Genomic DNA, 57,671 nt, shown 5'->3' with positions numbered 1-57,671 from the left:
TTTAATGCATCTTCCCAATTCTCTCTCGTAACAACCTTTAACTGGACATTCAATATTGTAAGCTCCTTTATAAAGAGGATATATTTTTATATTCAACGTAGTGAAATAATTCCCTTTTTCGACAACAGCTTATAACATGATTTTTATAAAATCTTGAATGAATTTTTCTGCATCTATTTCTAAAGCTATACGGGCTCCTTCAGATTTAGAGTTAGGGCGAAAATCAGCAAATGTTTGTCCTTTCGTATCTCCGTATGTATCTACATTCACTGTACGATGCGCAAATTCAAAAAAACTTGGGTTAACTAATCCACTTATAGCAACCACATCATGTAGCAAAGGCCCTTCGATAGATGGATTAAGTTTTTGGTATGCAGATAAATAGTAATCATACATCGGTTTCATTATCGTATGAAATGGATTCTTTGAATTAGCTTGGATATAATTAAATACATTTGGAGTTAACACAGCTTTATTTGTTACATTTAAAGGGAATATGAATAAATTCTTTGCTTGCTGAAAAACAATTTTACTTGCTATAGGATCTCCATACACATTTGCCTCTGCTAATGGAGTAACGTTTCCTACTTCTAAAAAGACACCACCCATGAAATATATTCCTTTTACATTTAGTATTAAGTCATTCCATAAATTAAAAGCAATCGCTAATGAAGTAGATCTTCCTACATCAACAATTGTTAAATCTTTTCCATACTTTACAAGAATTGCAGCAATACTACCAAAATTATATATCGGAATAGATAATACGCTTTCTGGAACATGTATGGGCCCTAATCCTTCTAATCCATGAATTTCAGGATAGTACGTTGAAATTTCTTCAGTAAGTGGTTTTGTTGCGCCGCTAATGACAGGAATGTCTTGCCTATTTGCTAACTGTAAAATATACGCCGCATTATGTGCAGCATGTATATGCTCAACATTTCCATATCCAGTTACAATACCGACAATTTCAATTTCGGGATGCAGTAAACCATACATAATGGCAAATGAGTCATCAATTCCTGGATCTCCAAAAAATAATACTTTTTCCAAGAAATACTCTCCTTCCATAAAAAAATAAAGCAAACAATAGTTATGTATATGAAAAATGCAAGTATATCTATGCAAATTTTAGAATGGATAATGTGTTACGGGATATTAAAAAGGAACTAGCGCATGCTAATTCCTTCTCCCAGCTAACCATTATCAAATTCTATTATTTATCATATCCTTCATACATTTCATCATTTATTAGATTTTGTATTTCTTTATCATCAGGTACAGGCTTCCACCAATTTCCCGTAATAAATAGCATCGTTAATAAATTATAACTATCACTAAAATAGCTTTCTCGCTTATTCTTCATCCAATCCCAACCACTATTTACCCACTTTTGATTATTATTACTCGTTATACTTGCAGCAATAAATGGTGAAACGAATACAGCAGTTGAATAACTACCAATATTTGATCCGTTTAATTGATAGCCATCCACAATTTTAGAAGGATTTCCATTCGTCTTATTTTGAATCCATGAAGAGACTTTATCAGAGATGACTTTACTTCTTTTCTCGCCGTACATCGCATAATCCATTACAATTCTTAATGGTACCCGACTAGCATTGTAATAATATGAATTTGTATATTTTGACTCATCTAAGAAATCTTTAGGTGCGGGTTGTGGTGGATTTTTTACAACAAAATCTGAAATAAGTCCTGTATTTGGAGAGTACTTATTATTAAATTGCGTATATACATCGTACAAATTATTAATAACAGTAAGCCAAGTTTTATCACCTGTAAATTCATAAAATGCTCTAATGTGTGACATCATCCAATCAGATGGCCTTGTATCAAGTGAACTTTTAGAATCCCAATCTCCTAAATTTAGTCGGTTATTATTCGTAACATTACTAGCTTTAATACCTTTTGTAATCATGTTTTGTGCTTCTTTCAAATAATTAACTGATCCATTTGATCCCCACTGCTTATGAGCAAGGAGAAGTGAATATGCAATATCTAAATCTCCATCAGTAGCAGAATCAAAATGTCCTTGTGCTTTTTTATTATCTGCTACAACCCACCCCATTAAATTAGGATTTTGAGAGCTTTTAAAAGTTCTTGCTGTTTTAAATAAACCGTCATAGATTTTTTGGGCATTCGAATCATAACCAGCCATTAATACTGTAATTACCATCCCATACCCTTGTCCCTCTGAAGTTCCAAGTGGCTTAAACCCATCGGCATCACCCGTAATCTCTCCTTTTACATAATAACCACCAGGTAAAGAAGATAAATCATTTTTCAAATATTTCTTTTTCCAATTATCGTAGTAACTTATTACAGAAGCATTTAAGCTTTCCTGTGTAACATGATTCGGTTTTATAACACCTGCATAATTAACTTGCTGAGGAAATGGTTTCATTTCTTTTGCAACAGCTACTTGTTGATTCATGACAGGGATAGAATGTTGTACTGAACTATCCGTTACATTTGCTGCAAAACTAGAATTAGAAACACTAGCTAATCCGATACCTATAATAGAAAGGCATGTAAAAATATTTCTTTTTCTATTCATTATGTTGTCATCTCCTTTTAAAATGTTTACTACATAAAATGTAACATACAATATTTAACTGAAATACAAAATATTATATTTATCAACATAAGAAAGAAACTATATCAAAAAGTATCATAAAATCATTGTCTAATTAAGTTATATCGATTTATTGTTTACTAGATTCCTATGTTTTTCTTTTCTTACTACTCGTATATGAGCAATCAATATCCCAAGTATAGTAATCCCACCTCCAATTACAGAAATAAAAGTCGGTACTTCACCTAACCATACCCAAGCTATAAAGCACGCAGTGACTGGCGTTAAATATAGAGAACTTGTTGCCTCGGAAGCACCAGCACGAGATATAATATACGCTAAGGCAAGATACGGGAGTACTGTTGGAAATAAGCCTAAATATATAACACTCACATTCACTTCAAGAGGAGCTGCTAGTATTTCTGTATAAATTCCCGGTAAGAAAATAAGCATACATACAGTGCTAGATAAAATTGTATATATGGTAAATAGCAAAAAGCCGTACTTTTTCAAGTAAGAAGTTTGGAAAACGAAAAATAGGCTTTCTGAAACGGCTGCTAATAATATAAATAATCCTCCACTATTAAATTGAATAGAACCTCCTTGACTAAATGATATGAGAGCAATTCCAATAAAACTAATTACAACACCGATCCAGCCATTTAATTTCATTTTTTCATTCAAAAAAACAGAAGCAAGAATTGCCGTCACTATTGGAGTGACTGAAATTATTAAACTTGCAGATCCAGCATTTACTGTTTTTTCGCCGTAGTTTAATGCAATGTGATAAATAGTAAACCCTAAAGCACCGAATATAAAAATCGCTGGAATGTCTTTCAAATCAGGTAATCGCAGTTTGTATATAAAGGAAAACACAAGAAGTATGAATGAAGCGATTAACAAGCGTAGTAAAGTAAGATGTTCAGGTGTGTATGATTCAAGCCCCATACGAATTGCCGGAAATGCAGTTCCCCATATTAGAATCGTAAAAGCGTGAGCACATATGATTTGTAAATCCCATTTTTTATTAAGCATGTTTTCTCTTCCTCTCCAATAAACCAACCATTTTCAAATTGCCAATTATTTCTTTTCATCATATTTAATAGTTGATACAATGTCTTCAACCAGTTATTTATCGAAAAAACCAACCACTTTTCATTTTTAAATAAACGAGGGAGTTTTTTATATGACAATCGATAAAAAGGTGCCCAAATATCGGCAGATAATAGACTGTATGAAAGAAAAAATTGAAAACGGAGAATGGCCAATCGGAAGTAAGATTCCTAGCCAGCGGCAGTTAGCAAAGTTATTTCATGTAAATCGGAGTACTGTAATAACTGCGCTAGAAGAGCTTATGGCTGACGGCTTAATTCAAGGCCAAATCGGGGCAGGAACAATTGTTATGAATAATACGTGGTCCTTATTAGCAACGAATCCCCCGCCTAATTGGAGTGAATATGTAAAGGCTGGTATTCATAAACCAAGTAAGGTAATGGTACGTGAAATAAATGAAGCAGAATCAAATAAAACACTTATCCATCTTAGTAAAGGCGAACTTGCCCCGCATCTTTTCCCACTAGAAACGATGCAATCCATTATGAAAAACGTTAGTGAGGAATTAGATTATTTCGGATATGAGGAACAAAAAGGTTTTTTTCCGTTACGTGAAGCAATAAGTAATTACGTAAAATCGTTTGGAATACACGTATCGCCTAACTCTATATTAATCGTCTCCGGTGCATTACAAGCATTACAATTAATATCAATTGGTCTTTTACATAGAAAATCAACCGTTTTACTCGAACAACCTTCTTACTTATATTCACTTCATGTTTTTCAATCAGCAAATATACACCTATCTGGTATAGCGATGGATCATTACGGGATTTTACCTAGCGATTTATTAACACGTATTAAATATAGTCAAAAGAAAAATATTTTATATTCTATTCCTTGTTTTCAAAATCCAACAGGGATATTAATGTCTGAAAAGCGCCGGAAAGAAATATTAAAAATATGTGAAAAGGAACAGTTACCTATCATCGAAGACGATATTTACCGTGAGTTATGGATTGATGAACCACCTCCAGCTCCTTTAAAATCGATAGATAAACATGGACATGTATTATATGTTGGTAGCCTCTCTAAAACACTTACTCCAGGACTTAGAATTGGATGGATTATCGGACCAGAACCTGTTATTGATAGATTATCAGATATAAAAATGCAAACAGACTATGGGTCTAGTTCTTTATCTCAAAGAGTTGCTGCTGAATGGATAAATAAAGGTTTTTATGAAGACCATGTAGCGAACGTAAGAACGCATTTAAAAGAACGAAGAAAAATGATGGTACAAGCTTTACATATGTATTGTGCAGACATAGCAACTTGGGATATTCCTAGTGGTGGATTTTTTATATGGCTAAAGGTTGTACCTAACATTCCGATGAAGAGACTATTTTCAGAGGCACTATCAAAAGGGATTCTTTTAAACCCAGGACGTATTTATGAAGAAGAATCAGATCAATGTATACGTTTATCGTATGGATATGCTTCTCCAGAACAAATAATTACCGGGATAAAATTGTTAAGTGGATTAATCCGTAAGTTAATGATATAACAAAAATCCTCTTTTATTTATAAGAGGATTTTTTGTGTACCTTATTTACCACAAACGCATTTCCTGTCCCAATAAAATAAGTTCTTCATAAGGATCTCCGTCAATTTTTAATACTTGAGCAAAAGCTAGTTCTGTTTTTATCCCTTGTTCTTTTAAGCGAATAATTTCTTCCCTTATATGTGGATTCTGCATTAATATCATGTGCTCAACAATCATATGTTTATATGCATTTTGGCTACGCACTGGCTTAGGTTGGGCAAATAATTCAAATTCAAAACCTTCAAATTTAAAATTCACCTTTATTGATTCAGTATTTTTAATTTTTTTTTTTTATTTTGAATCCTTCATAAGAACCATATAAAGATCTCATTTCCTGTTCAAAAACATCAAAGTTATGTACTTCCATTACAATATCTAAGTCAGATTGAAGAGTATCAATTCTTATAGGTATTGTCCCACAAAGAACGGGACTATACAAAGCTAAATCCTCCATTATGTTTAATGTATTCAAAACATCATATACTTTTTGTTGCTTGTCATTCCCTGATTGTAAATATGTAATAGATGTAAACATGGAAGTCTCTCCTTCATTTCACGTAATACGTGACTCACTAAATTCAAGAAAATTTGTCCGTTTAAATTTGTTCTAAGAGTACCTTTATTTCAATATATTAAGACGAATAAACAATATGTTTCAACTTTTCTCCTATACTGCAATACTATAAAAATAAAAAAGGAGGAATTATTATGAGCATTTTCAACATTCTTTTATCCATACACATTTTATTTGGAACAATATGCTTAATTACCGGTATTGTAGCGATGGTTGCTCAAAAGAAGAAAGGCAAACATACAGAATGGGGCGAAATATATCATGCATCTTATGTTGTTATCACCCTTACTGCAATCATATTGTCCATAATAAATTGGGATAAAATCGCATATTTATTTTATGTAGCAATTTTCTCTTATTCATTTGCGATTTATGGTTACCTTGCAAGAAAAAAGCGTTGGAAAAATTGGCTTCACCACCATATTAGAGGTATGTTAGGCTCTTATATTGGTGCCGTCACCGCACTTTTAGTAAATATAGGCATCCATATTCCTATTATAAATTTACTTCCGCCAATTTGGTTTTGGTTTTTACCTACTTTAATCGGCATTCCTCTCGTAGTCAGTGTATCAAAAAAATATAAAAAGCGTAGTTAAAATTAGTTACATTTTGATTACTTTCTAGTTCATTTTTATTCCATGTTTCCTATGATATAATGGGTTGTATTGTTTTTTACCATCTACATTAAATATAGGAGGATTTTGATGATACTATCACAAGATAAAAACATTAAACTAGCGATACATGGAATTACTTTATTATCTTTCTTGGTCTTTTTCCTCTTTGGTAATACACTTTTTTTTATACCCCTCATACTTTATTTCGTTTTCAAATCACAAAGTATAAAAGAAATGAATCTAGAATCAGCCCTTTTTCAATTTGGAGTATGGCTCGCTGTATTTCTTTGGAACTTCGTAGTAGTCCGTACGCTCATGTTTTCCTTATTACACATTGACTTGAGTACAAATTCCTTGTTTGTTATTTTTGGAACAATTCCACTATATATAATACTTTTAGCTGCTGTAATTTTAGGACCAATTAAAGGGATTTTATATGAATTACAAAATAAAGAGTTTCATTATCCTATTGTTTCACGATGGGTGCATAGAACTAAATAAAAAGAATCCAATAAAGTTATTGGATTCTTTTTATTTTCTCTTTTGCATAGTTATTTAAACTTCGGCTCAATGTATTCAATGATATTACCATCATGAAAACAGCCGTATATCATTTCCTATCGGGTAATTCTTTTTATTTATGATTTTTTAAATCCAATATTGAATGTAAACGATCCGGATAATTAGTAAACATCCCGTCGACTCCCCATGAAAGTAACTTTTTCATATCTTTTTCATTATCTACTGTAAATGGATGAACTTCTAATCCGTGTTTCTTTATTTTCTTTACGTAAGCTGAATCAATATATTTGTAATTCATACCAAGACCTATGCAGTATGTTTTATACTTTTCTATCTCTAATTCATTTAATTGAACTGACTTTTGATATGATAATAATTGTACTAGTGGGATATTAGCATGTAAACTATGAATCTTTTGCAGACTTTCTTCACTAAAGGATTGAATAATAACTTTATCACTTATTTGGTAGTACTTTATAATTTCTAATAGCTTTTCTTCCATACCCGGATATTCATCTGGTGACTTTGTTTCTATATAATAATTAGCATTATGCCCAAACATTTCTATAATTTCTTTTAACTTTGGAACTTTAGCATTTTCAAATTCTTTCTTTGCTAAATTCGGATATTTTTCATTGAAAAAAGAGCCTACATTTAGTTGCTTCATTTCTTCTAATGTATGTTCTTTTACTAACCCTTTACCGTTTGTTGTACGGTTTACGGTTTCATCATGCATAGCTACTAAATGTCCGTCTTTTGTCATTTGGAGATCAATTTCTATGTAATCCCCCTTCAATTGTTGGCCTAATTTATATGCTGCTATCGTATGTTCTGGTGCATACGCAGAAGCGCCTCTATGTGCGATATTCTTTATATGATTTGATTGATTAATAGCTTTAGTGTATTTATGTTCGTTTATTTGCCGAAAAACAAAGATACTTATTACTATGAAAAAACAAATGATTGTAATTAGAGATATTTTTTTCATAACGGTATGTTAACTCCTATATTTAAAACAATTTGACTTGTATGATTTACTCAAATAAATGTCGATTTTCAAAAACAGTCATTCGTCCAACAGCTTGAAAGCCCGACTTTTTATAAATATTGATTCCATCAGGTGAAGCTTGTAAAACGCAATAAGTATTTTTTAATTTCTTTGCTTCTTGCAGCAAGAAGTTAAACATAGTAGAACCAAATCCTCGTCCTCTCATCTCTTCTTGAGTTGCTATGTCATAAATACCAATACTATCTTTTGTACAGACCAACGAACCAACAGTTACAACTTCATCTTTATACATACCTAAGTATAGCTTCATATTTTCACTATTCCATAAATCGAAAGAAGAAATTTGATTATAGAATGATTGTACATGTATACCTTCCTCTGATGTACCGAATAGATCAGCTAGCGTTTCTCCAAATCTTTGTATTTGTCCGAGCGAAGATGCTTGTTGAATTGTAAAGCCTACTGGCGTGTCTATTGTTGGAGAAATTGTTTTTAAGTCTGCAACCATCGCAATACTATGTTCTGCTTCTTTTAAACCAAATTTTAATAACTCGCTCTTAATAGTCTGCCCTTGTTCTTCATCCCAAAGCCAAACACACATTGGAAACTTCTTTTGATTATAGTATTCTACCTCCTTATTTAATTGCTTAGCTCTATCTGTTACATTATTGTTAAGTAAAGTAATGATATTAAATGTATCTGCAGGTAAACCACAGTCGACAGCAATGTAATCCTTCGTTTCTTTTACATTCATTCCTTGCACAAGTCTAGCAATATATGAGATTTTAAATGTAAAATTATCTAATAGTAACTGTTTATAATTCATAAATTGTGCTCCTTTCATAAAAATTAGTATCCGAACTCTTTGATTTTAAATATAACACATAAGTTATTTACCTTTTTCTATAAAAATATCTCTTTAATTTATGCGGGATAGCTTAAAAGAATTAAAAATGATATAACGTTGTCGGAATGAAAAAAGTGGTATATAATAAACATTAACATTACTAGTAATTATTTTAGGTATTCCTAGAATAAAGGAGCGATACATATGAAAATTACTATTTATTTCGGAAGTCATGAAGATCAAGATGTACGTACTATGGACTGTCATTTAGATGTAGAAGATACAGAAGAGATTGTTTCTGTATCATAATATAAATATACGGGATAAACCCTATTCCCTACAGCGTTTAAGACACCTTTTACAGGTGTCTTTTTTGTTGTTTTTTTCATCAAAAACCCTTTACTTTAGAGTGTTTTAATAGTAAAATATATATATGCGAACAAATGTTCTTTTACTTTAATTGTACATGAAGGGATGATTTTTACAATGGCTCAAGCAAAGCGCAGAGGAAGAAAAAAGCAAACACCTATTATTTCAAATACAGGCTTTATCGGCTCTGTCTTTATTGATACATTGGAGTTACAAAAGAAATCCTATTATTTCGCTCGTAAAAAACTTCAAATTGTTCATCATGTACTTGATGGTCTATCTGGAGCAATGAGCGCATTATTTAAAGAACATAATATCACTGCATATATGTCATGTGTGTATTTACATAACCAAAAGAAAATCGGCTTTGTTCTTTCAACAAAACCTTTTGAACAAAGTGATGGTGTGTCTTATTTTATAAATTATTTGATCGAAAAGAATTTTTATGGTAACGAAGATGTAGAATACCAAGAAGTATTTAATACAGGTTTTATCGGTGTAGTATTCGCCGATTTATCTAGTATAGATCGCTTTAATTTTGAGTTTGAAATGGGTATGTTAACAAAGTTAATGAAAGATATGATTATTCCCGTTAAAGAACTCTTTTTACGCCATAATGTACCGGCTTATATCTCCACTTCTCATTTAGATGAGCAAAACAAATTAGGTTTCGTACTTTCTGTAAAACCGTATGATGAACGTGCAGAAGCAGATTTATACTTTGAAATGTATTTAAAAGAGCGTGGATTATTTATTGGTGATGAAGAAGATGATATTGATAAGATTGTTATTAGAAAGACAGCTGAATTACGATAAAAAAGCGCAGGATGATGATCCTGCGCTTTTTTATCTGTAACAATATCAAATAGTTACGTTAAACACTATAATCTTTGGAATGAATTTCTAAATTGAACTTATTTGAATAAGCTTTATTCAAAATAAGAAATACTATTCCTCCTGCAATTGGAAGCGTGTAGGCTGGAATATAATTTAATAATAGACCTGATAATGCCAGTGCTATCGGCTGCATCATTTTACCTATACTTAATCCAATACTGAGCACTCTTCCCCTATATTCATCAGGAACTTCTTTTTGCATGAAATAAATTAAAGGAATATCAATTAACGCTATTATTAGCCCGAAAGAGAACATAACAACACAATACGTAATAACGCATACAAAATCATTTGCTTCAAAACTTTTGAATAAAACTGGAATTCCTGAAATAATCATAAAAACTGCCAACATTGAACTTAGCTTTTTCAAAAGATAAGAGTAAGAAAAACGATTAGTTATCTTTTTCACTAAAATTGCACCAATTATCATCCCTACTGGAAAAGTTCCTTGAATGATACCAAATTGCTTCGAACTAAGATTGAGAACTGTGTTAATAATGTATGGTAATGGAACAGTTACAGCAAATCCTAAGAAGAAATTAAGCGAAATTAAAATATGAAACGTATTCTTTAAGCTTTCCCTCTCCATTAAGTAAAAGTATCCCTCTTTTATATCTTTAATAAAATTAATTTCTCTTATTGAACATTCCTCCTTTATATCGTGCCCGAACAATTTAAAGTGAATAAACAGTATGGATATGCCAGAAAGGATAAATGAAATACCGTTTATCATTATAAAAAGTTTTATGTCTACAACAGCAAAAACGATACCACCTAACATAGGACCGAGAATTAAAGATACAGAATCAATAATTTTACTTATAGAATTAATACTCATTAACCTCTCTTTAGAGACGATATTCGGTTTTGCGGATTCTAATCCTATTCCAAAAAACGTTGTAAATACTGTTAAAAGAAAAGTAGTAGTATAAATGATGAATAAGTTTAATCCATAATTACTGCTCAATGTATAAACAGTAATTAATAAGCCTCCACTTAGTAAATCCATACAAACGACCAGTTTCTTTTTATCAACTTTATCTGCGATTACACCTGCAAATGGATTCATAACAATCATTGGAATCGTTCCTAAAATAAGCGTAATTGCGAAATTCCATGCTGATCCGGTTATTTGTAACACATATAATCCTAATGCGAAACTATAAATAGAGCTACCAAATATTGATACTGTTTTCCCAAATGAATAGAGATAAATATTTCTTAGTTCTTGAGTACTTTGCTCATTTTGTGAATGTATTCGTAAACGTCCCATAACTCTTTCCTCCCGTTTAACTTTGTATTACATACAGTGTAAGTTCTCGGGTCAACCCAATATCAATATGCTATTATTAAAAAGTTTTAAAAGAAAAATAAAAGAAGATGGGGTTAACCCCATCTTCTTCCGAAAAATGAATATGTATAAATTTCTTCTCCTTGAACGAAGAAATTTTCGTATTTCCCGCCTCTTTCCAAATAATTAGAAGTTCTTTCATCAATGGTTTGAAACTGTAGTTTTTGAATTTCTCCCTTAACTTTTGAAGAGGTAAAATTCTCTCGTAATCTAATTGATATATGACTATGTATGCTGAAATTTTTAAATAAAATATATGAGCTTAGCATATAACACTCTGGCTTAAAAAGTGGATTTAATTCATGCAACAAAAAGTTTTTATGCTCAAAACTATAATTACTTGTACCAGACTGATCAATGACAATATCAGCAGAATAATTCTGAATAGGTATGTTTAAAAAGTCGGCACAGATAAATAGAATGTTTCTTTTCGGGTTTCTTCTTTCAATTACATCTTTTAAAAATAAAAGTTTATTCAAATCTCGATCAACAGCAATATATAGGCAATTTCCTGGTAGTTCCTCATAAATATTTCGTAAAAAGAACCCAATACCAGATCCTAAATCAAGTAGTATTTTTTCATTTAAATCTAGTTGCATTAGTTTCTTTTTCGCCCATTCTCCTCCTCTTTGAACATTTTCCAAAAAAGCAGTATCAGTTTCATGGATATAATCCGAAATAGAATCTTCAAGTGATGTCTTTTCATATGCTTTACATGAGTTTCCAGCTGTTAAAACCCCTGAAATAATCGCGTATTCTTCACCACAATTACAAATTAACTTTCCCTCAACAATTTGATTCTTATTGATAATGCCATCTTCAAGAATCAAATTTCCGTTACACTTAAAACACTTAAATACATTAAGTACGTTTAAATCTATCCCTAAAATTGAATTCGAAATTTTAGTTTTTATAGATAAATTATTTAACGCTTCCTTTAATTTATCTTTTTGTTCCTCTAAATTTTTTATTTCCTGTTCAATCTTTTCATATTTCAATTTAAATAAAGATTGATAAAAAGTATTTTTTTCGTAATCTATAGATTTCCCTAAATTTTTATAAAGAAAAAGATCTTTAATTTCATTTAAGCTAAATCCTAGCCTTTTGTACTCTAAAATAAGTTCCATATCTTTTTGACAATACTCATCAAAAAAATAGTGCCCACCTTTCTTTTCAGGAATAATGAGACCGAGGTCTATATAATGTCTAATCGTATCTACACTTACAGTATTTACTTCTGCAAACTTACTGATTTTCATACTATCACTACCATTTATATATTTGTTTATACATACTTCTTTATTATTTTAAAAAATCCTTTCATCTCCCTATACAAAATTATTTATGGTATGAAAAAGATGTAATTCATTTTAGGGTTCCGTCACATACTTATCCAGCTAAGCTTATATAAGTTTAGCTATTCTTTTTTAATCTTGAATTTTGGCGTAAGTACTACAGTCTTTTTCCGTTTTCATTGAGTTGGAATATGTAAGGTTACGTACTTTAACTATAGAGGACTTGTACTACCCGTTCCTATCAATTTCATAGACGTTTAGGATGTTGTTTTATGGGAAGTGTTCTTGCTGTGGGATCGGCATTGTAAATATAGATGAACGTGGTTCAAGTCAAAAAAGGTACTCCTAGGAGTACCTTTTTTGACTATTCTATATGTGCGAACGTTTTCAAAAATTATTGAATATAAATTGACGTACGCATTGTATTAAATGGTGCGTTTATAGATGTTTTTTGGTATTCAAATGTTCCTTGTTGATGTCCAGACGCATCCCATTTGTAATACCAGCCAACGATTGGTTTTCCGCCGATTATTGTGGATCCAATACTTTTTACATTAGAACCATTCATTTTAGTAAATGGATTTTGACCGTATCCCATCTCTTTCGTTGTAATATATAAGTATTTTCCCCCGTGGTTACGTGTTGTGCTAAAGCTGTTTTGGTTAATTGTTTCTACTCCGCCCAGCTCAGACTCTACTTGTACGACGTTTAGTGAAGTAAGTGGAGCTGCAGGTCCAGCCGAAGCTTCTGTTGCCATTCCTAACCCAACGAACGCTGTGATTGCTAACGATGAAATCCCTAGTGCTGCTTTTTTAAACATAAAAAACATCCCCTTCCATCTATTGTTTTCTCTTTCATTGCCAATATAATCCTAATAACCTCATATGTAAATAGGTTGTAACTGTAGAAATATTAGTGCGAATATTCTATTATATGTTTCTACAATTCTATTACTTAATATGAATGACTTACAGTGTAAAACGAAATACACATTACAACTTGATTCTATTATTTTCATTGTTAGCTAGTGTATCCCGAATTTAAACCGCATGAACAATTGTTGCTATTTTTTGGGTTCATAAACAGGTGTCTATGTTTGTTGTTACCATATAATAAAGTTACACTAAGCTGATGTCAGTACACGTAGAAACAATAAAAAAGAGCATATTTTAAAAGATTTATCCCGCATTAACGGGCAGTAAGACCCCAACCTCAAAATTCAGTGGAAGCAAAGAAGTTAGGTGGGGGATGAACAAAACCCCCACTGATTAAAGTTTCACTTTATTAAAACATGCTCTTTTTTTATTAATTTGAATGAATCTTTCAGTAAAAAAGTACATTGATTTGTATCCTTTATGTAATAGAAATAATCGTTTTTAAAATCTTGTTTTTGTGCTTTTTTCTATTATTCTTAAAGATAATTTATTGAATATTTTTATTGTACTCTAATTGCTTTTCAATTCCTGATCTATCAATTTGAATCCAATACTCTGAAATTTTCCCGTTTTCTATTCTATATACCGCACTCGCTATTTGAGTTATAGGGAGGCCTGTAGGTTCGTATCCATCTATTTCTCCTATGTGTGTACCTACTTGCTTCCAGCGTACATATACTTTACTATCTTGTACTAATAATTCTTGAATTTCTAAAGAGAAATTTCCGTATACTTCAATCATCTCTCTTACATGCTCAGCATAATCTTTTGGCGATCTGTATACTGTTTGTTCCTCTTCAGATATAACTTGATGTGCCAATACTTTATCTGCCATATATCGATTTGAAAAGTCTGGATTATTCCCTGAACGCACTTCTTTGAAGAAATTTCTAACAATTAGTTCTGGTTTCATTAAACATCCCCCTTAAGAATAAATCCAATACTAATATCACCTGAATGTATTAGATAAGTGTTATATTACTCATTCTCACTCTTTCTCAATAAGCATGTCAAGTTTGTAGTGTTGGCATGAAAATTGTAAACTCGCTTATGCTTTGTATTCTTCCGTTCATTCTTGAAAATTTCTAACAACTCGTATTTACCATATTTTATATCCCATATTCCTAAGCTTCTTTATTCTAGAATGTTTTTACTACACTATTTATTTTTTCTTTTTCCCTTGCAGGAACAACTGTGATAACATTACCTTTATCATTTAAAGTCAGAGGATGTAGAAATTACAGATAGCTATCGATATGCTACCTACTACGTACTGGATGAAATCAAACGTTTATGTGCAATCCAGCTAATAGGGAAATGATTCATGTGAAAAAGGAGATGCTATAGGTACTATAGCATCTCCTTTTTATGTACTGATTCATAAAGAAAGACAGCGATTCTTCCTCTACCTTTGTTGTGCTATCTTTTTTGGATTAAGTCACCATGTAGTAGTAAATAAAAATGAGCTTAGTTTAAAAAACTAGTTGATATACATGGAATCAGGTACAGACATTAAAACATAAAAAAGGTCTCCTACTATTCCACTAGTAAAAATAATAAATCCCATATTACGTATTCCTTTCATTTTTGACCGTAATCCAGTGATTCCAGCTAATAGCCCAGTAAAAGAAAATAGAATCCAGTATAATTCTGTAGGAATATCAAGAAGTTTATTCTCAGAAATCCCCATTCCCCAAAAAATAAAAGGCAGTACGACAAAGGAAAGGCTAAGTAATCCTAGTATACTTACGAGTAAGTTACGATGTTTAATCCCATTAACAATTAAATACAATCCACCAAAAAATCCGCATAACACGAGATAAGGCATATAGTAGATCCAAAGTAAACTCAAAATGATCATATGTAATTCCCTCCAATTTTGCTGCATTCTCTATAATTTTAAGGGGTTATTTGACTGTCTGAATCCGTTGCTAATTGATTCATTTGATTTAGCGCTTCTTCTAAATCAAATGAATTAAACCAACGGTAATCCTGTTTGTCTAAAATACGATAATGCTGACTAATCAGATTTTGTTGTAAACGAAAGTTCCCTTTTTCTTGAATCTGTTTCCACCAGACTTTTCCTCCCAATGTTTTTTCTTTGAAATTGCTAGTGCTACTGTGGGCCACTGTTTCGATTACTACTAATGGATCATCCCCAAGAGCATTCTGTAAAACTTCACTATCTCTAAACAATGCACAAATAGCAATGGTGTTGGTCCAGCCTGCATTCGTTCTCCCTTTCTCAATTTGAACAAGCGTTTTTTTGGATATCCCGAGAATTTCAGCCATTTTATCTTGCGTATATCTTTTTTCAGTACGTATTAACTTTATTTTCGTTGAAATGAGTTCAATTGTATGATTTTTATTCACTTTCTCTCCTCCAAAAGTAACTAATGTTTTATTTAGTGTAATTTTACACTAAAATAATCCCATTTTCAACTCGATCCTCTCTAAATCTTGTAAGAAATAATCGGATAAGCCATAAAAGAGCATTCCACAGTTTTCTATGAGGTATTGAGGAATTATCGATTTCTAAGCTCGATGGAGATTTGGCAGGGGTCCATTTCATTTTAATTAAATAAAAAACCCGTGAATCATTCACGGGTTTTACTTTAATAACTAATTGCTATTGTTCCCTCACCTGCATGAACAGCAAATGAAATCGGTAATGGATATAGTTTGAAGTCCATTTCAGGGAATGCTTGTCTTATATCTGAAATCCATTCTTCAGCTCCATCTTTGTCATTAGCATGGAACATATGAAGTACTTTAGGCAATTCTTTTTCAAGCTCATTTTTAATATATTCTCGACATTTTTGGATTTTACGAACTTTCTTTTCAAGTAAAAGTTCGCCGCCTTTTACTTCTAATATTAAGTTGACACTTAATAAACTTCCAAGTAAAAATTGAACTCCCTTTACACGTCCACTTGCATACAAACCTTTTAAGCTCTTTGGAAATACATGAAAAGGTCTTCTTTTTTCATCTACTAATGTTTTGTGTATATCTTGTAAAGTCATACCATCATTGTATAACGATTTCGCTTTTCGAATTAGTTCATCCATTGGATAACTTGTCGTTTCACTGTCTAATACCGTTAATGGGAACCCTGCCATTTCTGCAGCTAATTTCATGTTTTGATAAGTTCCACTTACTTTTCCGCTAATAGCAACTGCAAATCCTTCTTCATACTCTTCTTTGCATTTCGTAAATAACTCTACCATTTCCCCTATATTCGGTTGTGATGTAGTCACTGTCTTACCTTCGTTTAACGCATTATAAACACGTTCACGTACACCTTCTTCACAATCTTTGTACGACACACCATCAATAATAACTTCGATTGGGATAACAAAGTTATCTCCTTCTGTTGTAAAACTCGCAGTTGTACTATCAGTAATCCAAGCAACACGCTTCATGTTGTTCCTCCCTTAATTCAATTCCTCTTTTCTAATTTTTCTATATATTTATGCTATGAAAAGAGAATATCCCTGTAATAGTAACAGGACTTTATTGTTTTGGCTATAGTAGATAGATGATAAATGTGAATATTTCTTGTCTTTTTCACAAATTAAAAAGAAAATCAAGAAATTTGCTCGATTTTCTTTTTCTCATACATTATTTAAAAGTTTCGTTATCTAAAATCACAACATAATCATTCGTCAATCGCCCAGCTTCTTTCGTATAACTGACAAGCCTTTGTATGTTATCACAACAAATTTTTGCTCCCCATATGAGTAAGGGTACGCCGATAAAATCGATATGAAACCTCCTAGAAAACAGACCACCAAAAGTCATTGGTAAAGGCACTGTTGGTGATGTATTAGAAAAAATAATCTTTTCATGGCTTTCATAATGTTTTTGTAGAATCTCTCCTAAATGCTTCATCGCAGGTACAACGACTTTTGATGCGCCGCATCCAATCGTATATACAGGATTGCCATTTTCGTCTATTCCATGAAAAATAATTTTCCCCATATCTTCTGTTTTTAATTTATTGAAGTACTCTACATTTAATATTTCTTCTTTCGTTAACTTCCGATCAGTTGGTAATTTATTTAAATGATACGCTGCAGCTAGTGAAGTTGTATGTGTACCACCGAAGTCTGTGTAAATGAATATCATATTATCATCCCTTGTTGTAAATGTTCAATGTTATTTAGTATTACCGTTCATAGCATTGTTAAACAAGGGAAGAATGAAATTACGCTTTTTGTGTTAATTCATTATATTTTTTCCAAATATAATATCTTCTACTAATTACAGTACCTAATGTGATACATAAAAAGGCATTCGTTACAATCGTTAATGTTTGATGCGTACTGCCAGAAAACATACTCTGCTTAATCATAACTTTTGCACCTAAAATAACAAGTAGAATAATTGTACTTAACCAATTTCCCTTTCGTAATACATGACCTGTTTCACTATCTAATCGAAATGTTAATGCTTTTCCCCTAATAACCCCAAGACCCAATCCAATACCGAGCATTGCAACAAATAGTAGTACTTGTAATATATTTAATTGTCCCATATGAAAAATGGACTGGATTGTTACGAGGCACAGCAAAGCCGGAATGATCCAAATACGATTAATATTCACTTTATATTCCTTACCTTGCATTAATATAATTATAAGAATAACAAGTAGAATAACAAATAGAATATCCATTTAGAGTCCTCCTATATACTTGTTTGCCTTTGAAAATTATATTCGCCTCTTTTCATTCCATACTTGAAACACGATAGCTACTTTAAAGTAGTGTAATGTGAAATGTAATTTCCCATCAATCTTACTCATTAGTTATAAAAATAAAAAGACATACTTTTTACTCGTACGTCTTTATTACCTTTATTATTACATTCATAAACTCGTTTAACTTTTATCAATACATTTTATATCTTTAGACTTAGTTTTATCTACTACTTGCATGTTAAATGTAGCAGCTAGCTTTAAAGTGATTTTATAAATAAAATATCCAACAATAGAACCTAGAACGTTACAGATCACATCATCAATATCAGTAATACGTGCCGATCCACTAAATAAAGACTCAATTAGTTGTAATAATTCAATACTAACTGATATGGTAAATCCTAATAAAATAGTATTTTTAATCTTTTTATATGTATCCCATATAATTGGTGCTAAAAAACCTAAAGGTATTAATAATAAAACGTTCCCACCAACATTTCTTACGATTAGACCGATCATAAATAGGACATCACCATCATAAGCACTTCCTATTTGACCAATATCCTTAAAAATTGATGCAAAGGGAATAAAATTAACTGAACGATTAAGATTTTCAGCACTAGAAGGAAAACCAATTGGTAAAGGAAATAAAGTTACGGCAACAACCATACAAATGTATACTACGAATAGAAAACGAATTAATTCTTTCCACCAATTTACATGTTTTTTATTTTTCATCCTAATTAAAATACTTCGTACAATCAAATAGGAGATGACTCCAAAAACAATAAACATACTACCGTTTAATATATATAAATTTTTCCACCTCTTTAATATTACATGTGCATATCGATATACAATTATAAAACAGTGTTATTCAATTACAGAAAATCTTCATTTAATAATAAAAATGAAGACTTTTAATCAAACGTTTATCGAAATATAAAGAGTACATTTCAAGGCAGATGCAATTATGAACTCTTTTAACTTTTTCAAAAAGATTTTTCTAGTTCTTTCATTAATTTTTCAGGTCCTGCTCCTTTATTCGAAGGAATAACTAATGTAATTCCTAAGTCTGGATAAACGGCCGAGCGAAAACTAACACCTGGATCATAGCCCATTATATGATATTTAAAAATATCATTTTGTCTTGCTTCAATCCATATTCCATAGCCGTAAAACTGATTATTATTTACTTGAATATGAGGAGTTAAAAGTAAATTAGTATATTCTTGGCTTAATATTTCAAAGTTAAATAATGCTTCCCAGAACTTGAGCATGTCTGGTGCGGTAATATAAGCACCGCCATCAGAACCACCTTTTATCGGTATAGAATATGCATTTGTTCTCCATTTTTGGCTATTTACATCTTTTATATATCCCAAAGCAGTGTGCTTTGGTAATGTATCTAAAGAGAAATAACCGGAATCATTCATGCCAATTGGATTGAATATTTTTTGCTCTATATATTCCGCAAATTCAAGTCCTGTTTGCTCTTCTATTATTAATCCAAGTACGATAAAGCCTGCATTGTTGTAGTGAAACTTACTTCCTGGTGCAAACATCATATTATTGTTTTGAAATAATGGTAAAAAGTCTTTTAAACTTTTTAAAAGATACATAGGTGTTTGCTTCCAAAGATCCTCAAAGTTGTCCATTATACTTTCGTCAAAATAATCTGGAATACCAGAACTATGCGTTAAAAGTTGGTGTATTGTAATATCATCATTGAAGTTTGGAAATTTAATATGTAGACAATCTTTTAACTTTGTATGAAAAGTAATTACACCTTTTTCAACAAGTTGACAGATGCCGATTGCAGTGAATAATTTACATCCTGAAGCAATTCCGAATTTTGTTTGTAGTGTATTGTTTATACATTCACTTCTATTTGCGTAACCAAACGCCTCTTCATAGATTAAGTTTTTTTCTTTTTTCACTAAAACTACCCCAGAGAAATCTATATTCCGATACATCTCTTTTACAATTTTGTCTATTTCCCCTTTTGTTTTTATCACGACAACCACCCTTGTCTTTTCTTATTGTTCTTTCCCCTTATTTATTTTTCCATATAAAGGGGAAAGAACCCTTTAATTGAATACGATAAATTATTAATAAGAACACAAAATTCATTTCGAATTTATTGATTCATCGGAACCCCACTTAAATTGTGATGGTAATAAAGTAAATACACACAATACGATAGTTATAAACAGCATTCCTAATGTTCCTACAATGACTACAAGTTGTATAGAAATGAATTGCGTTGCAACAGCGGACAATATTGTAATAAAAATTGTTACTACTGCAATAAAGAGCCCATATATACTCCCAATCCGTCCCATCATATGAACAGGAACGTTATTTTGGTAAAATGTATAATACCCTGTATTTGCATATGCCATAGAGAAAGATAAAATAAGAAATCCAGTAGCAGCTATTAAAAATCCACTTGAAAAAGCGTAGATTAAATATCCGAGTGCGATGAATAATGATCCTATCCCAATTAGAAATGAAGGTGCTAATCTTTTTGATAAAATTGTATTTGTTATGGCGCCTAAAATACAGCCCGCTCCACCAATACTTACTAAAAAGCCATACTCACTATCTGTTAACAATAAAATTTCTTTCGCAAATGATAATTCAAGTGAATCAGTTGCGGTAGCTAGTACCATCATTCCTTGGAATAAGAAGTACACACATACGACATACACATGTTTTTTACTAAAATTTATAACAGTGTTCCAATCTTTTTTTAATAGTGAAATAGATATTGTATTACTAGGTGAATGAGAATCTTCTTTTTTATCAAGATTAGGTAAAAGTAGTGTAATTAATCCTGATAAGAGAAATGCTATAGTATTCATATATATAGTAAACTCTGGTGTACTCACTATTAATAAAACTCCCGCTACCGCCGGACCAATTAAAAATGCACCGGATGATATTAAGCTACGTAGTGAATTGAAACGTTGTCTTTGCTCTACTGGAATTAATTTCGTCATATACGTCATAGTAGTCGGCTCATAAATCGCGCTGGCCATACTTATAAAGAATACGAATACATAAACAATCCAAAGTGATGGAAGTACAGGTAACATAGCAATACATATTGCACGATATATATCAAGGTGTATCATTAATTTTCGCTTATTTAAACGATCAATCATACTTCCTGACCAAGCGTTTGTAAATAAAGCGGCTAGTGGCTTAATTACATATAAAGTAGCAACAGCTAAGGCTGAGCCACCCATATTATAGACAAGTACATTCAGTGCTATTAAGTAAATCCATGCACCTAAATTCGCAATACCAACTCCGGACAGTAGTAATAAAGGATATTTCCAATCTTTAAGTATTTTTTTCACTTTAGGTCCCCGCTTTCCATATTGTTTTAAAACAATAAAAAAATCCCACCCCCAAGACTTATAGTCTTAGGGACGAGATTTATCATCGCGGTGCCACCCTAGTTTATTAATATGTCGCCATATTAAACTTATCAGGTACTGCATTGTTTTCATGCTTATACCGTAGCTCTATAACGGGAGCTCCCGTCACACCATCCTCTTATAAAAGATTCCGATGTACTGCTCAGAGGCTTGGTTCAATAAAGAATTTTTGCTCCTTTTCAGCTTTATGGAGCTCTCTGTGAAAAATTCATTTTATTTACTCTTCTCTTCACTGCATTTGATTTTTTCCATATTATCACATATATATTTAACTGTAAATAATAAACAATTACATATTTCAAGTTATGCCAATGTTAACAGTCTTATTTATTATTTTTTCTAAAAATTACGGTGCGTGAAATTACTAGAATCTCTAAAAAAAGAGCCTCTTATATATAGGCCCTTCACAATGTCCAAATTAATTCATATTTGCCTCTACTAACGGTTGTAGCGGTGGTTCTAATTCTAGTTTTAACGTATCACCTTCTTGTAAATCTTTCCCTTTTTCAATACTTTGATTTGTTACATAACCCGTCCCTGAAGTTTTTAAATCTAATTTCAAAAGCTTAGAGAAATACATAACATCACGCATGGACCAACCTTTTATATTTGGCATTTTTGCGTTATTTCCTAATAGAAATATACGATCTCCTTCACTCATTACCTCACCAGACTGTGGGTATTGTTTTATTATTTTTCCTTCTCCTAAAATAACCGGCTGTAGCTTCTCTTTTTCTGCACTTTTTTCTACTGTCCCCATGGATTGATTCACATAACTTTGTACTTTTAATTGAGATTGCTTCGTTGCATCGACAATTTGTTTTTCTGTATATGGTTTCACCTTTAAATATTCTAAACTATTTTTTATAACTGGTTTAAATATTTCAGCAAGAGGCTGAGCTCCATACTCGTCTCCCTTTAATTTTGGCTGCTTAATAGCTAAGTATACGATTAACTCTGGGTCATCAATTGGAGCCATTCCTAAAAATGAAAAAATATAATTTTCTTTCCCTTCCATATATCGTCCATTTTCAGGGTTCGGAATTTGGGCTGTTCCTGTCTTACCCCCAATTGGATAACCATCCACTTTATACATTGTACCAGTTCCTTTTGAAGACGTAATAACGCGCTCCATTAAGCTTCTTACCTTGTCCGCTGTCTCTTTTTTTATCGGATTCCCAATTTCTTTCGGTTGATTTTCCATAATAACTTGTTTGTTTGTTGGATTTACAACTTTATCAACGATATATGGTTGCATCATTTTCCCGTCATTTGCTATTGCCGTAGCGGCTTGTATTAATTGAATAGGAGTGACAGTGGAACCTTGCCCGAAAGAAGTTGTAACTTGTTGGATTTGTGTGTTTAATAATAATGTATTTTTACTTTCTCCGGGTAAATCTATTCCTGTTTTTTGATTGAAACCAAATTTATTCATATATTGCTTAAATTTATTGGGTTTTAATAACTGATCTTCTAAAATAGAAAAAGCTACATTTGACGATCTTTCAAAGCCTTCATCAAATGTAATTGAGCCCCATCCAAATCCACCATTATGATCCTTTATATCTGTTGAACCAACCGAATATTTTCCTGATTGAAAATATTCTTTCCCGTTATATACACCTTCATTAATAGCAGCAGCTAACGTAAACACTTTCATTGTTGAACCTGGTTCATATGCGTTTGCAATTGGATCATTTAAAAAGTATTCGATATCGCCTTTATTAGGATTATAACTAGGCTTACTAGACATCGCTAAAACCTTACCAGTTTTTGGATTTGCAATAATTCCTATTAACATAGAAGGATCATAGTGTTGTTGTGCTTTGTTCATCGCTTCTTCTAAAAAACTATTAATTTGCTTATCAAGCGTAAGATATACGTTATTTCCATGTTTAGCAGGTTCTACTTTACCTATGTCATTTGTAAGTGGGATACCTTTTCGTGTTCCTACATATTCTATATTTCCGTTCGTAGAGCGCAAATATTTATCCAAACTTTTTTCAAGTCCAAATTTCCCTTCCGTATTTCCTTTATCATCTGGTCTAGCAAAACCAAGTATATAGGATGCAAAATCTTCATTTGGATACACTCTTGCTTTTTCAGGCATAAAAGATACACCCGGTATTTTTAATTTCCTAATTTTCTCCTTCGTTTCTCTAGATAAGTTCCGACCAATTTTTCCAATTTCAACTTGTGTGCGTCCTTCATGAAAATTTTTTATTACTTCCTCTTTATCAATTTCAAGTACATCAGCTAATTGTTGTGCCGTTTCATCACTATTTTTCACTTTATCTTTTCCTTTTAAATTCACAACAACTCGATACGTTGCGGAATCTTGTACTAGTACCTTTCCAGTTTGGTCATAAATTGTGCCACGGTTTGCTTCTAATACTCCATTTTTATTATGTTGTTCATTCGCGAGATCTTTTACATCCACATTATGCACGACTCCTACTGCTTGTATATAGAATATACGCAAAAGCATAGTAAGAAACAAAACAATAAAAGCAACCATCATATAACGAGCACCTTTATTCGTTTGAAGTTTATGCATATTTATCTCCTTTCATTTGTAATTGATTCCTGCGAAGATGCGCTTTAAAATATGTAGTTTTTGTTTTATTTTCGATACTATATGTTTCGAAGTTTTCTGTTTAATCCCTTTAAAACAAAACCAACTATTATTATTTTGGGTTTAATTTTATTCATTTATAGTACGGTATGTGAAATTAATGAATATTCAAATAAAAATACTTTTTTTAAAGTTAGCTTTCCTTTATCGTGTAAAGAGAGACTAAAAACCTTTATTTGCTATATAGATAAGTAATTTCTTCAAGTGTTTAACATGAATATTCTAATTGGAAAAATAAGGTTGTCTAATGATAGTATTATTACAATAGATTTTTAAACGCGTCGGGAGGTGTTGTTTTGGAGAAGGAAGTAAAGAGCGAAGTAATTAAAATTATAGCCGTGACTGTTGTAGGTGTAATCCTTATATTATCGATACCGTATCTTTTTAACTATTTTTCGTAACCTGGCTGTTATTATATATAATGTAAAGCTCTCCTAAATAAAAAAATTTGAGATTACCGATAATAATGTTATTATTACACCCCTTACTGTACTCATATTTCCTACATTATTTACTCTAACTACTTGTTGACAATCATCAGTTTTTTCTACATTTCATTTCCAATACCATTCTTTTATTCAATAAAAAAAGTTCCCCCTATTGATACCCAAGGTGGGAACTTTTTTAAACCAAACTTATAAATAGTAGATTTTAACCCTAAGCTATATGGTTATATTTTGCTAAAAAAGGAATTCGTTTTGCTACCAACGCATACATTTTGAAAACGATTTTTGCGATTGGTTCAAATATTTGTTTATTCTGCAACAACAAGCTGCTTGTTATAATTGTTATTACAGCGGCACCAATTACATCTAACGGGAAATGAACACCTACATATAAACGTGATATGCCAACTAATACCGCCCAAATAAGCGCTATATATTTAAGTTTTTCTCCTCTAAGCATAAAGACGAACGCAATCGAAAATACAAGTACAGAATGATCGCTAACGAATGATGAATTTTCTGCATGTGGTACTAATTGATGCACATCATGTGATATAAACGGACGCGGATGGTAATATACCGCATGAATGAAAACATTTACTAATAATGCAATCATTACAGAAAGTGTCGTATATAACACTGTGTATTGTTTTCTTATCGCTTTCTCTTTTTTTCCATTATGAAACCATAAGATAAACATAAATAGAATCGCCACATATGCAGCGCTATTTGTAATAACAATCATTACCTTATCTAATAGTGTAGATGTACCGGCTAAATTGTTTATCCATTGAAATACTGTGTAATTCACGTTACTCTCTCCTTAATTTTTCTCATCGTACTTAAAATAAAGATACGAGTTTACTTGATTTACACAGTATACAACATTTAGTCACATTTGGATTTTCACTTTATTTGTTTTTACTACTTTTCATTTTACAATTATGTAACTATTTACATGCGTTAAAAATATATAATGTTAAAAAACCTTTCTAAATAACAAAATTAAAAATCTATACATACATAAAATACATACCATATTGATATAAAAATATTAGTTGTTAAATCATATTTTTATTCCATACGTAGAGCGATATTACCAAATTGTTCACCTTGTTCCACACGATTTAATGCCTGAACTGCTTCTTCTAACGAAAAACTTTTATCCATAATTGGTTTAATTTTATGTTTTTTTATAAACTGAATCATTTCATTAAATTCCTCACGGCTTCCCATAGATGTTCCCATAATATCGATTTGATTATAAAATAATGCACGTAATGGCAATTCAATTTTATCTCCTGAGCTTGCACCAAAATTAACAATTCTTCCATTTGGTTTTAATACATCAAAATATTTTAAGAACGTCGCAGGACCAATACTATCTATAATTAAATCTACTTTTTCTCCTTGCAAGCTCTCTTCCCAATTTCCAGAACTATTAAAAGAACAGTCTGCACCATATTTTTCAGCAATCACTCTTTTGTTCTCTGACCTTGAAGTAACACTTACTTTTGCGCCAATTGCTTTCGCAAATAACATGGAAAAGGTTGCCACACCACCGCTTATTCCTGGAATTAAAACATGTTCACCGCACTTCAATCTCCCCTTTGTAAAAAGTGCTCTATATGCAGTTAATGCCGATAATGATAGAACACCGGATTCTTCCCAAGTAAGATATGACGGCTTTTCCACTACATTCTCAGCTGGTACAATTACATATTCAGCAAACGTTCCATCTTTCGGTCCACCTAACACTTCAGGTAACTCTGGCACATTAGCAATACTATCCCATCCAATACTAGGATTAATAATAACCTCGGTATGTAGTGAAATATTTGAAACCCCTTCTCCGATTTCTGTAACAATGCCCGATCCATCTGATCCTATTACTAATGGTATATCCATTTCTTTTCTATTATTTATTATAAATAAGTCTCTATGATTTAACCCTGCAGCTTTTAACTTTACTTTTACTTCACCAGCATTAGGAGTTAATTCAGATAAAATTTTATATTCTAACCCCTCTAATCCTTTTTTATATTGATGTATAATTGCTTTCATTGTTTCATTCCCCCTTAATATTTTTAATGTACTAGAAACATTGAAATAAATAAAACAATCTGTCTCCAATAAATAGAAAGAAAGTATATTTTTATGACAAAACAGAACATCCTTACTTTTAAAAAGCAAAAGAAGGATTTATCAGTACTATTTTCAAAACTTTTTAGATAAAAAGCTGTAAATTTAACTATAATTAATTCTAGCCAATTCTATTATATTTCGAATAAATGGCGCTTTTGCATTTGTATACGACACACGATCAAAAGGATATGTAGCTGCAAGCCCCTCTTTTAGTTCTCTATATTCTTTACGTGCCCATTCATGTTTTTTTAGAAAGTCTCGAAACAAAAGATTATTTCTCCATTCCTCGCTATTATAAATATAAACATGCAAATGATGAGTACCCGCTCTCCATTTCCCCTTTCTGAAAAACCGCCAACTTGGTGTTTCTTTTGGGACATACTCATATCCAATTTCCGAAAGGATATGAGTCCACTTTTCGGTAATTTGTAAATCCATTACGCCAATCATCATATCAATAAGAGGTTTAGCGCCTAACCCTTCTACGGCAGTGCTTCCTATATGTTCAATAGCAACGATTTCTTCCCCTAATAAAGAATTAAATTTGTATCTTTCCTTTAAGTATTCTTCATGCCAGTCTTTTTGATAGGATTTTATAATAATTTTTTGATCCATTTTATTTGCCTCCTAAAAAGCTTTTATCATTATATTTATAAAATTTCATGTTATTAATATAGGATTTTCACAAAATATGTCGAATATTAAAACATACAACTTTATTATAATAAATGCGAGGTACATTATGAAAGATATTCCAGTTGAAATTCAGTTGAATCAAGTAACATTACAATTAAAAGAACATCATAATTTTGATTGGCTTTTGAAATTAGGAACTGTATTTGCCGTTTTTGACCAACAAGGTTCGGGTAATATATGTTTTGGTGTAGAAAAGGATGGTCATAAGAAATTTATTAAATATGCAGGGGCACAAACAATTGCATATAATGGAACTCCTGAGGTCGCTATTGAAACATTAATAAAATCAGTTTCCCTTTACGATGAATTAAAACACGAATCACTAATAACTTTAATTGAACACTTTCCAGTACAAAATGGATATGTTTTAATATTTGATTGGTTTGATGGGGAATCGCTTCACCCGCATTGGAGTTTCCCACCTCCTGAGAAATATAAAAATCCAAACTCTCCATTTTATAAATTTAGACATTTAACTGTTGTGGAACGAATTTATTCATTGAATGCTATATTTTCTTTCCATGCTCATGTAGAACAGAAAAACTATGTAGCTATAGATTTTTATGACGGTAGTATTTTATATAATTTTAGTACAAATGAGACGAAGATTTGTGATATTGATTTATACTCTAAAAAACCATACATAAATAAAATGGGAAGACTATGGGGTTCCTCTCGTTTTATGTCTCCTGAAGAATTTGAGTTAAACGCTATAATTGATGAAAAAACAAATGTATTTAATATGGGCGCGGTAGCTTTCGCACTTTTAGGTGGTGAAAAAGATCGTTCCTTTATAAAATGGGATGCAAGTAAAGAATTATATGAGGTTGCCTCTCGTGCTGTGAATGAAAACCGTGCAGAACGGTATACATCAGTAAAAGAATTTTATGAAGCATGGTTAAAAGTATCTAGTGCTAAAATGATATAAGCTTATATTTTTAAAACAAATATAGAGTTTATACTTTTATCATGTATAATACATATGAAATGGAAATTCAGAATGACGAGGCTAATATTATGGACTTTGTTTATATTAATCAAAATGTATTAAATAATCTTCTTTACATTTTAAGTAGTATATTTATTTTTTATTTTATATATGATAACGGGCGCTATTTGAAGAAATATAAAAAACTGCTTATTATTCTTTGTACGAGTATCCCACTTATTTTATGTATGCGATACCCTATCTATATGGATGAAAGTTGTATTCATGATTTAAGACAAATCCCAGTAATAATAGGTACACTTTATGGTGGATTCCCTGTCGGCATTATATTGTTTACTATTTTATTAATTACAAGAGTTTTATTTTATGGATTTAACATGTTAACAGTTATTGTTTATGGCACAATGTTCATCATAACAGCATTCGCATCTACAAAATTTAATACATACAATAGAAAGGTTAAAGTAGCTTTTGCTATGTTTTTAACTTTTTTCCTAGCAATATTTACAACTGTGATTGTACTAACATTATCAGAATTTGAAGTAAATAATTTATATATTATTTATTTCATATTATTACCGACTACTTTAATGTTATTTATTGTTTATTTTAATGAAGTTTTAAAAGATGCAGTATTTATGCGCTCAAAATTAATTAAAATGGAAAAGATGGAGATCGTTAGTCAACTTGCTGCTAGTATATCGCACGAAGTAAGAAATCCCTTAACTGTCGTAAAGGGATTTACACAACTTTTAAAAACACCAAATTTATCTCCTGAATCAAGGGACGAATACATTGAACATATACTTGAAGAATTAAATCGTGCGCAAGAGATTATTGATGACTATTTAACGTTTGCTAAACCAGCACCAGAAAAACTAGATCATATTTCAATAGACCAAGAGTTAAATCGAGCTATTAATATGATATTGCCATTATGTAATATGAATACGATACATATTACAAAAGATTTCTCAAAGGCAAACATTGTTGGTAATAAACAGCACTTTCAACAATGTTTTTTAAACTTAATAAAAAATAGTATTGAAGCAATGCCTAATGGTGGTACCTTAAATATATCCTCCACCATAAGCAATAATAAAGTTATAATACGAATTGAAGATAGCGGAATTGGAATGTCACAAGAGCAAATTAACAGGTTTGGCGAACCTTATTTTAGTACAAAATCAAAAGGTACTGGTTTAGGTACGATGGTTGCTGTTAAAATTATTGAAACGATGCATGGTAATTTAAAAATCCAAAGTACCGTTAGTAAAGGAACGGCTTTAACGATTACATTCCCAAAAGATAAAAATATATAACAAAGAAAAAAGGAGCATAATAGCTCCTTTTTTCTTTGTCTCGATACATAAGTATCTTCTATGTTTTTTAAGTTTACATTTGTGAAGACTAATTAAAAATTAGTATCCTCCGCCCCAACAGCTGCATCCTACAATTATTAATAAAATGAATAACACAACTAATAAAGCGAAACCTCCACCAAAACCACAAGAACCACCGTAACTCATATTTTTTCCTCCTTTTGGTTTGAAAACTAATAGGTAGTTGATCATTTTAACTGGTTCGTATTATACATTATGTATATATCCCTTTTTTGAGCATGTCTACTTAAAAATAAGTAAAAGCACTCGATTACGAGTGCTTTAAAATGGATACCAAAAGTTTTGAAATACATTTAATTTTAAATATACTGCAACCATTAAAATAAAAACACCTGTAAATAAAGCAATGAAATCACCACTTTCCGCTTTACTTGTATAGAACCACGTACGTTTATCCTTCTTTCCAAACCCTCTTAAATCCATTGCATTTGAAACGGTATCGATTCTTTCTAAAGAATGAATGATTAGCGGCCAGAAAATTAAAATACGGTTTTTCATACGAATCCATAAGCTCGCTTCTCCTTTTTCAAAAGCTACTCCTCTCGCTTCTTGCGCATGTTTAATAATTTGATATTCGGACTGAATATCAGGTATATAACGTAGTGCAATATTTATTGCATATGTAATCTTATAATGAATACCAAGTTTACTTAAGCCACTTACAAATTCACTTGGATCTGTCGTGTAAATAAAGATAAGTGTAAATGGTAACAACGTAAAATATTTTAATGAAAGTGTAACTGCATAAAATAATGTTTCATATGTAATTGTTGCATAACCAATATGTAAAAACGAAGTATACGATCCAGTTAATTCAGATCCATGAGTCGGTGTAATTAATAAAATCATAACAGTGTTTAATAAACTAAATGTAAATATAACAGTAAAAATAAGTATAATTTTACGAAGTGGAATTTTAGCAAGTAAAAGTCCGATACATCCAAACATAAATAAAATTAGTAATATGCGAAAATCAAAAAACATAAAAGTAAGCGTCATACAAAATATAAACAAAACTAATTTCACAGCCCCATCCATACGACGAAAATACGTATTATGCATTTTCCTCCCTCCTACTAACATCGCAATAAAGTTCCATAAACTTTTCTGGACATGAAATTTCACTAAATGTAACAAGCTCGAATAAAGAACTCTCTCTTAGATTGGCTCTTTGTAACGTTTCTTTATGTCCTAATACAGTAGTTGCAGTATTATCCGCAATGATTTCTCCCTCATGTAGAACTACCGCTCGGTCTGCATATTCTAATGCTAGATTCATATCGTGTGTTATGAAAATAAAGGATATTCCCTTTTTAGCCAGGTTTCTAATAAATGACATAAACTGTTTATAATGATAATAATCTTGTCCAGCCGTCGGTTCATCTAATATGATAAGTTTAGGATTTGTTGTTAATACAGATGCGATAGTTAATCTCTTTTTCTGCCCATAGCTTAATGCCTGAATTGGCCAATTACGAAATGGATATAAACCACAGATTTTTAATGATTCTTCAACTCTATAGTTAACTTCTTCCTTAGAAAACTTTTTTAATTTTAATGTGAATGAAACCTCTTCTAAAACAGTAGGTTGTGTAATCATATGATTTGGATTTTGCATCACATAAGAGATCATCTCCCCACGCTTACGAATAGACCAAGAACTAATATTTTCTCCATCTAATAAAATCCCTGCATTACTTGTTTTATTTATACCAATAAGACTGTGAGCTAATGTTGATTTTCCAGCTCCATTGTGTCCTAAAAGAGCGATAAGTTCTCCTTTACTTATCGAAAAATTTATATTTTTCAATACTCTTTGTCTATTAGGATAGGAAAATGATAAATTCTCTACTCTTAATAATTCTTTATTTTTAGTAGCATTTTTAAAAAAAACTTGCTTCTCCATCCATTCTTTTAAAACGCCACTAATTTTTTCCTTTTGAATCTTTTCCAGTGGATATATTACGGCATTATTACTATCAAAATGTAATCTCTTTAATGCTTCAATATAAATCGGCTCCCTTAAGCCAATACGAGGCAATATATTTGATGCTAATATTTCTTCCGGAGTCCCTACCGTAATGACTTTACCTTCATCAATTAAAATCATTTTATCTAAATCCAATTTTAATATTTCTTCTATTCGATGTTCAATAATTACAATTGTTTTATTAGTTTGTGCATGTATATCTTTCATAAGTTCTATCGTATGTATGGCGCTTAGCGGATCTAAGTTTGCTAAAGGTTCATCGAACAATAATATATCCGCATTTGTTGTTAAGAGACCTGCAAGAGAAACCGTTTGTTTTTGTCCTCCTGATAATTCATGCGGACTTTGTTTACGAAAAGTATACATCTTTACCTTTGTTAATGAGTCTGCAACACTCTTTTTCATATCATCTTGATTTACACATTCATTTTCTAAATAAAAAGCGACATCTTCTTCTACTGTAAGGCCAATAAACTGAGCATCTTGATCTTGTAATATTGTTCCTACATGCTTACTCTGTTCAAAAATACTGCCTTTCCTCGGGTCTTTACCAGCAATTAATACGTTACCAGTACTAATCCCTTCATACGAAAATGGGATTAGCCCATTAATACAATGAGCTAATGTCGACTTCCCAGAACCGCTTCGTCCAGCAATTAGTACTTTTTCACCAGGGTTGATATGAAATGTAATATCTTTCAAAGTAGGCTGCGCTGCATGCTCATATTGAAAGCTGAATTCTTCAAACGAAATAATTGGTTGCATGTTAACATCCCTACTTTTCAATTTTTAAATGTGTATGTTTTTTATTCGATTTTGCTAGGCCAATTGTAATCGGTAATCCAAGAACTAAGAAAACAATAACATCAGCAATGGTTGCCCCTAATACTTGTATAACAATTTTGTCAAACGGTTCTCCCATCACGATAATATCGAATACCCCAGCAAATATAATAGCAATGACAATACCTACTAAACCAGTAATTGCTAAATAAGAAATATCTCCCTTACTAAACGACCCATTTTTCACATTAAACCCACCTCTTTTTTGAATGAGCCCCATCGCAAAACCAATAATTCCTGAGCTCAGAACCCAGCCCCACCAAATCCCCCCGCCAGAGATCGTATCTGTTACGGTATGACCGATAAGTCCTATTAACAGTCCTGCTACTGGACCAAATAACGCTCCAAAAATGGTTAATATAGCTAATCCAGGTTTAATAAATGTATTTGGTGCAATAGTAAATCCCCAAAGTCCTAATATCCCATATAAAGCTGCTCCGATTCCGATTGCTACTACTAACTTTGTTGATAATTTGTTCATTTCAATTCTCCTCTCAAATTAGTCAGCTTTCATTACTCTATATTTATTTTAATAATGAATTATGCATCGACACTCCCTTTCTATACAACAAAAAATGACCTCTTACATAAGAGGTCATTTTCTTTCACGTGCAAGAATCCTCTTATCTTTCAAAAAACACATCGTGTCCTCTGCGGAATTAGCACCTTCCTATGAATGCACATAGGGGTTGCTGAGGTTTCTTAGGGCCGTTCCCTCCACCTCTCTGGATAAGTATTAATTTGTAATTCGTATTATGGCACTAAGAAAGATAAATTTCAACACTTTTCTAATTATTTTTATTTTTTATTAAATAGTGTATTTAAATCATTGTATTCTTATCGGAATTATGAAATAATGGGTTCAAAATTGTTACAGGGGGAAATGTATGATGAAAGTAATTGGTTTAATTGGTGGGTTAAGCTGGGAATCTACATCACTATACTATAAACATATTAATACGCTAACACTCTCTCAATACGATCAAAATGCGAAGCTCGTTTTATATAGTATGGATTTTGGAGAAGTAACTACTTTATTACAAAACCATCAATATGAAGAAGTAAAAAACGAATTAGTCACAGTTGCTAAAAAGGTTGAAAAGTCCGGGGCGGAATGTTTATTAATGTGTTCAAATACAGTCCATTTATTTGCTGAGGAAGTAGAACAAGCAATATCAATTCCACTTCTTCATATCGGTGATGTAAGTGCTAAAGAAATGGTAGAACAGAATATAAAACGTATCGGACTATTAGGAACGAAACAAACGATGGAACAAGATTTTTATACATCACGACTAGCAAAATATAACATTGAGACAATTATCCCAAATGACGAAGAAAGAACTTTTATCCATCACGTCATATTAAACGAATTAAGTAGAGGCATTATTTCAGAAACTTCAAGAGAGAAACTAATACAAATTACCAATTCATTAATTCAAAACGGTGCGGAAGGTATATTACTAGGCTGTACTGAAATACCATTACTTATTTCCCAAAATGACCTTACTGTTCCTGTTTTTGATACTGCTTTTTTACATGCAAATACTGCTGTACAATTTGCTGGATAATAATATACAAGCATAGAGGTAGAGCCTCTATGCTTGTATATTGTCCGAACTATTTATTTAAAAGAGCATCAATAACTGCAATGGCTCTTTTGGAACCACCACACTCTAAAAAACTTTCATTCAGTTTTCGAATGCCATGTTTATACTTTTCATTTGAAAGAACGTCTGTTACCGCCTCTTTTAAAGTTTGCACATTAACATGCTCTTTCAATAATCTATGTGCTGCCTCAAGTTCAGTTAATCTTTGCGCTATCATTGGTTGATCTTTATCATGCGGTATTATCACAAATGGGACATTATAATGAATTGCATCGTGTACACTATTCATTCCACCATGTGTAATAAAAACATTTGCTTCACTTAATATTTCTGATTGAGGTACGTAAGGGGATATAATAAAATTGTCTGGCGCTTGCTTAATTTTTGAAATATCATTTCTATCACCGATCGCCATTACTACAATCCCTTCGAAATTTGAAAAAGCATCAATACAAGTATTAAAGAATGGTTCGAGCCCTTCAAGAAGTGTTCCCATTGAAATATAAATAACTTTCTTTTTTGAAAGCAATTCAAGTGGAAACTTTATATTTGTTTTGCGCTTTATCATACTCGGCCCAATAAAAACATTCTTTTCTCCGAACGAATCGCTATTAGGTTGAAAATAACGACTTGTATACACGAGACTAATGTCTCCCTTATTTTGCATAAATTGAAGATGATTTTTGGGCTTTACTCCAAATTCATGTTCCATTTGATACAGTAACTTTTCAGAGAGTTCATCGAGTTGGAATTTTTTTTCTGCATTTGGATGAAAAGGCAAGGTTTCCAATACTTCTGGTGGAATTAAAAATATAGGAGAGGAAACTATGCCTGGAACTTGTAAATATTCCTTTACTAACTCTCCGGCACCAAATATATCATAAACTACGAAATCAAAATTTATGCTTTTACATAATTCTTTCGTAATTTCTAATATATATAAAGAAGTTTGAACATGTACATGAAAGAAAGATTTTAATCCATATGAAGTTTCATTATCAATAGAAATTTCCTTTAATAAATCCGGATGAGTATGTACAATAGCTCCCAAAACTTCAAGCCTTTCCTTAAAGTTTTCCGTTGTAATATAGTGTACGTTATCTCCTCTTTCAGTAAAGGCCTTTACTAAACTTAATGTAGGATTTACATGTCCCTCTGCAGGAAAATTAACTATTAAAATATTCAACACGTATTTCTCACTCCTTACAATTCAATGTTCTTATTAATCGTACTGTTATTATTACAAGAAATCTTCCCCTAATAGTCCCAATACGCTTGCTACTTTAGGTTGATAAATAAATTTTAGTCATTGGAAAAGGCATCTACATAAGTAGATGCCTAACTGTGATAAGGAGTGTTCTGTGAGGTTAGGATAAGCTTTTCTGCTTGTCCTATGCTATCAATATATGAATTATTTTATAAAACGTGAATAATTAATAGAATTATTTTAACCATTTTATTTGATCAAATGGATAATATACCATTCTTACTTTACCTATTACATGTGACTCATCGATCAGTCCAAGTGTATTCCTACTATCCATACTATGATTACGATTATCCCCTAGTACAAATAATTTATGCGAGGGAACTTTCATTTCTCTAAAGTTTGAAAAACGATTTGATACTTGTGACATATCTAACTGTATATACAACTCATCTCGCTTTTTGCCGTTAATATATACCTCATCGTTTCTTACTTGTACGTTATCCCCTGGTAGTCCAATAATTCGTTTCACGTAGTATGTAGGCTCGTCTTCTTTTTTTATTATTACAATATCACCATGATGAAAAGAAAAAAAATAGATACTAGCCTTATTAACTAGTATGCGATTATTTTCATTCAAAGTAGGTTGCATTGAAATTCCTTCTACCATACAAAATAAAAATGACTTATTAATACTAATAATTCCTATTATAATTAAAATATAGCTACATATTTTTCTCCAATCTTTTAGAATCAATTGCTTCATATATACCTCATTTCTAATCTATTCGTATATAAAAACGTCTCTAGTTCATATAAATGCTAGAGACGTTTCGTATATTTTAATTCTCTTTAGAGTCATCTATTTTTAATGCTTCGCCAGTTAATCGCATATTTTTCAAATCAAAATAAGCATCTAAAACTTCTTTTCCAATATCAGAGTTAATACCAGACTTATCATTTTTAACCCATGGTACTACAACGGAAAATGCTACTTCTGGATCATCATATGGTGCGTATCCTGCTAATGTTAAATTATAACATTCTATACGATCGCCTTTCTCATTTCTCCCAATATCACTTTCTCCACCGTATACAGTCTGTGCAGTTCCTGTTTTGCCAGCTGGTTTATACGGTGCTTTTTGGAACGCCCTTACTCCCGTTCCATCCCCTTCTTGGAATACTCTTCTAAACCCTTCTTTTACTTGATTGATATATTCTTCTTTCATATCAATTCTATTTAAAACAACAGGTTCTATTGCATGCATCACTTTACCGATTTCATCCTTTTGAGCGGTTTGTTCTCTAATCTCTTGAACAATTTGTGGTTTCATTCGATAACCGCCGTTTGCGATAGTCGAAATATACTGTACAAGCTGAAGTGGTGTATACGTATCATACTGTCCAATCGAGTAGTCTAGTAAGAAACCAGGTTGATTATCTTTTTTACCAATTTGTCCAGCTGTTTCGTTCGGTAAATCAATACCAGTTGGAACACCTAATCCAAATTGCCTGAAATAATACCTCATTTTATCAAAATATTCCTGTTTAATATTTAACGAACTATTTTTCACATAATCTACTCCTGCAATTTTCAATGCTGTATTAAACATATAAACGTTTGAAGAAACTTGTAACGCCCTTAGATCATCAATATTTCCGAACTCTTTCCAAGACTTTTTTTCCTTAGTTCCTTTAAACTTCATTGGTGCATCATAAAAATATGTACCTGGTGTTATAGCTTTTGTTTCAAATCCTGTTAATACTGTTGCACCTTTAACAGTTGATCCAAGCTCATATGAACTTGTCATCGTACCTAAAGCATAATCTTCTACTTCTGTTTTCCCGTCTTTTTCTATAAGCTTTTTCCCAGCCATTGATAATACTTGGCCGTTTTTCGGATTCATCATTACAACGAAAGCACGGTCTAACATTGATTCTGAACCTTTATATGCCTTTAATATTTTTTCTATGCTCTCTTCAACTTTTTTCTGTAATTCCATATCAATTGTTAACGTTAAATTTTTCCCACTTTTCCCCTCAGAAACTGTTTCCATTCTCATTGTATTTCCTTGCTTATCAGCTATACTTCTCACTTCTTTTTTCGAGCCGTGAAGCACATCCTCGTATTGCTGCTCAATGTAACTTTTCCCTATCCTGTCATTTCGGCTATAATCACGCACTAAATAATAATCTAATCGTTCACGTGGCAATCCTTCATCAGCATTCGAAACGTTTCCAAGGACTGAACGAAATAAGCCATCATTTACATAGTGTCTTTCCCAATCAACCGATGCGTCTACCCCTGAAAGATTTCCTAAATTTTCACTAACTTTTGCATATTCCTTTTCACTCACATCTTTTTTAATAATTTGAGGAGCCATTTGGTAACCTGCAGTCATTTTACTTTTAATAGCTAACACTTTTATATCTTGAGCTGTTAACTCTTGAAGATTTTTATCTGTAACACGCTTTCTTCTTAAATCTTCTATTTTCTTATCTAGGTCTTTACCCGTAATATCTTTTTCCCTAAACTTGTCTATTTCTTTTTTTGATATTAAATTTTGTGCGAGTTTTGGATTTAATTGCATCCAAAAATCTTTCTTATCCGTCTCAGTTAACTTGTCTATATCTTCTTGCGGCATTTCAATTATTTCCTCAAGTTGTCTTGCAGTTTTTAGTATATCTTCTGATTTTACACCTTTCATCTTTGTATACGTAATCGTGCGTAAAGACTTATTATCAACAACTGGATTCCCTTCTCGATCAAATATTTTCCCACGCGGGACGGAAAGACTCACAGTTGCATTCTCTCTCTTCTCTACTTCATTTTTATATGTCTCTCCATCGACAATTTGCACTTTACCTAACTGTATAATCATGGCAGAAAATAATAAAAATACACAAAAGAATAAAATATTTAAGCGCATCGGTATTGCTCTACCACTCTTTTTCTCTTTCTTTTTCACCTCGTCATAATCTCCTCCTTACAACATTTTTAATACTTTTACGCTTTCTATATTAAAAGTAATGTACAATTTCCACACATTACTTTGTACGCATATAAATATAACGTTCAAAACTTAATAGAAATTAAAACAAACATAAAGAAAAGGTAAAGTTTACTAAATTAAATATAAAAATACCCAATAACAAAAGCTTAGCTTTGTTATTGGGTATTAAGTATTTTAAGATTTAATATTAGAACGTATTGAAATACATCTATCATCACAATTTGATAGAGATTGTTTACTCTGCATTTTTGGCAAGTAAATCGTTACAGTTGTCCCGACACCAACCTCACTCATTATACTTATTGTTCCTTGATGACTTTCAATAATTTTATAACTTAACATCAATCCAATACCGGTACCTTTTTCTTTCGTACTATAAAAAGGTTCACCTAATCTTTTAATTCTTTCTTCAGGTATTCCTATTCCTTCATCTATTACACTAATAATGACACCATTTTTATGTATTTCTTTTATATGAATTGAAATTTTCCCACCATTTAGCATTGCTTCAATTGAATTTTGCAAAATATTAATAAAAACTTGTTTCAATTGATTTTCTGAGCATTCAATGATTATCTCTTCAGAATCTGTAAATAGTTCAACTTGAATATTTGTCATGATTGCTTTTGTATTAATTAGTGATACGACATTTTTAAAAATTTGAAAAATATTTTTCTTTTCTGTATTTATTTCATCAGTTTTAGCAATCGACAAAAACTCTTGGAGAATTGCTTCTATTCTTTCTATTTCGGAAAGCATAAGGTCAAAATATTTCTCTTGATCCTCTTTATTAATTTGGAATAACTGTATAAATCCTTTAATTACAGTTAATGGGTTTCTCACTTCATGAGCTACACCAGCTGCTAATTGACCAATTGCCGCAAGTGTATCTGATTTATTTAGCAATTCTTCTGCCTTTTTCCGCTCTGTAATATCGCGGACAATGATCATAATTTTATCTTGTAATAATGGTAAACATCTAGCTTCAAAGAAATCAATACTTCCATTAATTGTTAGAGGATATTCTACAATTACATTCTTTCCTTCTTCTTTCAATTGGCGAATTGCTTCTTGAAATTGCTGTGCTACTGGAGACGGTAATATTTCGTAAAACTTTTTTCCCATAAAAGCTTCTGCGGGTACGTAAAATTTTGTAGGGGATCCTGCTTTATAATCTATAATTGTCCCATCATCTTCTGTTAAAAAACATAAATCTGGTAAAGCTTTGAAAATTAATTCTAATTCAGAGGTTTGTTGTTTTAATTGCTCTTCTATTGCTTTTAAATGTGTAATATCTACCCCAACAGCCCAGTAACTAAATCCTGTTACAGGAAATTGCTCTGATATATTGGACCACATTATCGTTTTAATTTCTCCATTTTTACATGTTAAACTCATTTCCCAATCTCTAAAATTTTTTCCACGAGTCAAAAATTTATTTTGTATTTGATGGCGATAATTATGGTCAGGATACAGTAATTGAAGAGCGTTTGGATTCCCAATTATTTCTTCAGCAGTATAACCTGTTACAATCTCGCATTCTCGATTCCACAAAACAAAATCTCCATTATAGTCAAGCGCATCAACCATAACAGGCATGTTTTGTAAGATCGTATGTAGTTCTTCCTCTTTTCGAGAAAGTAACGATATATTTTTACTTTGAACTTCTTTTTTCACCCCAGTTATAATAAGGTTAGAAAGCATTTCAAAATATTTTTGGCAATTGAAAATTTCGCTTCGTTTGGACCATACAACAAAAGATCCTAAATATTGATTGTATAAGAAAAGGGGGATTTCAATTTTTGGAAGTGTACATACTTTCATTTCATTAATTCCAAATGAAAATATACATTCGTTTTCAGCATCAAGAAGTTGATGTGATATGTTGGTTAATTTATAAAATTGTTCTGCCATGGTTTCTATTGTACTCACATCAATAAGTTCCATTAGCCGCGCATTCATTCCTTTTTCACCTCGATATGTAAAATTTATACAAATTCAAAATTCATACTTCTTCATTATACGAAGAAAGTGCTCCTAGGTATATAGCTGTAGAATAATTATTCAAACAAATTCTATTTTTCAATTAAAAACAGAAAATAATATGGGAATGTTATGCGCTGCTAGTAGAAGTATAAAGTGAAACTTTAATCAGTGGGGGTTTTGTTCATCCCCCACTGATTATTAGTTGAACCAATCGGGCTTTTACGGGCAGTTGATCCCCCACTTAACTTCTTTGCTTCCGCTGAATTTTGAGGTGAGGGGTCTTACTGCCCGTTAATGCGGGATAAAAATATAATAATCATAAAATTCACAAAAAATTCACAACTTTCATGAAAAATATAAACATTTATTCCAATATATTCTATATAATGAGATGTAATAAGGCTTCTATGAATCTCATAGAATACCTTACCCCTAATAAAAAGAAAAAAAGAATCTTTTTGGATTCTTTTTTTCTTTTTATTACATTACATATTTATATATAGCATGTGCGACACCATGTTCTTCATTTGTTAATGTTTCGTATTTACACATCGCTTTTATTTCTTCAACTGCATTTCCCATTGCAATTGATATATTTGCTTTCTCCATCATAGAAACATCGTTTAAGCCATCGCCTATTGCTACAGTGTTTTCAACTGGAATATTAAGATGTTCTGCTAAAGTATATAATCCATTTCCTTTTTGAGCATCTCGATGATTAATCTCTAAATTATGCCAATAGGAAGATGTAATAGCTAAATCCGTATTATGCAGAAACGTTTCTTTTAATTTTTTTAATTTCTCTATGTCATAAGAAAACGGTAAAAGTTTATGCACATGTATATCCATTTCTACAATTGGTTTACAACTTTCTGTGCTATGAAATGCTGTATGCTCAAGGTATAATGCAGCAATCGTTTCTAACTCTTTCAAATCGAAATTTCCTTTTGCATTCTTCACATACTCGATTTCATTACGTACACTCTCTACTCCATAATCGGGTACATACACACCTTTATTAGTATAGAGCTGATAATACAAGCCATTCTCTTCAAGATATTCTACAATCTCAAGTGCCTGCATATTTTGAATTGGATATCTCTTCATCATTTTTTTATCTTTATATATAAGCGCACCATTTTCTGCGATAATCGGACACTCCAAACCAACTTCTAACAATAGTCGTTCAATATCCACAATAGAACGTCCTGTACAAATTGCTACAACATGGCCAGCTTCTTGACATTTTCGAATTGCTTCTGCATTCTCTTTACTAATCATTTTATTCCCTGAAAGAAGAGTTCCATCTAGATCAATTGCGATTAATTTCATTATTTCTTCACCACTTTCTATAAATACACGAGTTTTTATTAAATAAAAGGTATCGTTTTCATACGAATCTCGTGAAGTACTCCTTATTTATAATTTATGAAAAGCGTTTCAGGTCAAGAAATAATTAAAAATAAAATCCAAAGCTGTTCTTTTTAAAGAAAAGCTTTGGATTTTGTGCTATGAATTATAACTAATATATTTTGTCTCACACATATATACATTTTTTTCTTCTGTTGGGATATATACTTTAAACTTTTCTAAACGCTTTCCGTATATATGAATTGTGATTACGCTTTCATTTTCGGATATTTCTAGAATATGACAATCAGCTGGTGGAATTACTTTATCTGTTTCGCCTTCTCCCAAATAAAGATTTCCTGTATGTGTTAAATAAGAAAGTGAATTTCCAAGCTGCTTCGTTTGAACAAAGTTCTGCACCATTATCCTTCCTGAAAAAACGCCTTCTACTCCCCATGTGCCATCATGATCATGTAATGGTGTAGATTGTCCATCTTTCCATACGAGAGCTAATACTTCAAAACGTTTTAATGGATCTTCATACAGTAAGTGTCGTGCATATTGAGCCGAATTTGACTTCTGTTTATCTAACGGAAGCCATGTTTTCTTTTCTAAAAGTTCTTCTAGTAATGTTTCAATTTTACACACGATTTCTTCTTCTAATAAATCACCATTTATTAAATCAGTTACAGCTTTAATAAATGTTTGAAACGTTTTACTCCCATTGCACGTTAACATAAGCATCCTCCTCTACGCTTTTTTCACACACCTCCATACTATAAAACACACTAAAATTTTACAATTGAGAAATAAAAAAACAAGGTACAATACAATGTACCTTGTTGAACGTTTTATTGAGTTTTTAAGCGAATAGGTAAATATTTTAAAGTTTGCTCATTTTTCAATATACATCTTTCTAAATTAAAAGATGGAGATAACTCTATTTTTTCGAAAGCATTTATAAAGGTACTTAATGCAATCTCCGCTTCTAAACGTGCAAGCGGTGCCCCTAAGCAAAAGTGCGGACCTTTACCAAAGGTTAAATGTTTTTCATTTCCTATGCGGTGTAAATTATACTTAGAAGCATGTGAGAATTTGTTCTCATCTAAATTTGCTGCACTAACCCATGCAACAATCATTTGATCCTTTTTCATTAAAGGACCAAATATGTTTGTATCCTCTGTAATCCTCCGAGCTAATGTAACAGGAAAGCGGTAGCGTAATACTTCCTCAATCGCTTTTGCAACTAATTTAGGTTCTTCTCTTAATTCTTGATAAATTCCAGGTGAATCCACTAAAAAGCAATAAAAACTATTAATAATTAAATTTGTAGTCGTTTCATTACCAGCTGCTAATAAACCTAATGAAAAAGTTACAATTTCTTCATCGGTTAATCTTTCACCTTCATATTCAGCTCGTATTAAATCTGAAATAATATCATCGGTTAAATGATATCTTTTTTCTTGAACGATCGGTAAAAGATATGCATTAAATTCATTTAATGCGATCCCTTTCTCGGCATCCAGATCATTAAACTTTTCTTTACTATACGGCATAAATAAAATATCAGACCATTCTTTAATTTGTTTACGGTCTGTAGTAGGTACTCCCAATAGGTCTGATATAACGGTAACAGGTAAAGGTGCAGCAAATTGATTAACAATATTAACTTCATCATACTTTTTTATATTTTTTACAAGTTCGTCTGCAATAGCTTTTATACGAGGTTTCCACTGTTCTAAACTTCTTGGAGTAAATGCTTTAGAAACAATTGAACGTACGTTACGGTGTTCTGGGGGATCTGTAGAGTTTATATTTATTCTAGTTTCTAAAGGAGGGATTGAGAATTGTCTCCGCTCCCTTCTACTTGAAAATAAGCGATAGTCTGATAAAACACGATTCACGTCCTCATATAAAAAAACATTCCAAACATCTTGCTCTTCATCATAATGTACTGGGTGATTATCCCTCATAAATTGATACCATCCATACGGGTTCCACAGCTCTTCTTTTGTTTTTAGCTTTGAAATTTCATGAACTAAAATAACATTTTCAGGTGAATCCATAGTCCTTTCCTCCCTTTTCTTTTACAATAAAAGTGATAGGTAGGTAATTCAAAGTTGTATAAACTAACATATGTTATTTTAACATATACATAGCAAAACTTTTCAAATGAAAACTTGAGAAATATATGAGGAGGCTTTTTTATGTATGTTGATATTTTATTACTTGCAGAATTAACAACAGGGCCAAAACATGGCTATGAAATAAAGAAAAATATTCAAAATCGGTTAGGCAATAATTTTGAATTAAATCATAACATGCTTTACCCTACTCTTCGGCGTTTTGAAAACATGGGAGCCATAACGAAAAATGTACAGAAACAAGTCGGAAAACCAAACCGAAATATGTACAATATAACAGAAACAGGAGAAGAAATTTTTTATGAAATGTTAAGAGAATTCCCCGAAAAGATTGCGACAAACAACACTGAGGTCCTTGTACGTATCGCGCTTTTCGACAAACTTGATTACGAGGCTAGAATAGAAATTTTAACTACGCGCCAAAACGTTCTTCAAAAACAACTTACAGCCATCCAATCCCTTGACGTTGTCTCACCTTTTATTACAGAAGTTGTTGAATTTACTAAATCACGTATTGAGCATGAACTACGTTGGATTACATCACTTATGAAGAAAATATAAAAAAATAACAGAAAAAGTTAAAAATAATGAATGAAAATGAGATTTATTATCAATACTAGTATTAATAAAAGGGCAACCACGATTTGGCTACCCCTCAAAAATTTACAATTCTGGATCGAAAGTTTTGCAATCTGTTTCTTCCGTTGTAGATGCTTGTTTCCCTTTATGACTAACTACATAAATTGCATCTGCACTACATTTATTACCGTTAGCCCAAAATTTACAATTGTTTACTTCACATAAAACGTCTTGTGCCATAGTATCACACCTCCTTGTTCTATTATCATTAACAAAATTCGGAGGTATGATACTCTTTGTCATCTATTTTTTATTACCTTTTTAGCTTTCTTAATGTTTCTATATGCCCTCGTACAATAGCATCGATATTTTCAGTTATCTTTTCAATGTCAAAATGCCACCATTGAATTTGCAATAATTCTTCTATTATTTCATTTGAAAATCTCTCTTTTATTTTATTTGCAGGGTTTCCACCAACAATTGTATATGGTGCGACATCTTTAGTCACAACAGATTTCGCTGCAATGATTGCACCATCTCCTATTTTAATTCCGGGCATAATCGTTGTATCCATACCAATCCAAACGTCATTTCCTATAACTGTATCTCCTTTATACGGTAAATCAGACAAATCTGGTGTAAACTTCTCCCATCCATTCCCAAAAATATTAAACGGATAAGCTGAAAATCCATCCATTCGATGATTCGCTCCGTTCATAATAAAGGTAACTCCAGATGCAATACAGCAAAACTTGCCAATGAAGAGACGATCTCCGATAAATTCATAATGATATAATACTCGATCTTCTAATGTTTCCCCATGTTTCGCATCATAATAAGAATAGTCACCAACAAGTATATTAGATTTCGTTATTGTATTTTTTATAAAATGAACGTTTTGATTTCCTTCAATTGGGTATTTAACGTTTGGATTAGGATTCATGTTGCACAGCACTTCCTTTACCATTCATTTCACTTTCTACTGCTATTACTGGCTTTAAATTGTATATAGGTAAAATAAACAATAATCCAATAACAAATAGTAGAGCCGTCCCCTCGTACATCATACTTAACGAAAACATCTCCTTTAATGAACCAGCAATACTCATCGTTACTACCATTGAACCGGTGAACAGTGGACTTAAAATGCCATTTACTCTACCAATAAAATCCGTATCGCTATTTTGTATAATAAGTGTATTAATACCTATTTGAATACACGGTAGAGCTAACCCACTAAAAAGTTGTGCCGTAAGTGTCACCCATAAATTTGTGGAGTAACCAATTATACCAATTCCAATAGCCTGACCAAGCATACCTACGATTAACATTTTTTGCGGCGCAACGTTTTTTGCAAATACCATCGCTAAAGCTCCGCCAACAATCATCCCTGCGCCATTTACTGTTAGTAACCATTGTAAACTCTCTTTTGATAACCCTAACTGCTCAGTTACAATAAATATGCCTAGTGGCTGAATTAAGCCTATTCCTAGTCCTGCTGCCATAAAACATAATCCAAGTAAAGTTAATGCTTTTTTCTTTTTGACGTATTTAATACCATCCTTCATTTCCTGCAACAGCGTGATGTCTTTCTTTTCTGCTTCGTTTTCAAGATCTTTCGGAAGAAATAACAATACACCTGCAGCAAGTAAAAACGCGATACCTGTTATAATGATTGAAATATAAATTCCAAAACTATGAAAAATAAATGTTCCGAGAATTGGTCCTAACACCATAAATATCGCAAAAATCGTTTGATATATCGACATTGCTAATTGAATTTGTTCCGTCGATAAGTGTTGTTTAAACAACTTCATTCCAGATGGTTGAGAAAACTGCGAAAGGATTGCAGAGATTAGCGTCACAAAAAACACAATTTTCCACGTTCCAAACATAAGTGTAATTAATACAGCGAATACTGAAATAGAACTTAACGTTTCACACCATATCATTGTCCTCTTCGGCTTCCACCTATCAGCAAAAGTTCCACCAATGAATGAGAATATAAAAATCGGGGCGAATTCAGCAACTGAAATCATTGATATAGCGAAAGCATCACCTTTCGTCATTTCCATAACATACAATAATACCGCAAAGTTTCGAACCCATATTCCTATTTGTAAAAATAATGCTGATGCAAGAATTCCCTGTACAAATCGATTTTTCAATACTTGTGATACCCCATGATTTTGTTTCGGTTCTATAGTCGTCGACATAAAAAAGCCTCCTATTTCATGTTCTGAACAGGAGGCAGCACAAATCATATGAAAAGACTATATTTTTCGCAGTGCGAAACACATCCCTTTTCTATACATGTACATACTAATCCTATTCAGAAGAATATTTCGTTTTTTAACGAAGATCTCTTAAAAATAGAATTAGTTGATCATTGGGATGTTTTCACCCTTCCGTTTCGAATTTAAATAACACATACATACTCTATGTAAAACATTTTCAATGTATGCATGTCTCATTTTAACTATTCTAGAAAGTCAAAGGCAATTCCTCTAAAGAACGCATTAAATAATTTCCTTGCCATTTAATATCTTCACGATCGCCCTTTATTTGTAGTTCAGGCATTCTTTTAAACAGAGTAGTAATAGCAATCTTTGCTTCTAGCCTAGCAAGTGGAGCTCCTAAACAGAAATGACTACCATGTCCGAAAGCAATGTGACGGTTATTCTCACGCATAATATCAAATACTTCTGGGTTTTCAAATACTGTTTCATCACGGTTTGCGGAAGCTAATGCGATAATAACCATATCTCCTTTTTGGATTGTTTGGTCATGAATTTGAAACGGCTCAGCCGCCCATCTTGCAGTTGTCACCTCAACTGGAGAATAATAACGCAATCCTTCCTCAATAGCTGAATCAATTAATTTCGGATTATCTTTTAATAACTGTAATTGCTTCGGATTTTCAAGCAGTGCTAATACCGTATTTGTTATTAAATTCACAGTTGTCTCGTGTCCGGCTACAATTAATAACATGATCATTGAATATAGCTCTCGAGCACTAAGTTTCTGCCCTTCATTTTCTGCAAGTATTAACGCACTAACCAAATCTTCTTTTGGATTTTTTCGTTTTACATCAACTATATATTGAAGATATGTAATAAACTCAGATAGTTGTTTTTCGGTTTCTTTTATTTCTTCAGGTGTTTCTGGCGATGCAATGACAGCATGAGACCAAATTCTAAATTTCGCTTGATCCTCTTTTGGAATGCCAAGCATCTCACTTATTACAATAATCGGTAATGGGAATGAATAATCATCCACAAGATTTAATGTACCTTTCCGCTCTATTTCACTTATTAAATCATCCGCTATTCTCTGAATTCTTCCGTCTAATTGTGAAATCATCTTCGGTGTAAAAGCTTTTTGAACTAAAGATCGTAAACGACTGTGGTTAGGTGGGTCTGAATTTAACATGTGCGTTGTTAAATGATCACTATTGTCAACGGAAAGATACATGTTCTTTGTATCTTGAGGAAACACATTTGCCTGATCTTTTTTTAAGCGATTATCTTTTAAAAGCGGCAGAGCATCTTCATATCTTGTAATGAGCCATTCTTTACCGATTTCAATTTGATTTACAAATAATATAGGCTGGACTTTTCTCGATTCTTTATAAATTTCATACGCATCTTTTTTAAACTGAGCTGAAGCTAAATTAATGCCATCCTCTATTCTTAGGCCCACTTTGTTTTTCATTGACATTGCATTCCCTCACTCTCACTTGTTTTTGAAAATCAACCAACATATGCATTATACTCTAATAAAAACGTGAAAATTGTAAATTTTTAATTAAAATCTTACTTCGTATATTGAAAAATAAAAAAGTGAGCGAGTAAAAGTATTCTACTCGCTCACTTTTCTTTATGCGAAGCACATAAAGTTACTAATTTGTTGATATCGGTAACTTACTTTACGACGGCGACCACCTTGCCAAGTATAACCTGAAACCCCATTTCTTCTTACCTCAGTTGGAAAGAACCATAAATCTCTTCCGAAAGGACCAGGTCGATGTAAACGTAAATAGCCCCATCTTCCTAGACAGTTACACATCCATGATTTCATATTACCTGCTTGTGCTGGAGAAGCAAATGTGGACGGTAACGACGGAGCTTGTGACGGTGGTGGTGACGTTGGAGCATCTTCCGCATCATCTGGCCTGTAATCTTCTTGTTCAATATCTCTCACTTCATTTGCAGATTCATAACCGTAGTTTTGTGGATTATAATACATCCCTTGATCATATGGATAGTTTTGTTGGTTATACATATTAACAAATCACCTTCTTTTCATTTCCTTTAACATTCATATGTAATTCGTTAACTATAGGAAGCTTATGTATAGCCTAAATTCAATTGAAAAAAGTTCGCATTTTAAAAATACGAACTTTTTCATACACTGGATATATTTATTATTTTTTTAACTTCACACTATAAAAACGCATTTGATCTAATGAACCTTCATATTCAAATACTTCTTGCTTAATTAATTCTTTCAAGCGATATTCCAAAAACGTATCCCCAACCAATTGATCCGCAAGACCAAGTGCTTCACCTATTACTCTCGGAGCTTTATGAAATTCTTTATCTGCTCCTACATTTTTTGCACACTCAATAATGAATTGATCAAAATAACCTTCTTGTACAGAATGCACTTCATTGTCTTTCCAAACTCTTAAAAACTCCATGCTTTGCGATAATCTATCCCACTCATGTGCAAACTTCATCCGCTTCTCTTCAGTTAAATACGGAAATTCCACAAAACTTTTTTGGAAAAGAGCTAAAATTTCAGGAGATAATTCTCCAGTTCCACGAATATCATAATCTTGTTTTAATATTTCTCTACTCGCTTCAGAAGTATTTATAACACGAATATTTTTCTTATCTTTTAATTGCGCAATTGCAAAACAAAGTCCTACATGCTCATGGGCATTATCCGCCTTCCAAATGGTAATCGGTGTTTCATTGGGAATTGAATGTAGCTCTTCTAAAGTCTTCTTAAATCTTGGTAAATACTCTTCTTCAAAATAACAATCATAAGAAGTTAAGTTATTTAATAACCACTGTGACCTTGCTAATTGACCTTCATTCATATGTAATTGATGTATGGGACCAATAGAAAAGAATTCAGAGTATGAAACAACACTCTCCTCGTGTAATCCTTCTTGTTTCAACATATATTTTAAACATCCGGCTGTTGAATCATCAAACGCAATATGAATGTGTGTACTTTCTTCTAAATTCTTTTCCTGAGTTGTATGACTCGTCAATTGCTTAGGGATATTCGTTAAATTTTTTAGCATATCTTCGCTATAATTCCCGTCTAATACATCTAACTGTATGAGAATACTTTGAAGTAAATGTTTTGCTTCATCTTCATACATATCCTCAACAACATTTTTAATTTTATCTATCATATAAATCCCTCTATTCATTTCTAAAATAACGTAGATTATAGTGTATCATTTTAGTCTAGATGTTTAAAAGTCTTTTTAAAGTCAAATCGTTTATTACACATATTGCTGCAACCATCTAAGTTTTTAACAAAAGCTTTCTCTATATTTCTCTCAATCTATAGATCTATAATGTTTTTTGCTTTCTCCTTATTTATCTCCCAAAATCACATTAGTTGCTAAATATTTTTTAAATACTTTGTAAATCTTTTTATTTAAATGTATAATTATATAGAAAATAAAAAATACAGGAGCAATATGAATGGAGAAAGTACTTACTAATTATAAACATTATTTAAAAAATTGGAGATTTATATTTATTTGTATATTACCTGCTGTCGCTTTATTGTATACATTCGATGTCATCTTCGAACTACTGATTCACCAAAATTTCTATTTGTCTAATTTAATTATTGCTATTATATTAACCATAATATTTATTAACGTTAAAGATAAGTTTAAAATCAAAAGTTAATGAAAACTATAATTGAAACGAAACCTTTATGAAGCTACATTTTTCATAAAAAATAAGAGCACCCTGCTATTGGATGCTCTAATGTGATTAGAGGTTTTTTCTGAGTATTTAGTAGGACACGAAGATCTTGTCCTATTACATACTATATGCTTGTACGTATTACATTGTGCATGAAAAAGCACAATATCTAGATGCCAAAGAGATACATACACATTGGAGCGCTAGAAAAGACCTTTCTATATCCATTCATTCTTGATAGCCTACATGATTACTATTAAAATCTGCTCATATATTCATTGTACAATTACTTTATTTATAAACAAAAAACATCCCCATGGATGTTTTTTATCTAATTACCTTTAAACTTCCATAAATTTAGCAGGTACACCAATTTTTTCAACTACGGAAGATATATTAGTAGGGTTAATCATTACATTTTCAATACAAACTAATTTATTTTCTAATAATCCATTCTCTGTAGTAATAAGCTCTTCAAATCGTTCTAAAGTCATTGAGAACTTGTGCTCACTTCCACCATTCATGCTAACTTTTACATATTTCATAGTGTCACCGCCTCTCTTAATTATCTATAATTCGCTAAGAATACGCTTACATCCTTTTATTAAAACGTGGATTTATCACTTTTATTACTTTCCACTACACGTTTGAAATAATTTGCAGAAAAACAGATACTATACACCGTCTGTTCTATTTATTGAAATTATAATAAAATGTTTCTAGCATTCTATATCTTTGGAAAAGATTATATAATAGTATTGATTAAATAATAGGAGTGTTATGAATGGTTGATATAATCCAACTCTTAATCATCATACTGATTGCAATTTTTTTATTTTCATCAATTATTATGGAGTTTAAAAAACCTCAAAAAAGTATGTTTTGGTTCTCAATTGAAGTCTTGTTTCTGCTGGGAATCGTACTTTTAATGAAAGAATTCTTCTTCAAACTTTCCGCATAACCTCTTAAGTAAAACATAATATTCCATCAATAACGCAGGATAAATTATGATTTTTATTTTTTTCACTTAATTTAAGAATTTAACTTCCAATAAGTTATCCTTTATATATAACTACTTTATATGCTTCTGCTAATTACTCTTTTTGTATATTATCTATCATGGAGACTAGAACAAGCATGCCTTGTCATATATTAGATAAGGGATGTGATAACATTGGATAACAATAACAATCAATTTGTTTTTCATGTAGTCAAAAGTTCAGCAATTAAAAGATTTATAATTATCGATATAATCGCTGGAACAGGAATTTATTGGACCGTAAACTTTATTTCTTCAAATGCATTACTCGCAATTATTAGTTGTATTTTAGGGACCAAAAAAATGAAGAAAATGCATCATTCATAGAAGTAATAACTAAATCCCAATTCATTTCTTTCAAATATAAACATTCTATTATCTTAATTAAATAAATAAGCTCCCTAATAACCGATGTTTACAATTACAAAAAATAAGAGGTTTCTGATTGCACAGAAACCTCTTATTTAATATCCGCATCTTTATTTACTAAATACATTACATGATTATCTTTCCTAAGTTCACTTTATAATTGATAATAAAAAGGATAATGATAAAAATGCACAAAGTGGTATATATAAAACAGTATCCATTCTAGCAAACTGCGTACCTTTTTTTCGTTTAAAGATACCAAAATAATGAAACTCACCAATTACTCTTATGAAAAAAACAACCATACAAACCCAGGATCCCATTTGAATAAAAATATTGGGAACTTTGAAATGAACAATATTTGTTTGTTGTAATAAAATCATTGCTGCCATACTTAATAATAACGCAATGAACAATGTCATTCCTACACCTGGTGTAAACGCCTTTTCTCCAGCTTTAGTTGGAATGACACTATTTGTCGCCCACTTACCCCCGAAAGCCCAATAAATATGTAAAAAACTAACCGAAAATAATATACAGACAGAAATATATGCAATAATAAGCATTTTGTCCTCCCATTATTTTATTTAAGTCCTCAACTTTAGAATATGCTATGAATTTCTCATTGGCAATCTATATTTAATTACATAAAAAACCTTTAATAATTTATCAATTTAACGATAAATCATTAAAGGTTTACTGAAATTTATTATGCATTATACCTATTTCTACGACGTTCCATCCTCGTTTGTCCTTGAACAGTATCTTCTTTATATTGATCTATTTGCTCCGACATTTCATATGGTGCAGCTGGAGCTGATTCTTCGTAATTATGCTTACGTATTTTTTCTGGCGTTTTACGTTTAGAACCTTTTCCACCAAACTTAAATAATTTCATCTTAAATTTCGGTAATCTTGGAAGTGGCATCTTAAATGATAATTTTTTGCGTTTCTTTTTTTGTTGAAATAGATTTATATTTTCTTTATTATCATCCTTCTCTTTACGGTGTATAAACGTCGCAAGTAATCCACCTAATATAAGTCCTCCAGCTAAGAGTAGAAGATATACGTAATTGCTTGTCATTAAACTCGTCATACGCTCAAGTATGACTAACGACTGTACTTCTTTTATATCCCATAATAAAGCGGCCCATAATGAGAATAAACCTAAAGTAAGCCCGTATGTACGAAAGCGAAATATACAAGGTATTAAAGCGATACAGGCAGCAATTTTGGCATTTGCTATTATAGCACTTGTTGAAATATCCTGATTCCAAATAACTAACAGTAGTGTTATAAATGGTGCATATGCTATCCAGCTACATATACGTGAATATATCTTTTTTGCAAAGTAACTACCGAAACTAGTAAAAAATAAAAGTCCTCCAATATATAAAGATTGTTCAAGAGGGATTTGCTTTAACATTCCTGCAATTGGAAAGAGGCCGCTCAGTAGCATTAATAATACATCTAATTTCTTCACAATTCCCCATTCCTTTCAAATTTCTATTAAGTTTTAAAATTAATTTTCCATGTGATTCAGTTTTTGTATTTCTAAAAAACATCTTAATCCTGAATGTTTATAAAGTAAATACAAAATAGAAAAGATACATGACAAAGGATAGCTATATTTACATGAACAAATGACAAATCCTGATCGGTATAATGAACAGGATTTGTTTACTATTATTTAAATTAGGACTATTGAATCTTTCTTTTCTCTCTTTATTACATCAACATCTAATTCATCATCGAATTCTTTAAACTCTCTTGCATCTATATCAGTGGCATAACTCTTTATTACTTTAGCCATATGCATAGAATATGGCATATGCACATTTTTTTCCGGAAGTATACTTGAATTACAACACATGAAATGTATCATTTTAGCGATATATTCCCTTTCTACATGTTTTACACCTAATGGTAGAATTTCAAGTATATATTGTTGAATTGTGTCACTACAATTTAATGGATATTCACCAGTGCTATAATACATCCCTGTTTGATCCCCATATAATCCAGTTCTATCCATATCATTTTCACGCTCTATTACAACAAAGCTTGGTACATCAAAAGCAGTATTTATTCTTATAACATTTAAATTCGGAACCTTTAACATATCTGGAATAATCTCAGGTACAATATCTATATTAATTTTTTCATTTTGCAACTCTTTAATCCAATATTTTCTCAAATTCGCATCTACAATGAAATAAACTTGTTCATTTTCCTTTTGCGTATGTTGTAACATTCCCATTAATGTTTCAGATACAAATTCCTTAAAACGGGCACCCACATCATTTCTTTTTGATGGTTGTGGTAAAAATACATTATGTTTATTTATATGTAATAACATATAGTCGATTGGTTGCCACTCCGTATCCCCATATAATTTATATGATATTTCTTTACCTTTTATTTTTGAAATAATAGGCAAGAAATCAAACTTCGAGATTCGTTCAACTGATAAATTGACATATGTACAAGGCAAATTCCTCTTATTCCAATTGCCTTTCAAAAATCCTTTTTGTTCTAATAAATTAAAAATACTAGTTACAATTGTTTCACGAGATACACTTTGACCTATAAATAAATTAATAAATGTTGAAATACGTTTTGTTCGTGCAAATCCTTCACGAATAATTTGTTTCGGATCAATCTTCTCTCTTCCATCACACTTCTTCATTGCGATTAATGCTAATGTCGTATCACTTCGCTTACCTGCCGTAGCATGAACTGCTTTTACAACATCATCTACAAGATTTGTTTTATATTTTTGGCAATACTGCATTTTATATGGATTTTGTAACACTTTTTCCATATTAAATCTTACAATCTTTAATAATACTGGTGAATCTGCATTTACTACATAAGATGTTTCTCCTATTTTAGCTAAAACTATTTCACTATCAAATAATGCTTGTTCTATTTCCAATACTATATTTTCGGACCAAATTTCTAATGTTATGGTCTCTAATCCTTTTGGTGCAACTAAAGGAAATAATTCATTTTCACTATTTGTTGCTACCCTTTTGCATTCTGGCAGTAATGTGAAATGTGAAAATTTCCGCTGAAATTCTTTAAATAGATATCCTTTCTCCTTTACTTTTATACCTAGCTTTTTTTTAGTACCTTGCACTTTATATATTCTCTCATTATACGGAAGTAATACTCTTCTGTTTGTTCCGACAATATAATCTTTCGGATATTGGACAATATGGTCTAATTCAATTTCTCCACCTATTTGAAAATCATCTTTTAATGTTCTAAATAACTTAATCCATTTCATACCGTTTGTAGCTTGTTGTACTTTTAACTTTACAAACCGCATTTTTTTATTATCTGATGCAAATTCTGAAGTAGAAATCAATATCATGCCTCGTTTTCGTCGCAAAAGTAAAGGGATATCCGGATGGTTATATTCTTGATAGAATCTCCGAATACCTACTGTAACCTTTAATAATGGAATATTCTCACCACCACGAGTTATACATTCAAATCGGTATACATAGGCGAAAAAGTCTTGTGTTTTTTCATCTTTAATTGGCTCTGACATTGCCTCACAAATATTTTGTGATCGAAGTGGAGAAAAATAGATTTCTTCATTTTTATTCTCAATTCGTATAGGTTGTACACAAAAAACATGTGAAATTAATGCGGGTACCCATTTAGAAAACGTTTCACTATCATGTAATACTGTTACATTCGAAATCAAATCGTCATGCCATTCATATTTTGGCGGTTCCATTAATTGATTCGGTTTCCAATCATGAATGACCTCATACCAACTTTGAAATATATAATCAAGTTGTTCTTGCCTAATTGGTTCTTTTGACACAATCCATGGCGTATTTTCATTTAATACATACGGATTATGCTGAATAAACAATATATCAGAAAACATATCATACAATCTTTCATTTAAACGCTTTAACTTATTAGTTAATAAAAATGTCTTATAATGTATCTCTACAATGTCTAGCCATTCAATCGGAAAATATATAAATGATACATGTTCCTTTAAAAGTGGCTCTACTATATTTTTAAATGTTAATAACCGTAATTTTTCCATGTATTGAGTACTTCCTCTCTTCATTTATCTTGATTATCAAAAAACGAGAAACACCAATTACTGAATCTAAACAATTTAAAATTAAAAGTCTAAAAGAAGAATTTAAAACAATTTATTATAATAATACGTTATTAAAATAATACTTTTAAAAGTTCCACGTAATTATCGAATACATCACCCCTAACATCTCAAATATATTACGTACACATTATATAATATATAGTTATATAATGTATTTATGATTTACAATAATTTTACAAAAAACAAATATAAAAAAGGAAGGCTCTCCGTACTAAAGTTCCCACTTGAGCGGTTTTTTGTCCATCTAAAGGTGGTGGTTGAGATAATACCGTTGCTACTAATCGTTGCGCTTGCGCTCTTGGCATTCATAGTTGTCACGCTTCTTCACTTGTTCACGTGTACTTTTCTATTCACCACTGTCATAAAACTTATGCTTCTGTTGTTTGGTTTTGTATTCTTTCATTATCCTTTACCTATCAATATTGCATTAGCCTTATGAGCTTTAATAACTCTTCTATTGGAGTTCGTTCGATATATTCAATAGAATAAAGCATGTGTTCCCCACCATACAGTTTGTAATTTTTAAAACGATTAATATCTATCTTCGCTCGCTTGTATGTTTCCTCATGGGGTTTTAGATCTTTGTTATAAGCTGTTTCATCCACAGCTTGAAGACCGAGTACATCAATCTTATTTTGTAAATCGTTATCCATCTACCCTCACCCCTTATTTTTTTACATAATAAAAAGCACCCGAATGGATGCTTAAATTAAACTTATTCATTATCAATATCTTTACTTTCATCATTAACTGATTTCGGGTCTAACATGCTTCCTATATCAGGCGGCAAAGTTAACTCTATACCAGCTACTGGTTGATTATCCTCATTAAAATAATACTTCTTTATCTTATTCAATTCTTCATTCTTCTTATTTTCACTCATATTACCCCGCCTTTTATGTGTGATATTAAACACTTTACTTAATATGTACATTAAGAAAGGTAATATACTATTTTTTCATTATGAAAGGGCAACTGTGCACCAACTTCCCTTTCATAGTAATTTGATAATTATAAATCCGGTAAATGAAGTTTTATTCTTCTTCCAACCACCTAATGTTGTTTACATTTATCTACACAAACATTATTAAGTCCCTGGAAGAAGAGCAAAAGACCTTCTCCGTTTACACAACGTGAATTGCAATTGAATGTGAAAACAAGAAACAACTGTTCATCCAATCTACACCCATCGCCACCGGTTATGACGATCCATTTTCAGTTATAAGGAATTTTGCGAGCAATGTTTTCCGTCATTTCTCACAATACAAATATATCACTTTGATTTCAAAACAACCGGCACATTTACTGCCAAAAAGCAGTCATGAATCTGC

Annotated in this window: 55 protein-coding genes, 2 pseudogenes, 1 riboswitch and 1 other annotated feature (1 of these 59 only partly in view); of the genes and pseudogenes, 10 read left to right on the top strand and 47 right to left on the bottom strand. The window is 31.6% G+C overall.

Annotation, left to right across the window (positions count from 1 at the left end):
• From ACS2MN_RS03695 to ACS2MN_RS03680, 4 genes are all read right to left on the bottom strand, one after another.
• Positions 1-53, bottom strand: partial view of a GNAT family N-acetyltransferase gene (locus tag ACS2MN_RS03695; protein ID WP_001102675.1) — the beginning only. The gene continues 406 nt to the left of window position 1, outside the view; 53 of the gene's 459 nt are visible here — the first part of the coding sequence; its start codon is at positions 51-53; its stop codon lies beyond the left edge, outside the window.
• Between the two features lie 76 nt (positions 54-129).
• The gene (locus ACS2MN_RS03690; protein WP_000416769.1) at positions 130-1,053 is read right to left on the bottom strand and encodes a nucleoside hydrolase; all 924 of its coding nucleotides are present in this window, start codon (positions 1,051-1,053) and stop codon (positions 130-132) included.
• A 163-nt stretch (positions 1,054-1,216) separates the two neighbouring features.
• Complete coding sequence (locus ACS2MN_RS03685) at positions 1,217-2,578, bottom strand: glycosyl hydrolase family 8 (protein ID WP_087951142.1); 1,362 nt, start codon at positions 2,576-2,578, stop codon at positions 1,217-1,219.
• 138 nt (positions 2,579-2,716) lie between these two features.
• Positions 2,717-3,631 (bottom strand): DMT family transporter, encoded by a 915-nt coding sequence (locus ACS2MN_RS03680; protein ID WP_224993240.1) that lies wholly within the window; start codon positions 3,629-3,631, stop codon positions 2,717-2,719.
• A 151-nt stretch (positions 3,632-3,782) separates the two neighbouring features.
• Here ACS2MN_RS03680 and ACS2MN_RS03675 point away from each other — a divergent pair, with 151 nt between their 5' ends.
• Positions 3,783-5,216 (top strand): PLP-dependent aminotransferase family protein, encoded by a 1,434-nt coding sequence (locus ACS2MN_RS03675; RefSeq protein WP_224993242.1) that lies wholly within the window; start codon positions 3,783-3,785, stop codon positions 5,214-5,216.
• A gap of 45 nt (positions 5,217-5,261) precedes the next feature.
• Here ACS2MN_RS03675 and ACS2MN_RS03670 read toward each other — a convergent pair.
• Positions 5,262-5,790, bottom strand: a pseudogene (locus ACS2MN_RS03670) (DUF4269 domain-containing protein).
• 173 nt (positions 5,791-5,963) lie between these two features.
• On the opposite strand from ACS2MN_RS03670, the gene ACS2MN_RS03665 reads away from it, so the two are divergent.
• On the top strand, positions 5,964-6,425 hold the full coding sequence (locus ACS2MN_RS03665) for a DUF2306 domain-containing protein (RefSeq protein ID WP_000021723.1): 462 nt from the start codon (positions 5,964-5,966) through the stop codon (positions 6,423-6,425).
• Between the two features lie 108 nt (positions 6,426-6,533).
• On the top strand, positions 6,534-6,947 hold the full coding sequence (locus ACS2MN_RS03660; protein ID WP_016108532.1) for a DUF4870 domain-containing protein: 414 nt from the start codon (positions 6,534-6,536) through the stop codon (positions 6,945-6,947).
• A gap of 133 nt (positions 6,948-7,080) precedes the next feature.
• Here the strand turns inward: ACS2MN_RS03660 and ACS2MN_RS03655 are convergent, their stop codons facing one another.
• Together ACS2MN_RS03655 and ACS2MN_RS03650 are read right to left on the bottom strand one after the other, a co-directional pair.
• Positions 7,081-7,956: a glycerophosphodiester phosphodiesterase gene (locus ACS2MN_RS03655; RefSeq protein WP_000724034.1), complete on the bottom strand. Its 876-nt coding sequence runs from the start codon at positions 7,954-7,956 to the stop codon at positions 7,081-7,083.
• Between the two features lie 46 nt (positions 7,957-8,002).
• The gene (locus ACS2MN_RS03650; protein ID WP_001107089.1) at positions 8,003-8,803 is read right to left on the bottom strand and encodes a GNAT family N-acetyltransferase; all 801 of its coding nucleotides are present in this window, start codon (positions 8,801-8,803) and stop codon (positions 8,003-8,005) included.
• Positions 8,804-9,298: 495 nt separating this feature from the next.
• Here ACS2MN_RS03650 and ACS2MN_RS03645 point away from each other — a divergent pair, with 495 nt between their 5' ends.
• Positions 9,299-10,009, top strand: a complete 711-nt coding sequence (locus ACS2MN_RS03645; protein ID WP_002038924.1) for a hypothetical protein — start codon at positions 9,299-9,301, stop codon at positions 10,007-10,009.
• 58 nt (positions 10,010-10,067) lie between these two features.
• On the opposite strand, the gene ACS2MN_RS03640 is transcribed toward ACS2MN_RS03645, so the two are convergent.
• The 16 genes from ACS2MN_RS03640 to ACS2MN_RS03565 form a co-directional block, all read right to left on the bottom strand.
• The gene (locus ACS2MN_RS03640; RefSeq protein ID WP_000533145.1) at positions 10,068-11,363 is read right to left on the bottom strand and encodes an MFS transporter; all 1,296 of its coding nucleotides are present in this window, start codon (positions 11,361-11,363) and stop codon (positions 10,068-10,070) included.
• Between the two features lie 113 nt (positions 11,364-11,476).
• A complete protein-coding gene (locus tag ACS2MN_RS03635) occupies positions 11,477-12,700 on the bottom strand; it encodes a MerR family transcriptional regulator (protein WP_000703294.1) in 1,224 nt (407 codons plus the stop codon).
• 430 nt (positions 12,701-13,130) lie between these two features.
• Positions 13,131-13,556, bottom strand: a complete 426-nt coding sequence (locus ACS2MN_RS03630; protein ID WP_000472921.1) for a DUF4879 domain-containing protein — start codon at positions 13,554-13,556, stop codon at positions 13,131-13,133.
• 602 nt (positions 13,557-14,158) lie between these two features.
• Positions 14,159-14,584, bottom strand: coding sequence for an ester cyclase (locus tag ACS2MN_RS03625; protein WP_000801761.1), 426 nt, complete (start codon positions 14,582-14,584; stop codon positions 14,159-14,161).
• A 567-nt stretch (positions 14,585-15,151) separates the two neighbouring features.
• Positions 15,152-15,532 carry a hypothetical protein gene (locus ACS2MN_RS03620; protein ID WP_000584989.1) on the bottom strand — a complete coding sequence of 127 codons (381 nt, stop codon included), beginning with the start codon at positions 15,530-15,532 and terminating at the stop codon, positions 15,152-15,154.
• Between the two features lie 38 nt (positions 15,533-15,570).
• Positions 15,571-16,044 carry a helix-turn-helix transcriptional regulator gene (locus tag ACS2MN_RS03615; RefSeq protein ID WP_346994838.1) on the bottom strand — a complete coding sequence of 158 codons (474 nt, stop codon included), beginning with the start codon at positions 16,042-16,044 and terminating at the stop codon, positions 15,571-15,573.
• 242 nt (positions 16,045-16,286) lie between these two features.
• Complete coding sequence (locus tag ACS2MN_RS03610; protein WP_000831954.1) at positions 16,287-17,093, bottom strand: DegV family protein; 807 nt, start codon at positions 17,091-17,093, stop codon at positions 16,287-16,289.
• Between the two features lie 199 nt (positions 17,094-17,292).
• A complete protein-coding gene (locus ACS2MN_RS03605; protein WP_346994839.1) occupies positions 17,293-17,799 on the bottom strand; it encodes a DUF3189 family protein in 507 nt (168 codons plus the stop codon).
• Between the two features lie 79 nt (positions 17,800-17,878).
• A complete protein-coding gene (locus ACS2MN_RS03600; protein WP_000353190.1) occupies positions 17,879-18,346 on the bottom strand; it encodes a DUF1453 family protein in 468 nt (155 codons plus the stop codon).
• A 204-nt stretch (positions 18,347-18,550) separates the two neighbouring features.
• Positions 18,551-19,165 carry a VanZ family protein gene (locus ACS2MN_RS03595; protein ID WP_429794137.1) on the bottom strand — a complete coding sequence of 205 codons (615 nt, stop codon included), beginning with the start codon at positions 19,163-19,165 and terminating at the stop codon, positions 18,551-18,553.
• A 197-nt stretch (positions 19,166-19,362) separates the two neighbouring features.
• Entirely contained in the window at positions 19,363-20,388 is a 1,026-nt protein-coding gene (locus tag ACS2MN_RS03590; protein WP_103592147.1) for a serine hydrolase domain-containing protein, read from the bottom strand.
• A 111-nt stretch (positions 20,389-20,499) separates the two neighbouring features.
• Positions 20,500-21,738 carry an MFS transporter gene (locus ACS2MN_RS03585; protein ID WP_088056209.1) on the bottom strand — a complete coding sequence of 413 codons (1,239 nt, stop codon included), beginning with the start codon at positions 21,736-21,738 and terminating at the stop codon, positions 20,500-20,502.
• A gap of 65 nt (positions 21,739-21,803) precedes the next feature.
• Positions 21,804-22,061 (bottom strand) — a binding site (T-box leader).
• 176 nt (positions 22,062-22,237) lie between these two features.
• Positions 22,238-24,376 (bottom strand): penicillin-binding protein, encoded by a 2,139-nt coding sequence (locus ACS2MN_RS03580; RefSeq protein WP_087951152.1) that lies wholly within the window; start codon positions 24,374-24,376, stop codon positions 22,238-22,240.
• Between the two features lie 735 nt (positions 24,377-25,111).
• Complete coding sequence (locus tag ACS2MN_RS03575; protein ID WP_001110146.1) at positions 25,112-25,711, bottom strand: undecaprenyl-diphosphatase; 600 nt, start codon at positions 25,709-25,711, stop codon at positions 25,112-25,114.
• A 263-nt stretch (positions 25,712-25,974) separates the two neighbouring features.
• Positions 25,975-26,964: a zinc-binding dehydrogenase gene (locus ACS2MN_RS03570; RefSeq protein WP_000643935.1), complete on the bottom strand. Its 990-nt coding sequence runs from the start codon at positions 26,962-26,964 to the stop codon at positions 25,975-25,977.
• Positions 26,965-27,147: 183 nt separating this feature from the next.
• The gene (locus tag ACS2MN_RS03565; RefSeq protein WP_000372151.1) at positions 27,148-27,660 is read right to left on the bottom strand and encodes a GrpB family protein; all 513 of its coding nucleotides are present in this window, start codon (positions 27,658-27,660) and stop codon (positions 27,148-27,150) included.
• A gap of 127 nt (positions 27,661-27,787) precedes the next feature.
• On the opposite strand from ACS2MN_RS03565, the gene ACS2MN_RS03560 reads away from it, so the two are divergent.
• Positions 27,788-28,669, top strand: a complete 882-nt coding sequence (locus ACS2MN_RS03560) for a protein kinase domain-containing protein (RefSeq protein WP_346994840.1) — start codon at positions 27,788-27,790, stop codon at positions 28,667-28,669.
• Between the two features lie 41 nt (positions 28,670-28,710).
• Positions 28,711-30,012 carry a sensor histidine kinase gene (locus ACS2MN_RS03555; protein WP_103592149.1) on the top strand — a complete coding sequence of 434 codons (1,302 nt, stop codon included), beginning with the start codon at positions 28,711-28,713 and terminating at the stop codon, positions 30,010-30,012.
• 99 nt (positions 30,013-30,111) lie between these two features.
• Here the strand turns inward: ACS2MN_RS03555 and ACS2MN_RS03550 are convergent, their stop codons facing one another.
• From ACS2MN_RS03550 to ACS2MN_RS03535, 4 genes are all read right to left on the bottom strand, one after another.
• On the bottom strand, positions 30,112-30,219 hold the full coding sequence (locus ACS2MN_RS03550; protein ID WP_000120182.1) for a YjcZ family sporulation protein: 108 nt from the start codon (positions 30,217-30,219) through the stop codon (positions 30,112-30,114).
• Positions 30,220-30,354: 135 nt separating this feature from the next.
• Positions 30,355-31,155, bottom strand: a complete 801-nt coding sequence (locus ACS2MN_RS03545) for an energy-coupling factor transporter transmembrane component T family protein (RefSeq protein WP_000552027.1) — start codon at positions 31,153-31,155, stop codon at positions 30,355-30,357.
• Positions 31,148-32,848, bottom strand: a complete 1,701-nt coding sequence (locus tag ACS2MN_RS03540) for an ABC transporter ATP-binding protein (protein WP_346994841.1) — start codon at positions 32,846-32,848, stop codon at positions 31,148-31,150. Before ACS2MN_RS03540 ends, ACS2MN_RS03545 begins: the two co-directional genes overlap by 8 nt.
• A 10-nt stretch (positions 32,849-32,858) precedes the next feature.
• A complete protein-coding gene (locus tag ACS2MN_RS03535; RefSeq protein WP_001038218.1) occupies positions 32,859-33,407 on the bottom strand; it encodes an ECF-type riboflavin transporter substrate-binding protein in 549 nt (182 codons plus the stop codon).
• 139 nt (positions 33,408-33,546) lie between these two features.
• Positions 33,547-33,662, bottom strand: a riboswitch (SAM riboswitch).
• Between the two features lie 151 nt (positions 33,663-33,813).
• Here ACS2MN_RS03535 and ACS2MN_RS03530 point away from each other — a divergent pair.
• Positions 33,814-34,497 carry an aspartate/glutamate racemase family protein gene (locus ACS2MN_RS03530; RefSeq protein WP_000978599.1) on the top strand — a complete coding sequence of 228 codons (684 nt, stop codon included), beginning with the start codon at positions 33,814-33,816 and terminating at the stop codon, positions 34,495-34,497.
• Between the two features lie 49 nt (positions 34,498-34,546).
• Here ACS2MN_RS03530 and ACS2MN_RS03525 read toward each other — a convergent pair whose 3' ends face one another.
• The 7 genes from ACS2MN_RS03525 to ACS2MN_RS03495 all read right to left on the bottom strand — a co-directional run bounded on the left by ACS2MN_RS03525 (position 34,547) and on the right by ACS2MN_RS03495 (position 44,159).
• Entirely contained in the window at positions 34,547-35,725 is a 1,179-nt protein-coding gene (locus ACS2MN_RS03525) for a macrolide family glycosyltransferase (RefSeq protein ID WP_000932113.1), read from the bottom strand.
• Between the two features lie 253 nt (positions 35,726-35,978).
• Positions 35,979-36,509: a signal peptidase I gene (lepB, locus tag ACS2MN_RS03520; protein WP_000811458.1), complete on the bottom strand. Its 531-nt coding sequence runs from the start codon at positions 36,507-36,509 to the stop codon at positions 35,979-35,981.
• Positions 36,510-36,585: 76 nt separating this feature from the next.
• The gene (locus tag ACS2MN_RS03515; protein WP_000726035.1) at positions 36,586-38,712 is read right to left on the bottom strand and encodes a peptidoglycan D,D-transpeptidase FtsI family protein; all 2,127 of its coding nucleotides are present in this window, start codon (positions 38,710-38,712) and stop codon (positions 36,586-36,588) included.
• A gap of 219 nt (positions 38,713-38,931) precedes the next feature.
• Positions 38,932-40,719, bottom strand: coding sequence for an ATP-binding protein (locus ACS2MN_RS03510; protein ID WP_000994073.1), 1,788 nt, complete (start codon positions 40,717-40,719; stop codon positions 38,932-38,934).
• Positions 40,720-41,223: 504 nt separating this feature from the next.
• Positions 41,224-42,075 (bottom strand): Cof-type HAD-IIB family hydrolase, encoded by an 852-nt coding sequence (locus ACS2MN_RS03505; RefSeq protein ID WP_000766359.1) that lies wholly within the window; start codon positions 42,073-42,075, stop codon positions 41,224-41,226.
• A gap of 177 nt (positions 42,076-42,252) precedes the next feature.
• Positions 42,253-42,831 (bottom strand): cysteine dioxygenase family protein, encoded by a 579-nt coding sequence (locus tag ACS2MN_RS03500; RefSeq protein WP_000954448.1) that lies wholly within the window; start codon positions 42,829-42,831, stop codon positions 42,253-42,255.
• 113 nt (positions 42,832-42,944) lie between these two features.
• Positions 42,945-44,159 carry a cytochrome P450 gene (locus ACS2MN_RS03495; RefSeq protein ID WP_088056206.1) on the bottom strand — a complete coding sequence of 405 codons (1,215 nt, stop codon included), beginning with the start codon at positions 44,157-44,159 and terminating at the stop codon, positions 42,945-42,947.
• A 141-nt stretch (positions 44,160-44,300) separates the two neighbouring features.
• On the opposite strand from ACS2MN_RS03495, the gene ACS2MN_RS03490 reads away from it, so the two are divergent.
• A complete protein-coding gene (locus tag ACS2MN_RS03490; RefSeq protein WP_000289116.1) occupies positions 44,301-44,798 on the top strand; it encodes a PadR family transcriptional regulator in 498 nt (165 codons plus the stop codon).
• A 102-nt stretch (positions 44,799-44,900) separates the two neighbouring features.
• Here the strand turns inward: ACS2MN_RS03490 and ACS2MN_RS03485 are convergent, their stop codons facing one another.
• The 6 genes from ACS2MN_RS03485 to ACS2MN_RS03460 all read right to left on the bottom strand — a co-directional run bounded on the left by ACS2MN_RS03485 (position 44,901) and on the right by ACS2MN_RS03460 (position 50,247).
• Complete coding sequence (locus tag ACS2MN_RS03485) at positions 44,901-45,056, bottom strand: DUF1540 domain-containing protein (protein WP_000046090.1); 156 nt, start codon at positions 45,054-45,056, stop codon at positions 44,901-44,903.
• Between the two features lie 73 nt (positions 45,057-45,129).
• On the bottom strand, positions 45,130-45,759 hold the full coding sequence (locus ACS2MN_RS03480; protein ID WP_001069238.1) for a Vat family streptogramin A O-acetyltransferase: 630 nt from the start codon (positions 45,757-45,759) through the stop codon (positions 45,130-45,132).
• The gene (locus tag ACS2MN_RS03475) at positions 45,749-47,032 is read right to left on the bottom strand and encodes an MFS transporter (protein ID WP_000108180.1); all 1,284 of its coding nucleotides are present in this window, start codon (positions 47,030-47,032) and stop codon (positions 45,749-45,751) included. Before ACS2MN_RS03475 ends, ACS2MN_RS03480 begins: the two co-directional genes overlap by 11 nt.
• A 268-nt stretch (positions 47,033-47,300) precedes the next feature.
• Positions 47,301-48,536 carry a cytochrome P450 family protein gene (locus tag ACS2MN_RS03470; RefSeq protein WP_000062113.1) on the bottom strand — a complete coding sequence of 412 codons (1,236 nt, stop codon included), beginning with the start codon at positions 48,534-48,536 and terminating at the stop codon, positions 47,301-47,303.
• 159 nt (positions 48,537-48,695) lie between these two features.
• Positions 48,696-49,100: a hypothetical protein gene (locus tag ACS2MN_RS03465; protein ID WP_000282698.1), complete on the bottom strand. Its 405-nt coding sequence runs from the start codon at positions 49,098-49,100 to the stop codon at positions 48,696-48,698.
• A gap of 142 nt (positions 49,101-49,242) precedes the next feature.
• On the bottom strand, positions 49,243-50,247 hold the full coding sequence (locus ACS2MN_RS03460) for a DUF1835 domain-containing protein (protein WP_000565714.1): 1,005 nt from the start codon (positions 50,245-50,247) through the stop codon (positions 49,243-49,245).
• A gap of 298 nt (positions 50,248-50,545) precedes the next feature.
• Here ACS2MN_RS03460 and ACS2MN_RS03455 point away from each other — a divergent pair, with 298 nt between their 5' ends.
• Positions 50,546-50,758: a hypothetical protein gene (locus ACS2MN_RS03455; protein ID WP_000416832.1), complete on the top strand. Its 213-nt coding sequence runs from the start codon at positions 50,546-50,548 to the stop codon at positions 50,756-50,758.
• Positions 50,759-51,117: 359 nt separating this feature from the next.
• On the opposite strand, the gene ACS2MN_RS03450 is transcribed toward ACS2MN_RS03455, so the two are convergent.
• Positions 51,118-51,321, bottom strand: a complete 204-nt coding sequence (locus tag ACS2MN_RS03450; protein ID WP_000878374.1) for a hypothetical protein — start codon at positions 51,319-51,321, stop codon at positions 51,118-51,120.
• A gap of 629 nt (positions 51,322-51,950) precedes the next feature.
• Here ACS2MN_RS03450 and ACS2MN_RS03445 point away from each other — a divergent pair.
• Positions 51,951-52,142 (top strand): hypothetical protein, encoded by a 192-nt coding sequence (locus tag ACS2MN_RS03445; RefSeq protein ID WP_000369809.1) that lies wholly within the window; start codon positions 51,951-51,953, stop codon positions 52,140-52,142.
• 191 nt (positions 52,143-52,333) lie between these two features.
• On the opposite strand, the gene ACS2MN_RS03440 is transcribed toward ACS2MN_RS03445, so the two are convergent.
• The 6 genes and pseudogenes from ACS2MN_RS03440 to ACS2MN_RS03415 form a co-directional block, all read right to left on the bottom strand.
• Positions 52,334-52,750, bottom strand: a complete 417-nt coding sequence (locus ACS2MN_RS03440) for a DUF3995 domain-containing protein (protein WP_000905314.1) — start codon at positions 52,748-52,750, stop codon at positions 52,334-52,336.
• A 143-nt stretch (positions 52,751-52,893) separates the two neighbouring features.
• Positions 52,894-53,667: a DUF3959 family protein gene (locus ACS2MN_RS03435; protein ID WP_000732192.1), complete on the bottom strand. Its 774-nt coding sequence runs from the start codon at positions 53,665-53,667 to the stop codon at positions 52,894-52,896.
• 207 nt (positions 53,668-53,874) lie between these two features.
• The gene (locus ACS2MN_RS03430) at positions 53,875-56,259 is read right to left on the bottom strand and encodes an RNaseH domain-containing protein (RefSeq protein ID WP_088056205.1); all 2,385 of its coding nucleotides are present in this window, start codon (positions 56,257-56,259) and stop codon (positions 53,875-53,877) included.
• 364 nt (positions 56,260-56,623) lie between these two features.
• Positions 56,624-56,743: pseudogene (locus ACS2MN_RS03425) on the bottom strand (HNH endonuclease); the annotation flags it as partial.
• Positions 56,744-56,756: 13 nt separating this feature from the next.
• Positions 56,757-56,993 (bottom strand): hypothetical protein, encoded by a 237-nt coding sequence (locus ACS2MN_RS03420; RefSeq protein WP_000368156.1) that lies wholly within the window; start codon positions 56,991-56,993, stop codon positions 56,757-56,759.
• Positions 56,994-57,055: 62 nt separating this feature from the next.
• Entirely contained in the window at positions 57,056-57,223 is a 168-nt protein-coding gene (locus ACS2MN_RS03415; RefSeq protein WP_001293571.1) for a hypothetical protein, read from the bottom strand.
• Between the last annotated feature and the right edge of the window lie 448 nt (positions 57,224-57,671).

Source organism: Bacillus cereus group sp. BceL062 (genome assembly GCF_051780025.1).
Taxonomy (GTDB): Bacteria; Bacillota; Bacilli; order Bacillales; family Bacillaceae_G; genus Bacillus_A; species Bacillus_A toyonensis.
This window is presented reverse-complemented; position numbering and strand designations above follow the sequence as displayed.

Bases quoted from the DNA above. Each gene is read 5' to 3' on its own strand.
- ACS2MN_RS03465 (WP_000282698.1), bottom strand. From the start codon at position 49,100: ATGTATAACCAACAAAACTATCCATATGATCAAGGGATGTATTATAAT.
- ACS2MN_RS03530 (WP_000978599.1), top strand. From the start codon at position 33,814: ATGATGAAAGTAATTGGTTTAATTGGTGGGTTAAGCTGGGAATCTACA.
- ACS2MN_RS03450 (WP_000878374.1), bottom strand. From the start codon at position 51,321: ATGAAATATGTAAAAGTTAGCATGAATGGTGGAAGTGAGCACAAGTTC.
- ACS2MN_RS03655 (WP_000724034.1), bottom strand. From the start codon at position 7,956: ATGAAAAAAATATCTCTAATTACAATCATTTGTTTTTTCATAGTAATA.
- ACS2MN_RS03600 (WP_000353190.1), bottom strand. From the start codon at position 18,346: ATGGATATTCTATTTGTTATTCTACTTGTTATTCTTATAATTATATTA.
- ACS2MN_RS03430 (WP_088056205.1), bottom strand. From the start codon at position 56,259: ATGGAAAAATTACGGTTATTAACATTTAAAAATATAGTAGAGCCACTT.
- ACS2MN_RS03455 (WP_000416832.1), top strand. From the start codon at position 50,546: ATGGAGAAAGTACTTACTAATTATAAACATTATTTAAAAAATTGGAGA.
- ACS2MN_RS03495 (WP_088056206.1), bottom strand. From the start codon at position 44,159: ATGGATTCACCTGAAAATGTTATTTTAGTTCATGAAATTTCAAAGCTA.
- ACS2MN_RS03595 (WP_429794137.1), bottom strand. From the start codon at position 19,165: ATGTTTATTGTTTTTGGAGTCATCTCCTATTTGATTGTACGAAGTATT.
- ACS2MN_RS03460 (WP_000565714.1), bottom strand. From the start codon at position 50,247: ATGATAGATAAAATTAAAAATGTTGTTGAGGATATGTATGAAGATGAA.
- ACS2MN_RS03565 (WP_000372151.1), bottom strand. From the start codon at position 27,660: ATGGATCAAAAAATTATTATAAAATCCTATCAAAAAGACTGGCATGAA.
- ACS2MN_RS03475 (WP_000108180.1), bottom strand. From the start codon at position 47,032: ATGTCGACGACTATAGAACCGAAACAAAATCATGGGGTATCACAAGTA.
- ACS2MN_RS03415 (WP_001293571.1), bottom strand. From the start codon at position 57,223: ATGAGTGAAAATAAGAAGAATGAAGAATTGAATAAGATAAAGAAGTAT.
- ACS2MN_RS03685 (WP_087951142.1), bottom strand. From the start codon at position 2,578: ATGAATAGAAAAAGAAATATTTTTACATGCCTTTCTATTATAGGTATC.
- ACS2MN_RS03500 (WP_000954448.1), bottom strand. From the start codon at position 42,831: ATGTTAACGTGCAATGGGAGTAAAACGTTTCAAACATTTATTAAAGCT.
- ACS2MN_RS03675 (WP_224993242.1), top strand. From the start codon at position 3,783: ATGACAATCGATAAAAAGGTGCCCAAATATCGGCAGATAATAGACTGT.
- ACS2MN_RS03570 (WP_000643935.1), bottom strand. From the start codon at position 26,964: ATGAAAGCAATTATACATCAATATAAAAAAGGATTAGAGGGGTTAGAA.
- ACS2MN_RS03635 (WP_000703294.1), bottom strand. From the start codon at position 12,700: ATGAAAATCAGTAAGTTTGCAGAAGTAAATACTGTAAGTGTAGATACG.
- ACS2MN_RS03490 (WP_000289116.1), top strand. From the start codon at position 44,301: ATGTATGTTGATATTTTATTACTTGCAGAATTAACAACAGGGCCAAAA.
- ACS2MN_RS03480 (WP_001069238.1), bottom strand. From the start codon at position 45,759: ATGAATCCTAATCCAAACGTTAAATACCCAATTGAAGGAAATCAAAAC.
- ACS2MN_RS03680 (WP_224993240.1), bottom strand. From the start codon at position 3,631: ATGCTTAATAAAAAATGGGATTTACAAATCATATGTGCTCACGCTTTT.
- ACS2MN_RS03640 (WP_000533145.1), bottom strand. From the start codon at position 11,363: ATGGGACGTTTACGAATACATTCACAAAATGAGCAAAGTACTCAAGAA.
- ACS2MN_RS03560 (WP_346994840.1), top strand. From the start codon at position 27,788: ATGAAAGATATTCCAGTTGAAATTCAGTTGAATCAAGTAACATTACAA.
- ACS2MN_RS03665 (WP_000021723.1), top strand. From the start codon at position 5,964: ATGAGCATTTTCAACATTCTTTTATCCATACACATTTTATTTGGAACA.
- ACS2MN_RS03630 (WP_000472921.1), bottom strand. From the start codon at position 13,556: ATGTTTAAAAAAGCAGCACTAGGGATTTCATCGTTAGCAATCACAGCG.
- ACS2MN_RS03510 (WP_000994073.1), bottom strand. From the start codon at position 40,719: ATGAATGCGCGGCTAATGGAACTTATTGATGTGAGTACAATAGAAACC.
- ACS2MN_RS03645 (WP_002038924.1), top strand. From the start codon at position 9,299: ATGATTTTTACAATGGCTCAAGCAAAGCGCAGAGGAAGAAAAAAGCAA.
- ACS2MN_RS03505 (WP_000766359.1), bottom strand. From the start codon at position 42,075: ATGAAATTAATCGCAATTGATCTAGATGGAACTCTTCTTTCAGGGAAT.
- ACS2MN_RS03625 (WP_000801761.1), bottom strand. From the start codon at position 14,584: ATGAAACCAGAACTAATTGTTAGAAATTTCTTCAAAGAAGTGCGTTCA.
- ACS2MN_RS03470 (WP_000062113.1), bottom strand. From the start codon at position 48,536: ATGTCAATGAAAAACAAAGTGGGCCTAAGAATAGAGGATGGCATTAAT.
- ACS2MN_RS03485 (WP_000046090.1), bottom strand. From the start codon at position 45,056: ATGGCACAAGACGTTTTATGTGAAGTAAACAATTGTAAATTTTGGGCT.
- ACS2MN_RS03550 (WP_000120182.1), bottom strand. From the start codon at position 30,219: ATGAGTTACGGTGGTTCTTGTGGTTTTGGTGGAGGTTTCGCTTTATTA.
- ACS2MN_RS03610 (WP_000831954.1), bottom strand. From the start codon at position 17,093: ATGAAGCGTGTTGCTTGGATTACTGATAGTACAACTGCGAGTTTTACA.
- ACS2MN_RS03555 (WP_103592149.1), top strand. From the start codon at position 28,711: ATGTATAATACATATGAAATGGAAATTCAGAATGACGAGGCTAATATT.
- ACS2MN_RS03535 (WP_001038218.1), bottom strand. From the start codon at position 33,407: ATGAACAAATTATCAACAAAGTTAGTAGTAGCAATCGGAATCGGAGCA.
- ACS2MN_RS03650 (WP_001107089.1), bottom strand. From the start codon at position 8,803: ATGAATTATAAACAGTTACTATTAGATAATTTTACATTTAAAATCTCA.
- ACS2MN_RS03580 (WP_087951152.1), bottom strand. From the start codon at position 24,376: ATGCATAAACTTCAAACGAATAAAGGTGCTCGTTATATGATGGTTGCT.
- ACS2MN_RS03660 (WP_016108532.1), top strand. From the start codon at position 6,534: ATGATACTATCACAAGATAAAAACATTAAACTAGCGATACATGGAATT.
- ACS2MN_RS03545 (WP_000552027.1), bottom strand. From the start codon at position 31,155: ATGCATAATACGTATTTTCGTCGTATGGATGGGGCTGTGAAATTAGTT.
- ACS2MN_RS03420 (WP_000368156.1), bottom strand. From the start codon at position 56,993: ATGGATAACGATTTACAAAATAAGATTGATGTACTCGGTCTTCAAGCT.
- ACS2MN_RS03620 (WP_000584989.1), bottom strand. From the start codon at position 15,532: ATGATCATTTTGAGTTTACTTTGGATCTACTATATGCCTTATCTCGTG.
- ACS2MN_RS03540 (WP_346994841.1), bottom strand. From the start codon at position 32,848: ATGCAACCAATTATTTCGTTTGAAGAATTCAGCTTTCAATATGAGCAT.
- lepB (WP_000811458.1), bottom strand. From the start codon at position 36,509: ATGAAGCAATTGATTCTAAAAGATTGGAGAAAAATATGTAGCTATATT.
- ACS2MN_RS03605 (WP_346994839.1), bottom strand. From the start codon at position 17,799: ATGATATTCATTTACACAGACTTCGGTGGTACACATACAACTTCACTA.
- ACS2MN_RS03440 (WP_000905314.1), bottom strand. From the start codon at position 52,750: ATGCTTATTATTGCATATATTTCTGTCTGTATATTATTTTCGGTTAGT.